We start from the raw sequence: 57,671 nt of genomic DNA, 5'->3' as shown, positions 1-57,671 counted from the left end.
CCTGCAGGAGACCCTGAGCCTGCGCATGGGCGATCCCCTGGACCCGCAAAGCTTCCTGGGACCTATGTGTTCCGCAGGGCAAAAACGCACCGTGCTCGATTACATCAAGGTCGGCCAACAGGAAGGCGCACGCCTGCTGTGCGGCAGTGACGCGCCGTCAGCCTTCGAGCGCGGCTTCTATGTCAGCCCAACGCTGTTCGCCGATGTCGACAACCGCATGCGCATCGCCCAGGAAGAAATCTTCGGCCCGGTGCTGTGCCTGATTCCCTACACCGATGAAGCACAGGCCATCCAGATCGCCAACGACTCGCCGTTCGGCCTGTCCAGCGGCGTCTGGGCCGGCAGTGCCGAGCGTGCCTTGCACCTGGGCCGGCAGATGCGCGCCGGCCAGTGCTTCCTCAATGGCGCGGCGTTCAATTACCAGGCGCCGTTCGGTGGCTACAAACAATCGGGCAATGGCCGGGAGTGGGGTGAGGAGGGACTCAACGAGTTCGTCGAAGTGAAGGCGATCCAGGTGTGACGGTTGGCGATTCGAACGTTGTATGCACCGGGCCCTGGCCCGGTGTCTTGCGTGGTTTTGAACCGGTAATTCATTAGCTTTTTGATCAGGGGCAATGCAATGAGCGATAACAAAAACAAGATTACTCAAGCGAACCATGAATTCAGCTTCCCGCGCAGGGACTTCCTGAAGTACAGCGCGGCAGCCGCGGCGGTGGCCGGGGCGTTCTCCATGGGGCTGCCGTTTGGCGCCTTTGCCGGGGAGGCCACACCAAAGCCGGGTGGCGTGTTGCGTCTGGGCCTGGCGGGTGGCAGCACCACGGACTCGAAAGATCCGGGTTCCTGGTCCGACACCTTCACCTTCGTCGGCTTCTCGGCGGTCTATAACACCCTGACCGAAATTGCCGTCGACGGCACAGCCATTCCGGAGCTGGCCGAGAGCTGGACCTCGAGCCCGGACGCGCGCGTCTGGACTTTCAAGATTCGTCAGGGCGTGACCTTCCACAACGGCAAGACCCTGACCGCCGAGGACGTGGTGGCGTCGATCCAGCATCACCTGGGTGAGAAATCCACCTCGGCAGCCAAGACCGTTCTGGGTGACGTGGCCAAAGTCAGTGCCAACGGCAGCGACAGCGTGGTGTTCGAACTGCACTCGGGCAACGCCGACTTTTCTTATGTGGTTGCCGATTACCACCTGGCGATCATGCCGAGCAAAGATGGCGCGGCGGACTGGCAGACCGGCGCCGGCACCGGTGGCTATCGCCTCAAGGACTTCGAACCGGGCGTGCGCATGACCCTGGAACGCAGCCCCGATTACTGGAAACCGGGCCGCGCGCACTTCGCCAGCGCCGAGTTGATCGCTATCTCCGACGGCGCGGCACGGGTCAATGCGCTGGTCACCGGGCAAGTGGATGTGATCAACAAGGTCGACCTGAAAACCGTCGCGCTGCTCAAGCGCAACCCGAACCTGGTCATCGAAGAAACCAAGGGCGCCCAGCACTACACCTTCCCGATGCTCACCGACAGCCAGGTCTTCCTGAACAACGACGTGCGCCTGGCGATGAAACACGCGATCAACCGCGAAACCCTGCTGGCCTCGGTGCTGCACGGCTATGGCCTGGTGGGCAACGACCACCCGATCCAGCCCGGCAGCCGTTTCATCAACACCGCGCTGGAGCAACGCACCTATGATCCGGACAAATCGCGCTTCTACCTGAAGAAGGCCGGTCTGGATTCGCTCAAGGTCCGTCTGCAAGCCTCCGACGCGGCCTACACCGGCGCCGTGGACGCCTCGGTGCTGTTCAAGGAGCAGGCGCGAGCCGCCGGGATCGACATCGACGTGGTGCGCGAGCCGGCCGATGGCTTCTTCTCCAACGTGTGGATGAAGCAACCCTTCACCACCTCGTTCTGGTACAGCAGCCTGACCGCCGACCGCATGTTCAGCATCGGCTACGCCAAGGGCGCGGCCTGGAACGAAACCCACTGGGACAACCCGCGTTTCAACCAGCTGCTCAACGCCGCTCGCGGCGAAATGAACGACCCGCTGCGCCGCGAGATGTACAACGAAATGCAGGCGCTGTGCCGGGACGAGGGCGGGGCGATCGTGCCGCTGTTCGCCAGTTCCGTGGCCGCGCGTTCCAACAAGGTCGTTCATGGCGGACAGACTGCGCCCTACGGTGAACTGGATGGCCTGCGGGTGATCGAGCGCTGGTGGCAGGCATAAACCGGAAAGTTGAACTGTGGAGATCAACTGTGGGAGCGAGCTTGCTCGCGATGACGGCAGCACATTGAACATCAATGTTGGCTGACAGTCCGCTATCGCGAGCAAGCTCGCTCCCACAGGGGGCGTGTTCCCACAGTAGAAATTTGCAGGATTATGCAAGCGTGCCTATTTTCAAGGAACTGCACGATGAGAAGTATTTTCAAGCTGTTGGGACAGCGCCTCGCATTAGGCCTGCTGTCCCTGTTCGCCGTCTCAGTGATCATCTTCCTGGCCGTCGGCATGCTCCCGGGGGACATCGCCCAGGCCATGCTCGGCCAGTCGGCCACCCCGGAAACCGTGGCGGCCTACCGGGCGCAACTGGGGCTGGATTTGCCGCCGTTGAGCCGTTTCGGCCACTGGATCTGGCAGCTGTTGCACGGTGATCTCGGTGTATCGCTGGCCAACCAGCGGCCCATCGCCGAACTGGTGGGCTCGCGCCTGGGCAACACCTTCAGCCTCGCCTTGCTGGCGGCCCTGGTGTCGGTGCCGCTGGCATTGTGTCTGGGGATGCTCGCCGCGCTGTACCGCAACAGCTGGTTCGACCGCTTGCTCAATACCTCGGCCCTGAGCGCGGTGTCGTTCCCCGAGTTCTTTGTTGCCTACATCCTGATCCTGGTGTTCGCAGTGAAGCTCAACTGGTTCCCGAGCATTTCCAACCTGGCGCCGGACGCTTCGTTGGGCACGGTACTGGAGCGCTCGGTGTTGCCGGTGGCGACCCTGAGCCTGGTGGTGATCGCGCAGATGATGCGCATGACCCGCGCCTCATTGATCAACCTGCTGGCCAGCCCGTACATCGAAATGGCCCGGCTCAAGGGCATCAGCCAGTCGCGGATCATCTTGCGCCACGCCTTGCCCAATGCCCTGGCGCCGATCGTCAACGTGGTCGCCCTGAACCTGGCGTACCTGGTGGTCGGCGTGGTGGTGGTCGAGGTGGTGTTTGTCTATCCGGGGCTCGGCCAGTTGCTGGTGGACTCGGTGGCCAAGCGCGACATCCCGGTGGTGCAGGCCTGCAGCCTGATCTTCGCCGCGACCTACATCCTGCTCAACACCAGCGCCGATGTGCTGTCGATTGCCAGCAACCCACGCCTGATGCATCCGAAGGGGTAGACCATGAGCCTGTTAAAACACCTGTGGCGGGCGCCCCTGAGCGCCCAGTTCGGTTTGTTGATGATCCTGCTTTACGTGCTGGTGGCGCTGTTCGCGCCCGTGTTGGCGCCGTTTGGCGAAACCCAGGTGGTGGGCGGGGGCTTTGAGCCGTGGGGCGGGCAGTTCCTGTTGGGCACCGATAACCTGGGGCGCGACATGTTCAGCCGCCTGGTCTATGGCGCGCGCAACACCCTGGGCATTGCCTTCCTCACCACGGTACTGGCGTTTTTGCTCGGTGGGTCCTGCGGCTTGATCGCGGCGATCAAGGGCGGCTGGGTCGATCAGGGTTTGTCGCGGGTGGTGGACATCCTCATGGCCATTCCGCAACTGATCTTCGCCTTGCTGATCCTCAGCGTGGTCGGCACCACGGCGACGTCGCTGGTGTTGGTGATTGCGCTGCTGGATGCGACCCGGGTGTTTCGCCTGTCGCGCGCGGTGGCCATGAACGTGGTGGTGCAGGACTTTGTCGAAGCTGCGCGCCTGCGCGGTGAGGGCCTGTGCTGGCTGGTGACCCGCGAGGTGCTGCCCAACGCCGCAGCGCCGCTGATTGCCGAGTTCGGCCTGCGTTTCTGCTTCGTTTTCCTGTTCATCAGTGCCTTGTCGTTCCTCGGCCTGGGCATTCAACCGCCCACCGCCGACTGGGGCAGCATGGTGCGCGACAACGCCGTGCTCATCACCTTCGGCGACATCAGTCCGTTGCTGCCCGCCCTGGCCGTGGCCTTGATCACGGTGAGCGTCAACTTCGTCGTTGACTGGATGCTGCACAAATCCAGCGGCCTCAAGGAGTGCTGAACATGACGACCACAAAACCTTTGCTGGAAATCCGCGACCTGCACATCGAAGGCCATTACGAAGACGCCTGGCATCCGCTGATCAAGGGCATCGACCTGACCCTGCAACGGGGCGAGGTGCTGGGGCTGATCGGCGAGTCTGGCGCGGGCAAGTCGACCCTCGGCCTGTCGGCCATGGGCTACACCCGCGACGGCTGCCGGATCACCGGCGGCTCGGTGCACTTCGACGGCATCGACCTGCTCAAGGCCAAGCCTGAAGCCCTGCGCAAACTGCGGGGGCTGCGCATTGCCTATGTGGCACAGAGCGCGGCGGCCTCGTTCAACCCGGCCCATCGACTGATCGACCAGCACGTCGAAACCGCGGTGAAAAACGGCGGCATGAGCCGCGAACAGGCCATGCGTGACGCAGTGGAACTGTACCGGGTGCTGCGCCTGCCCAATCCCGAAACCATCGGCCAGCGTTATCCGCATCAGGTCTCCGGCGGCCAGTTGCAGCGGGTCATGACCGCGATGGCCATGGCTTGTCACCCGGACCTGATCATCTTCGACGAACCGACCACGGCGCTGGACGTCACCACCCAGATCGAAGTCCTTGCCGCCATTCGCGACGCCGTGGCGACCTATGGCAGCGCGGCGATCTACATCAGCCACGACCTGGCGGTGGTCGCGCAAATGGCCGACCGCATCATGGTGCTGCGCCACGGCAAACTGGTGGAAGAGGCCGAGACCCGCAAGATGCTCGGCGACCCGCAGGAGGACTACACCAAGTCACTGTGGGCGGTGCGCAGTTTCCGCACCGAGCCCAAGGCCAGCCCGCAGCAGGAACAACCGCTGCTGGAACTGCGCAACAGCTTTGCCAGTTACGGCCGGCAACCTGTGCTGCACGACGTATCGTTGAAGCTGTATCGCGGCCAGACCCTGGCGGTGATCGGCGAATCCGGTAGCGGCAAGAGCTCCACGGCGCGGCTGATCACTGGCTTGCTGCCGCCGACTTATGGCGAGGTGCTGTACGACGGCCAGCCATTGCCCGCGGACTTTCGCCAGCGCAGCAAGGAGCAACTGCGGCGCATCCAGATGATCTACCAGATCCCCGACACGGCGCTGAACCCGCGTCAGCGCATCGTCGATATCATCGGTCGGCCATTGACGTTTTATCTGGGCCTCAAGGGCAAGGCCATGCGCGCCCGGGTCGCTGAACTGCTGGAGATGATCGAGCTCGACCCGGTGACCTTCATGGAGCGCCAACCCCGGGAACTGTCGGGCGGGCAGAAACAACGCATCTGCATCGCCAGGGCCCTGGCGGCCGATCCGCAGCTGATCATCTGCGACGAAGTGACCTCGGCCCTCGACCAACTGGTCGCCGAAGGCGTACTGAAATTGCTCAACCGCATCCAGCAGCAACTGGGTGTCGCTTATCTTTTCATCACCCATGACGTCGCCACTGTTCGGGCGATTGCCGATGAGGTATTGGTGATGCAACGGGGCAGGGTGGTGGACCACGGCTCGCGCAGCCAGATCTTCACCCCGCCGCATCAGGACTACACCGGGCTGCTGTTTTCTTCCGAACCGCAAATGGACCCCGACTGGCTCGACCGCTTGCTGGCCACACGCGCTTGCACACCTTCAACCGATACGCTGGAACACGTCTAAGGAACCACCATGAAAGTACTGATCGTCCACGCTCACCCGGAGCCGCAATCCTTCACCGCCGCCCTGCGTGACCAGGCCGTCGCCACGCTCGAAGCCCAGGGCCACGAAGTGCAGGTCAGTGACCTGTACAAAATGAACTGGAACCCGGTGGCCAGCGACGCCGACTTCTCGAATCGGGAAAACCCCGAGTACCTGGTCTATGCCCTGGAACAACGCCTGGGCGTGAAGAGCCAGTCGCTGGCGCCGGACATCCAGGCCGAGCTGGACAAACTGCTGTGGGCCGACCTGCTGATCCTGAACTTCCCGATCTTCTGGTTCTCCACCCCGGCCATGCTCAAGGGCTGGATCGACCGGGTGCTGGTGTCGGGCATCTGCTATGGCGGCAAGCGTTTCTACGATCAGGGTGGGTTGGCCGGCAAGAAAGCGCTGGTGACCGTGACCCTGGGCGGCCGCGAGCACATGTTCGGTGAGGGCGCGATCCACGGTCCGTTGGAGGACATGCTGCGGCCGATCCTGCGTGGAACCCTGGCTTATGTCGGGTTTGATGTGCTGGAGCCGTTTGTAGCCTGGCATGTGCCGTATATCAGTGAAGAGGCGCGCCAGCAATTTCTGCTTGATTACGGCCAGCGCCTGCAACACCTGAGTGATGATCAGCCGTTGGTATTCCCGAAGCTGTCGCAGTTCGATGACAAGCTCTATCCGCTGGCCACCAAAGCCTGATCAACACTGCAAAATCTGTGGGAGCGGGCTTGCTCGCGAAGGGGCCTTCAAATTCAACATCACTGGTGGCTGATACACCGCCTTCGTCGGATCGCCGCCCGGAGCAAGCCCGCTCCCACAGTTTGATCTTCAGTGCGTTCGAATCACCGCGCCATTGTTCTGAATACACGTCATACCTTGCTTTCGGCCTCATGCCCCTTCGGGGGATTGGCGCCTGATAAAAATGATGATGCCGGCGCGTTGGGTCGACGACCGGCTGGTGATGGAGATCGAGCCCACCGCCGGTCAGTAATCGGGTGGCTGATGGGGGCTGATCTAAACTCCTGTTGGGGGTGAACCAGGTTCATCCGGAGGTCATCATGAAAAAACTGTCACCTATCAGTCTGTGTCTCGCCTTGTCGGTTTTGAGCGCCCCGGGATGGGCGCAATCGGTGGTGCCGATGAAAGGGCAAAGTTCGCAACAAACCCAGGCCGACATCAACGAATGCAACAGCATTGCCGCCAGCCAAAGCACCTCGACGGCTTCCACGCCTTCCGGCGGGCGGGTCAAGGGCGCTGCTGCCGGGGCTGCCGCTGGCGCGGTTGGGGCCCAGGTGCGCGGCAATCAACATGACGAGGTTTATGATCGTGTCGACGATGACAGGAAACAGGACTATCGCCAGAACCGCGCCAAGGAGACAGCGGCGGCCGGCGCCGTGGTCGGTGCGTCACGTCAGCGCCAGGAACGCCGGGAGCAATCGAAAACCACACAGGCGAACACCGCGTCGGCTTACACCAGTTGTTTGCAGGGCAAGGGTTATCAGGTCAATCCTTGAATCAGGTACTGAACGGTGCCCCGCGGTGTTCTCCGGATTATCGCGTGCAAGCTCGCTCCTACAGAGGGCAATGGCCGCCGGCGAAAACACAAACCCTGTAGGAGCGAGCTTGCTCGCGATGGTCGTCAACGATAACGCTGGCTGGCAGGTGCCCCGTGGTGTTCTCCGGTTTATCGCGAGCAGGCTCGCTCCTACAGAGGGCATTGGCTGCCGGCGAAAACACAAACCCTGTAGGAGCGAGCTCGCTCGCGATGGTCGTCAACGATAACGCTGGTTGGCAGGTGCGCCGCGGTGCTCTGCGGTTTATCGCGAGCAGGCTCGCTCCTACAGAAGCACCCATCTGACAACCGTTCATCGGTGAGCTACGCTGCGGTACGTACACTCGACCAGAAATTAGTGAAGTAGGGATCTGACAGATGCGGAGCAGGCTGCTCGTTGTATTGTTCACTGTTTTCGGGTTGTTTTGGTCGTTGCAGCTGTGGGCCGAGGATTCACCAAAGGTGGCTGATGCCCCTGCTGAACTGAAAGTGGCCAACCGCAGTGTCGTGGTGTTTCGCGCGACCCTCCTCGGTGAAGCCCCGGCCTCGCGGGTCAAACGGGCGAAAGCGGTGATCGGTGAGGCGCTGGACGAGGACGACGACCTGAAGGTTACCCTCGACCCGATCATGACAAGCTACATGGTGCTGCTCGGTTCTCGCCGCGCTTTCATCGTTACGCCCAAGGATTTCGACGCCACCGAATTCGACTCGGTGCAGCAAGCCGCAGAAGCCGCGGCTGAACGGTTACGCCAGGTGGTGGCCGAAACCCAGGAAGCTCGAAGCCTGCACTTGATACTCCGGTCGCTGGGCGCCGCGCTGCTCGCCACCGGTATCTATCTGGGCCTGCTCCTGGCCATGGTTTTTCTACGGCGCAAACTGCTGAAAAAACTGCCCGACCTGATGCATCGGCACACCCAGGCCCTGAAGGTCGGGCGGGTGCCGCTGATCGACGCCAACTTCCTCTATCCCTTGGTCAGCCGCGTGCTGGAAGTGCTGCGCTGGGTCATCGTGCTGCTGCTCACCTACGAGTGGCTGGGGTTTGTCCTGTCGCGTTTTCCCTATACCCGGCCCTGGGGTGAAAGCCTTAACAACTATCTGCTGGAAGTCGCCGACTATTTGCTGCAAGGGATTCTCGGGGCGGTCCCCGGGCTCGGCGTGGCGCTGGCGATCTTCTTCATTGCGCGAGGCGTGACCGCCTTCTCTCGCCGGATACTGCGGCGCATGGCCACGCCCGGCACCTTCAACTGGCTGAACCACGAAACCCTGAAGCCCACCCAGCGCCTGACGTCGCTGGCGATCTGGCTGTTTGCCCTGGCCATGGCTTATCCCTACTTGCCGGGTGCCGGTACCGATGCGTTCAAAGGCTTGTCGGTGCTGGTCGGCCTGATGATCTCGCTGGGTGCTTCCAGCGTTGTCGGACAGGCGGCGGCCGGATTGATCCTGACGTACACCCGAACCCTGCGCCCCGGTGAATTCGTGCGCATTGGCGAGCACGAAGGCACGGTCACTGAACTGGGCATGTTCACCACCAGCATTCGTACCGGCCTGGGCGAAGTGCTGACCCTGCCCAATTCGATGATCACCGGCACGGTCACCAAGAACTACTCACGGGTCGTACAGGGCCCCGGCTATGTGGTCGACACCGTGGTCACCATTGGCTATGACACCCCTTGGCGGCAGGTCGAAGGGATGTTGCTGGAAGCCGCCAGACGCACGCTCGGCGTCCTCGAAACCCCACCGCCGCAGGTATTCCAGACGGCGTTGTCGGACTTCTACCCCGAGTACCGACTGGTGGCCCAGGCCATCCCCAGCCAGCCACGGCCGCGAGCGGTACTGCTGAGCATGCTGCACGCCAACATCCAGGATGTGTTCAACGAGTACGGCGTACAGATCATGTCGCCGCACTACCTTGGTGATCCGCAACAGGAAAAATGGGTGCCAAGGGACAAGTGGTACATGGCGCCGGCGCAGGACTCGAAGGAGCCTTGATTGACGCCGGACAGCTAGTCCGCGCCATGCTTATTTGCCCCGCTGCCACACCTTCAAATAGTCCACACTGAAGGTGGAAGGCAGGTCGGCGTCGTCCACGACGCCGAACCAGTTCCAGAAGGCCTCGCTGTCAAACACGATTTGCATCGGGAAGTGCCAGTGGGTGTTTTTCGATTCCCTGACCAGCACGCCGTCGACGTACCAGCGCAGGGTGTCGGGTTGCCAGTCGAAGCCGTAGACATGAAAGGCGTTGGCCAGGCGCCAGGGTGCGGTCCAGGTGCTGCCATTGGCCAAATGCTCGGTGCTTTGTGGCGTGGCCCATACATGCGCGTTCATGTTGTACAGCCGGTCGAAAGCACCGTTTGCGGTTTTGCCGCCGATTTCGAAAATGTCGATTTCAGTGGCGTTTTCGGGCAGTCCCGTCCACGCCAGCCAGAACGCGCTGGAGCCGGCCGAATTCATCGGTTTGGCGCGGGCTTCGTAGTAGCCGTACAAGCGTCGGTCATGGGTGTGCACCATCGCCGAGGTGTAATCCTTGAAGCCCAACTTGATGTATTTCTGCGGCAAGGTCTGCTTGCGGAAAACGATATTGAGGTTGCCGTCTGCGACGCTGGCATTTTCCGGCGTGAACAGGGCCGGTCGACGCCCCAGCGAGTCGGTGCCCGTGCCGTTGTTGACGTACCAGCGCTCACGGTCGAGGGCATCGCCGTTGAAGTCGTCGCACAGTGGCGTGTCGAGCACCCAATGCCCGGTATTGGCCTGATCCGACAGTGGCAGGCTGGCATGGGTCGATGCAGGCACGGCGCCCAGCGGACCCACCCGGGTCCAGACATTCGCCTGCTTGGGAATGGCGACCGACCATTTGTTCGCCAGGTACTCGAACACGGCCTGGCGCTCCTGTTGTGTGATCAGCGGCCGGTCATAAACCAGCACTTCAGCAATGTCGCCACGCAAGACTTCGGTGCTGCCGACCACGTTGCGCGCCACGGCGTAGGGGCCGATGGGCACATCATTGAGTTCCAGAAAGTCCAGGGTCGGCTCGAAGGCCGTGGTCTTTTCCACGCTGAGCGCGAAGTTGGGCGCCTTGTTGTCGTTATCGGCCAGCTGCGGACGCGAGCTGAACTGGCGCTGCCAGGTATCGCCGCCGGCCTGTTCGGGCAGTCGGCGTGACACCAGAAACACCGTGACCGGCCCCTTCGCCACGCGGATCTGCTTGCCGATGAATGCCGAAACCCCACTGAAACGCACCACGGCATTGCCATTGATCCCATTGTCGATGCGCTGTGGCAGCGACGTGGCGTTCGGGTTGTCGACACTCGCATGGTTGAACTTGCCCGATTTGTCGTGCCAGCGCAGGATCCCGTTTTGCCGGTCCAGGGACATCGCTGACCGATCGGCGCCATCGAGCCACAGGACCAGGCCCTCGGTCGCCGGACGCGAAGGCGCAGCCTGGGCACAACAGGCCATCGCGGCCAGTAGCAGGACCAGCCAAAATTCCCTGAGCATGGGAGCCCCCTGAAAGGCCTTGGAGGAGTGACGCGGTCGTCACCTGGCCAGGGCGGCCGATAACTCGACAATGTGGCGGTAGCCTGACGGATTGCTCGATTGCCAGCGCCAGCTGTCCTCGATCATCTGTGCCAGGTTGCGCCGGGCGCACCAGCCCAGGTCGCGCCGGGCCTTGGTGGCATCGGCCCAGCATTGGGCAATATCGCCCGCCCGGCGCGGGGCGATCCGGAACGGAATGCTGACGCCGGTGACGTCTTCGAAACTGCGGATCATCTGCAGCACGCTGTAGCCGATCCCGGTGCCGAGGTTCCAGATGTGCAGGCCGCCGTCACCGTGCAACACCTGCAAGGCCTTGAGATGCCCTTCGGCCAGGTCGAGCACGTGGATGTAGTCCCGCACGCAGGTGCCGTCGACGGTGGGGTAGTCGTTGCCAAACACCGTCAGCTCGGGGATTCGGCCGATCGCCACTTGGGTCAGGCAGGGCAACAGGTTGTTCGGCCGACCGTTGGGGTCTTCGCCGAGCAGCCCGCTTTCGTGGGCGCCAATCGGGTTGAAGTAGCGCAACAGGGCGATGCTCCAGCGCGGTTCGGAGAGGGCAAGGTCAGTCAGCAACTGTTCGATCATCAGCTTTGAACGCCCATAGGGACTGGCCGGAACGCCAGTGCCCGAATCCTCGAGGATGGGCGTGTGCGCCGGTTCACCGTAGACCGTCGCCGAAGAACTGAACACCAGTTTGAACACATTGAAGCGCGCCATGACCGCACACAGGTTGAGGGTCCCCACGACGTTGTTGGCGTAATAGTCCAGGGGATGACTCACGCTGTTGGCCACGGACTTGAGGCCGGCAAAATGCACCACCGCGTCAATGTCGTAGTGACTGAAGAGGCTTTCGAGCAAGGCCGTATCGCGGATATCGCCTTCAATGAAGTCGACCCGGGCATGGGCCAGGTACTCCATGCGCTCTATGGACTCGTGGCAACTGTTGCTCAGGTTATCCAGCACCAGCACGTGTTGACCGGCGTCGATGAGGGTCAGCGCGGTGTGGGAACCGATGTAGCCGGCCCCGCCCGTGATCAGCGTGGTTTTATGCATTTTTGGCGTTCCTGTTTGAAGAAATCAGGGTCAGCGAGCGGTGAAAACCAACTTGAATTCTTGCGGCCAGCGCGGGTGCAGCACGCTGTAGGCCAGCGCATAGGTCAGGGCACCGATGGCGATGCTGCAGGCCAGGTGCGAGAAGCCTTGCAAGGCCAGGTGCGGGGAAACCGAGAACACCGTGACCGCCATGACCAGCGAGGCGATCACGCTGCGGTAGCCGGACTCGAAGAACGCGCCCCAGCCGTATCCGATGGCAGTGTTCAGCCCGCGGATCTGCAACGGCGTGATGAGCAACATGCGCACCAGCAAGGCCAGGGCAGCGCCCATGCCGCCATAGGTCGGGCCCAGCAGATAAACCAGCCCGAGGGCGAGCAGGGTGGTGGTCACCTCCGCCTTGAGGGTGACGCGGGTGTGGTTGACCGCCACCAGTGCCGTGGTGGCGTACATGGCAAGGTTGCCCAGGGCGGCGGTGATCGCCAGCACTTGCAGCATGGGAATGGCGTCGGCCCACTTGGCGCCGAAGATCAACAGGACGATATCCTCGGCCGTCAGCGCAATTCCCAGGAAAAACGGCGTGAGCAGAAAACCGCTGATCGCCGTCGAATCACTGATGATCCCGATCAGTCGCGGCCGGTCGCTGCTGCGCCGGGCGAACACCGGCAAGGCATAGCTCATCAGACCGTTGTAGATCGCCGAACGGGGCAGGTCGATGATGCGCATGGCCAGATTGAACATGCCCACCACATGGGCCCCGGCGGTCATGCCCAGTACCACGGTGACGCCACGTTGCAGGGTTTGTGTGGTCAGCGCGTTGATGGCCACCGGGGTTCCGGTCTTGAGCAGTTCCCGCAGGAAAGGCCCGTCAATGCAAAAAGCGATGCGCCGCCTGTCCCCGTTCATCAGCACCACGACGCAGACAAATTCCATGATCAGCGCCTGCGCGATCACTGCCCACGGACCGAACCCCCAGAGCGCCACGACAATCCCGCCGGCGCCGCCGACGATTTTCCCCAGCAGCGTGCGCGACGCCAGTCGCTTGAAATTGCTGGTGCGGCGCATTTGCACGACATACACCCGCGCCATCATGGTGAAGAGGATTTTCACCGAGGCCACCGCTGTCATCCACTGCAGTGCCGGCGAGGGTGTGTACAGCATCGCGGCCAGCGAGATGACGACGATGGATGCGAGGCTGATCAGCACGGCAAACCAGAACGCAGTACTGATGTGCCTGTCCTCCAGGCGCTCGGCCCGGACCAGTGGATCTTCCAGCACCGATGAATAAAGCAGCCCGACCATTTCCACAATCGCGATGATCACCGTGCCCACGCCCAATTCCGTAGGCGTGAGCAACCTCGCGTAGACGACAAAGGTGATCATCGACAGGAAAATCAGGCCGAATTTCTCGGTGAAGATCCAGAGCAGGGTAACCAGGCGATGGTTGGCCATGTTAGGCACCGGTTCAATGAGCGGTGGTTGACTCGGCGGTCCGGCCCAGGGCTCTGACGCACGCATAGAGATAGCGCAAGGTCGGTTTGCCCCGGTTGAAAATCAGCGCCTGCCAGGAGTGCGCCAGCATGCGCCGGTACACGGTGATCACCTCGGCATGCTCGCCGCAGCGGGAAAAGGCACCGAGGAAATCCGCATGGTTGCCCAGCACGAAATCGATCCGCTGTTGCGGGCTCAATTGCGCGCCATAACGGGCGAGGAACAGTTCGATGAACCTGAGCTTGTGCGGGTAGTATTTTTTCGGCTGGGCGGTGACGTTGCCGTCGTTGACCGTCCGCCACACGAGGATTTGCGGCACCGTGTGGATTTCCCAGTGTTCGGCGATCCGGGCCCACATCATCCGGTCTTCGGAATAACGCAGACTGGTTTCGAAGCCACCGAGTTGCGTGAGCACATCGCGGCGGATCAGCACGGCGGAAACGCCATTGACGATGTTGCAACGGATGAAGTCGTAAAAATGCATGCCGTTCTTGTAGCGATCTTCCGCAAGCCGGGTGCCGTCGCTGTAATCAATCATCACGTTGCAGTCGATCAGCCCCACCGGCCGTCCCTGGCGGAGCAGGTCGTCATACAGCGCCAGTTGCTTTTCGAGCTTGTGCGGATGCCATTGGTCGTCGGCATCGAGAAACGCCACCAGGGTTGCTTCCGTGTGCCGCAGGCCATGATTGCGGGCGCTGGCCGGGCCCTCATTGGCTTGATGCAGCAGCGTCAGGCGAAACGGCGCCGCAAAATCCTTGACCCGTTGCGGCCCGTCATCGCTGGAACCATCGTCGATGACGATGACGTGATCGGGCAACCGGGTCTGGCCGGTCAACGAGGCCAGCGTCTGCTCGATGCTGTCGGCACCGTTGAACATCGGGATCACGACGCACACTGAATGCTCTGAAGCAGGGTTTTGCTCTAGCACGAGGTTTTCTCCTTGGAGTACGCCTTCGCCGGCCCGGGCGCGCGGGCCAGGCCTGTTGCCGGTGACTGTTGCGGGCGAGTGGCGTGAGCGGGCCGAAACGACAGGGCCAGGATGCAGAACACCAGGAACTCGGCGCTGCGATAGTTGGGAATCACATACGCCACGTAGTTGGTCATGACGAACAGCCCAATGATCACCAGGGCACAGGTGCGCACCTGGGCCGACTGTTCGGACGTGATTGACCGGTATTGCTTGATCAGCGCCTGGGCAAACAGCAGGATCAACGCCGTCAGTTGAATCACGCCGCCGTTGAGCAGGGTTTCCAGGTAACCGCTGTGGGCGTTGCCGATATAGCCCCAGCGCTTGATGAAAATCTCGGCATCATCACTGCCCCAGAATGCTCCGTATCCGTAGCCCTTGAGGAATTTGTCATCGATGAATGGCGAGAGCAGTTCCCAGATCAGCGTGCGGTCGGTGAGTGACGAGTCCCGCCCGAGCAGGTCCAGCAACAAGGTGTAGTTGCCGTACAAAAACACGCAAATCAAGGCATAAACCAGTGTGGCGCCAAAGAACGCCATCATCGAACGGTTGACGCGTAACCGCACCAGGGTCAGGAAATACCAGTAGCTCGCCGCGCCGGCCACGATCAAGGCAATTGCGGTGGCGGACTGGGCCAGGCCGATGGCTATCAGCGAGAACAGTGCATACAGGATGGCCAGCGGGTTGCGTTGCCTGATCGTCGGCAGCAACAACAGGATGCCGACGGCATTGATCCGCGCGCCGGCGTTTTTCTCGGCAAAGATCCCTTTGAAGGCCCCGTCACGAATACCGCCGGCGATGAAGGCGATATCGGGCCTGATCACGGCGAAAATCAACCCCATCAAGGCTATCGCACCGATGAGACAACCGAGCATGAAGGCGATTCTTTCGATGCGGTAGTTGTAGACAATGAACCCGGCGAAGGACACCACACTGAGCATCGCGATATAGCGCTTGAAGCTCAGCATCGGATCGTCGGACCAGAAGATCGACGCCGCCACGCAGATCAGGAACGCGAGCAAAAAGAAGTTGCCGCGGTAAAAGCTTTTGCTCAGGAACACCTTGTGGCGCACGAACAGGAACAACGGCACCAGCAAGGTGATCAGGCCGCACACCTGGTTGAGCACGTTGCCTTCGAGGTCTTTTGCGACATCGTCGATGTCGACCGCATTGCCCAGGCCGAGAAAAAACGACGTCACCTGGAAGTAAAACAGCAGGCCAAACAGTGTGAAGGCATCGCGCAGCGTAGAAAACCTGACTTCCAGCTTGTTCATGACGACTGCCTCCCAAGCAGTGCGGCGAGGTAGGTCTGCACGGCGCGGCTGCTCATGAACCGTGCGGCGGCATCAATGCGTGTCTGGCGGTGCCGATCCCTCGGCTGGGCCAGTTCGATGCCGATGGCCTGGGCCAGTGCTTGCGGGTCATCGACGTTCACCAGCGGCGCCACTGCGCCGTCTTCGAGAATGTCCTGCGGGCCATAGGGGCAGCGGGTCGAGACCACCGGCGTGCCGGTGGACAGGGCTTCGACCAGGGCGTTGGGGCTGCCCTCGAAACGCGACGACAAGACATAACAATCGGCGGCGGCCACTTGGGCCATGGGGTCGTCGGCATAACCCGGCAAATCGAAACGGTCCGCCAGGCCGAGGCGCGCGGCTTGTGTAAGCAGGTCGTCCCTGAGTGCTCCCTCGCCGAAAATGATCAGCCGGGCGTTGCGCACCGGTAGGCGGGCAAACGCCTCGATCAGGGTGTCAAAACCCTTCTGCGGTGCCAGGCGTCCCACGGCGACAATCACCGGGGAGGTCTTTTCCTGAAGCCAGCGATGCGTCGGGCAGCCCGGTGGTTTGTCGCGAAAGTCATTGTCCAGTACCGGATTGTCGGCAATGGTGACGTCCTGCGTGCGGGCAACCGTGGTCTCGACCAGATCCTGGGCCACGCCGCGCGAGACACAAATCACCGGGTTGGGGATCAGCCGATACAGCAGCGGTGCCAACCAATAGGCCAGGCGTACGCGCAAAGAAGGATTGACGTGTTTATCCCGGGAAAACGCATTGCGCTCGCTGACGTGCAACCGTGCCAGCGTCCCCGACAGTGCGGCGGCGGCAATGGCCACCACGTTGACGTGGGTGAGGGCGGCCAGTTGTGCGTCGAAGTGGTTCTGGCGCAGAAAACCGGCCAGCGCCGGCACCGCGCTGGCGCTGCGGGCGCTGCGCAATTCCACCTGTTTGACTCGAGGGTCGACCAGCGCCACGTTGACTCCGCCACCGGTGAGCATCAGCAACGTCACATCATTGCCGGCGTCGACCAGCGCACCGGCCAGGCGCGCCATCATTTTCTCGGCCCCGCCTGCGCTGAGGTCGTGCAGGATGATCAGCAGGCGTTTCATTGAGCCCACACCGCGTAGTAAGCGTGCGCGGCGTGCACGCTGGTGTACGGACGCACGGTGCGGGACATCGATCTTGCGCTGTGCGCCCTCAGGTACAGGCTTTGCTGTAGCGCTTGCGCCAGGTCTGGCACATCGTTGACTTTCACCAGTTGGCCAAGGCGCCCATTATCCAGCAGCTCCCTAGGGCCGGAGGGACAGTCGCTGGCGAGCACGGGTGTTCCGAGCGCCATCGCCTCGATCAACACAGTGGGCTGACCTTCGAATAAAGAGCTGAGGATCAACAAGCGTGCATGGCGGATCTGCGGGTAGGGGTTGTGCAGGTGACCGGTAAAGTGCACCCGGTCGGCGATGCCCAGTTGCCGTGCCTGAGCGGTCAGTGCCTCGCGCTGCGGGCCGTCACCGACAATCACCAGATCGGGAACGTCCGGGTTGTGGATCACCAGGGCATAGGCCTGGAGCAACAGATGAAAACCCTTGAACTCGACCAGGCGGCCCACGCCGATCCAGTAGTCATGGGGCATGTCCTGGGGCAGTGGCGCCCGAGAGGCAATGTGCAGTTGTTCGTTGACCACCGCATTGGGGCAGTAGCGGATGCGTTCGCGTCCCCAGGGCATCAGACGGGCAATGGCTTGATGCAGGCCATGGGAGACCGTCACCACCTTGCCGCTGCCACACAGGTACAAGGCGTAGAGCAGGCGCAGGCTGTGCACACCGGTTTTCTGTTCCGCGCAATCGAGGGCCGTGTGCCGGGTGTAGATGACCTGGCATCGGGTGCCGAGGGTGGCAACCCAGGTACAGAGGTTGGCTTGCTCCTTGGCGCTGATCAGGTGAGTCACGCCTTCATGGCGAATGATCCCGCGCAGCAGCACAATCGACTTGATCAGGCCCAGGAGCCCGGTACCGCCGCCGCCGATGATTTGCGCGCCCTCTACATCCGGTGTTTCGCCGTTCATGACGAAAAAACTCACGCGCTGCCCATCCTTGAGAAACTGCCCGGCCAACAGTTGCTGGACGCGCTCGACACCGCCACCGAGCTTGAAGTCCTTGAGAGTGAACATAATGTGCATGGCCATTCTCCGGCGCTCAGGGCGCAGTGATGTTGATCGCGACTTTGTGGCGCAGAATCATCGCCGCCAGTTGCAAAAAGTTTTTCGGGTAGTCGATCGCGTAACGCCTGATCGTGTGCGGCTCGCGGTACATGCGATAGAAGGCCCGCAAGTGCAGACGATTGATTGCTTCGGGGTAATAGACACCGTTGGCCATGGCTTCCTGGCGAATGAAACCGCCGCAGGTAAACGCCACACCGGTGAAGCCGGCATTCAGTGCGCTTAGCGCGAAGCGCTCCTGCAACCCGGCGCCCAGGCCCACGATCAGGACGTTGGCCCGACCCAGGCGAATGTCCGCCTGGATTGCCGACAGCTGTGGGGCATCGAAGTAACCGTTGTGGTAACCGGCAATCGGCAGCCGTGGGTAGCGAGCGTGCAATTTGCAGATGAACAGTTCCAGTTCGTTTTGCGTTGCGCCGACGATGTACACCCGCTTGCCCTGTTTTTCGGCATCGCTGAACACGGGGCCGGCAATCGAAGTGAAGTCGAAACTGACCCGGTCGATGGTTCGTCCGGTGACTTGCGACATGAAACTCGACATCAGCATGCCGTCGCAAAAGTAGGCAATGGCGTCAGGCGGGTGCTGGAAAAAACTGCCGATCGACGCGAAGTTGATAAAGGAAAACGCCTTGTTGGTCTCGAGCATGGCCGGCGAATACTGGCCGATCAAATCCAGCCGGATCATGGCCTGTCTCCCGGTGGCATCCGCAGTGAAGGTGGCGGGCGGCCCACCGACACATAGGTGAAGCCGCGTTTGCTCAAGCGCTGCGGGTCGTACAGGTTGCGCCCATCGAAGATCAGCGGTTGCTTGAGTTGTGTGGCCAGCAGTTCGAAGTCCGGTGCACGGAAGGCTTGCCATTCGGTAACGATGACCAGCGCATCGGCATTTTTCAGCGCCGCTTCCTTGGTGCCGGCCAGGGTCAGGTCATCGCGGGCGCCGTACAGGCGCTGGGTTTCTTCCATGGCTTTGGGGTCGAACGCCTGAACGCTGGCTCCGGCTCGCCACAAGGCCTCCATCAGCACACGGCTGGGCGCCTCGCGCATGTCGTCGGTGTTGGGCTTGAAGCTCAGGCCCCACAGGGCGAAGGTCTTGCCGTGCAGCGCGCCGTTGAAATGCGCATGGATCTTGTGGAACAGCGTGGCTTTCTGTTCGTTGTTGCGTGATTCCACGGCCTTGAGCACGCGTGCATCAAAATCGAGACTGTTGGCGGTATGGATCAGCGCTTTCACGTCCTTGGGAAAGCACGAGCCGCCGTAGCCGACACCGGGGTATATGAATTGGTACCCGATGCGCGGGTCCGAGCCAATGCCGTGGCGGACCATCTCTATATCGGCGCCCAGTCGCTCGGCGAGATTGGCCATTTCGTTCATGAAGCTGATCTTGGTCGCCAGCATGCAGTTGGCCGCGTACTTGCTCAGTTCGGCGCTGCGGATGTCCATCACGATGATTTTTTCGCGATTGCGATTGAAGGGCTCGTACAACTCACGCATGACGTCTTCAGCGCAGGGGCTGTCGGTGCCGATGATGATGCGGTCCGGGCGCATGCAGTCTTCTACCGCGCAACCTTCCTTGAGAAACTCCGGATTGGAGACCACGTCGAATGTCAGGTCGCTGCGATTGTTGTCGGCCAGCACCTGGGCGATGCGCGCCCGCACCAAATCGCCTGTGCCCACCGGTACGGTGGATTTGTTTACGATGGTTTGATGGCGTTGCATGTGTAAACCGATGGTCTGGGCCACGCTCAGGACGTATTGCAAATCGGCCGAGCCGTCTTCGTCGGGCGGCGTACCGACGGCGATCAACTGCACATCACCGTGTTGCACGGCACCGGCGAGGTCGGTGCTGAACTGCAGGCGACCGCTTTTATGATTGTCCCGAACCAGGGCTTCCAGACCCGGCTCATAAATCGGCAGCGTGCCCTCATTCAGCGCCTGGACCTTGTCGGCGTCGACGTCCACGCACATCACGGTGTGACCGACCTCGGCCAGTGCCGCACCTTGTACAAGTCCTACATAGCCAATGCCAAATACACTCACATTCATGGGAAACCCTCAGGTTTCGTGGGGCCGATCCAGGACCGGGCACGAGGTCAGTAGATGTTTTTCGAGAACAGGGTGAAGGGCGTCTTGAGCAGAATCTTGATGTCCAGCCACAGCGACCAGTGATTGATGTAGTTGAGGTCCTGGGCAACCCGCAGCTGCATCTTTTCCAGGGTTTCGGTTTCGCCTCGGTGGCCGGTGATTTGCGCCAGTCCGGTGATGCCTGGCTTGAGGCGATGGCGGGCCATGTAGGCGCGGACTTTGCCGGTGTAGTAGATGTTGTGCGTCACCGCATGGGGGCGCGGGCCGACCAGGGCCATTTGCCCGAAAAGCACGTTGAACAGTTGCGGCAGTTCGTCGATGGAGCTACGGCGCAGAAAGCGTCCTAGGGGTGTGATGCGATCATCGTTCCGGGTGGCCTGGCGGACTTCGCCGTCGTCGTGAACGCGCATCGACCGGAACTTCCACACCATGATCACCTGGCCGTCGCAGCCGTGGCGGTTCTGCTTGAACAAGACCGGCCCCGGCGATGTCAGCTTGACCGCCAGCGCCACACACACCAGCAACGGGCTGAGCAGCATCAGGGCCACGGCGGCCAGGATGCGTTCGAACAGGTCCTTGCAAAACAGGCTGCCGGGGTGGGAGGTGATCAGGCTTTCATTGAGGTAGATGGCGGGCATTCGCTCGATCTCCGAGATCGAGTGGTTGAGCAACACCATGCTGCCGAAATCGGGAATCCAGACCACGTCGACGTTCATGTCCAGCAAGTCGATGTACAGCGCCTCGATGGTCGCGGCTTCCGCCATCGGCAACACGATGTAGACCCGGCGCACCTCCATGCGCGTGATGAGTTCGCGTATGTCATCGACGTGACCCAGCAGCGGCAGGATGCTTGGGGCAGGGCCATGATGTTCCTTCGCGGCTATGAACCCCAGCAGTAGCGCGCGGTTGGGGCTGCTCAGTTTCTTGGCCAGCTCATGGGCGGTCGGACAGGTGCCGATGATCACCGAGCGACGCTCGTTGAAGACTATCCGCGAGTACAGCCGGGCAAAGTAGTGCAAGGGCAGGAAGCTGGCGGCCTGGATGAGGAAGCCGGCGACGGCCCAGACGATGATGACCTGTCTCGAAAACAGGGCGCTGGTCTGGGTGACGAAGGCAATGCTGATCAGCACCGACAGCAAGATCAGCCAGCCGGCCAGCAGACGACTGAGCCCGACCAACAGGCCATGACGCTTGTGGTAGACCTGCATGAGGCTGTAGATCGGCACCGAACCGAGGACAGTCAGGATTATCAGGACGCGGTACTCGGGGGTCAGGCTGCCGACGCGCATCTGTACCAGCAGCATCAGCAACAGGTTGACCAGCGTCATCGCACTCAACCACTGGCCCCAGAAAGTCACGCCCCGGCGGTGCGCCATTTGAGCGGTAAGTATCGGAGTCATGGGCTCGATCTCCAGACATGGGGAGTCATTCGAAGCCGTATCGGACGGCCCGGCTTCAATGCGCACAAGGGTGATGAGTTAGCGCAGCTACGGCTGCTGCCCGATGTTATCGGGGGAGTTTCGGGGGGGAGCTACCGGGGCTGGTTACCGTGGGGCGAAGTCATAGTCGTAGAAGGATTTGGAGTGGCTGTTGCCGTACTTGCGCGCCTTGCGCAGGTCGACCTGGTTGAGCACCACGCCAAACACTGGCGCATGGTTCTGTTGCAGCATCGCCAGGCTTTTTTGCACCTGGTCGATCGGCGTGCTCTGGGCTTTGACCACATAGATCACTGCATCGGAATGCTTGGCCAGCAATAGCGCATCACTGACCATCTCGGCGGGTGGAGAATCGATGATGATGTGCCGGTAGCGCGACTTGAGCACGTCGAGCATGCGTGCCACCCGCGGCGAACTGAGCAGATCCTGCGCGGGTGGCTGGCGCAGCGTGTCGAGCGGATCGTACGGCGAAGGCAGGCGAGGGGTGTCGAACAGGTCCAGCGCGGGCGGTGAGACACTCCCGGACGGCAGCATATCGAGATTGCCCACGGTGCGAATGCAGTCTTCGAGGCGGGCGGTCCCGGCGATCACGTTGGCGAAACCCGGGCTGTCCGGCGGAAAGTCGAAGTTCAGCGACAAGGTCGGCTGGCGCAGATCGGCATCGATCAACAGCACCCGCTCCAGTGGCGCCAGCGAGGAGGCGAGGTTATTGGCGATGGTGCTTTTGCCCTCTCCCGGTACGGTCGAGGTGACCAGCACCACCTGCGAAGGTGCCTCGGTACTTTGCAGCATCAGCCAGGTTCGCAGATTGCGAATGGTTTCAGAGAACCGCGGGTTGTCGTTGTCTTCGAACAGCCGCGCCAGTTGCCGGCGACTTTTTTTCATGACCAGCGGCACCACGCTCAGCAACGGCACGTTGAGAATGCTTTCGATGCTTTCGTCGGTCCTGAAGGTATTGCTCAGGGTTTCGAACAGGAAGGCCAGCGCGACGCCGATGATCGACGCAACCACCGCGACAATCGCCACAATCAGGGTTTTATGCGGCTTGCTGGGTTCTACCGGGGTGATCGCCGGATCGACGACGCGGGCCTTGGCAGAGTCCATGTCGGAGGTGGCGGCGGTTTCCTTCAGGCGAGTCACGAACGTTTCGTACAGTGCACGGGAGCTGTCGACTTCCCGTTGGTACTCGCGCAGTTGGAACTCTTTACGTGCAATGTTCTGGATCTGCGCCTTGTTGGTGTTGAAGGATTTCTGCAGGGCACCTTCGCTGGCCACCGCCAGTTGATACTGTCGCTCGATGCCGGCCACCACTTGCTGCACTTGCAGGCGCAGGCTGGTTTGCGCCGTACGCAACTCCGATTGAGCGGAGATCAACGCCGGGTGTTTGGAACCATATCGTCCGGAAAGCTCCTCGACCTTGGCTTGTGCCTTGGCCACCTCCGCCTGAAACTGCTGGATCAACGGGTTGCTCAATACCGCCGGCACACTGGACAACCGGCTTATGTCGCCATTGCTCAACGACTGGGCCTGGCGGAACTGGCTCTCGGCTTCCGCGCGATTGCGCCGTGCATCGATCATGCGGTTTCCGGTCATTTGCAGCTCGTTGGCGCTGATCGTTGCCACGCCGTCGACGTCCACCAGGCCTTGCTCTTCCCGATAAGCTTGCAGTTTGTCCTCGGCGGCACGCAAGTTGCTGCGTAACTCGACCAGGCGGGTGTTCATCCAGTTGGTGGTGGTTTGCGAGGACTTCAGGCTGGTGTCGAGCTGGCTGTCGATGTAACCCTGGGCCAGCGCGTTGGCGGCCGCCGCCGCGAGATCAGGGTCGGGTAACTCGACGGCAATTTCGATCAGTTGGCTCTTGCCGACAAACTTGACCGTGGTGTGCAGCATCAGGTTCTGGGTGACGTCATTGAATATGTCTTGCTCTGTGGGCGCGGGTTTCTCCGGAGGCAAATAGGCCAGCCAGGGCAGCCATTGACCGGCATTGAGATCGCTCAACCATTGACGAGGCTTGAACCAGTTTTGCGTTTGCTGGCGCGGATCGGTAACCGGGTGGGTGGTGAGACTGAGTTTCTTCACCACCCGTTCCGCCAGATCCCGCGATTGCAGGAGCGCTTGCTGGGTCTGCAGATAATCTGCGGTCGTCGATGCACCGGAGTCGGAGACTTGCTGGAAGGTCAGCACCGGTGGGGTCTTTTCCTTGATCAGCAGCGTGGTGCTGCCCAGGTACTGGGGCGTGATGAAGGACAATACCGCCACCGCAAGGGCGCAACAAAGCACCACAAACCAGGCGATGTTCCATTTGGCGTACCAGATGACTCTCCACAGTTTGAGCAGATCAATGGTGTCCGACTCTTCGGCGTGCTGCGGATGCAGATGCGCCTGGAGCGGACGTTCGACGTAGGTGCTAGGGCTGTTGTCCATGATTAGAAAAAGCCTTGTGCAATGGAAATGGTGTCACCGGGGGATATAACGGTGGTCTTGGAAATGTTGTCTTCGAGCGGTGGACCGCCGTCGCCGCGCAGGATGGTCACGCGTTTCATCGAGGCGCGTTCGGTCAGGCCGCCGCCCAGGGCAATGGCTTTTTCCAGGGTCAGGCCGGGCACGAAGGCGTAGCTGCCGGGTTTCTGCACTTCGCCATTGATGTAGAAAGGGCGGTATTCGATCTGGCTGATGCTGACTTTCGGGTCGACCAGGTAGCCTTGTTTGAGCCCGTCGACGATCCTTCTCTCAACCTGGTTCGGGGTCAGGCCCTTGGCGACGATTTCACCCAGGAACGGGTAGGAAAACGTCCCGGCATCGTTGAGTCGGACTTTCTTGATGCTCAATTCGGGCTCCCCGAACACGGTGATGCGCAACACATCACCGGCGGCCAGTTTGTAATCGGTGATGGGGTCTGCTGCATAGGAGAGGGGAGCGAGCAACAGCCATAACAACAAACCAAACAGGCGCGAGTTCATATGCATGTCCTCCTACAGGCTGACGTTGAAACCGAGCTGAAACACATTGCGCAAGAAGCTTTCGTTGTCGGCATCGGAGTTGTTATCGCGCAATCGATAACCCAACTCGATGTCCAGCCAGCGACGCATCTGGTAGATCACCGCAAGGTTGTAGTCTTGAAGCTTGTCGGTGCGGTTTTCACCCTCGTAGACTTTGTGCCCGTAACCGGCCTGCGCGACGGTGCTGATCCGTTCGGTCCAGCCGTGGCGCCAGCCAATCTGGGTGAAGGTTGCCTTGACGGCGTCTGAACCATCGTCACCTTCGGCCAGGGCCTGGCGGGCGAGGAAAGTGAAGGTCGAGTAGGTGCGGGGTTTCCACTGCAGATCGATTTGCCAGGTCGGGTTGTCCAGGTCCTTGGACGTGCTTTCATCGAAGTTCTTGCGCTCATAACCGATACGGACCTTGCCGGTCGTGCGTGCAGTGATGTCCCACTCTGCACCGGTAAGCACCGCGTCGGATTTACTGCTGCGCGGGCTGTTGGACTGCAAGTAGTCGAAGCGGGTGTGGTCGTATTCCAGCAAGCCACGGGTGTTGCTGCCGATGCGGTGATACCAGGTCGTGGTCAAACCGGTGGTGTTGCGTTCTTTGTCGTCGTTGACGCCGTCGGCATTGTCGTAGCGCAGTTGCGCGTAGTTGGCGCCGACGTCTATCTGGTTGGCGGCGCTTTTGGCGCCGTAGGTATAGACGCCCCCCACGCGTTTGTTATTGATCTTGTCGTTGACGCCTTCGACGGCGGTGTCGGTCGTGCGCTCGAACTTGCGGTACTCGGCCTCGAGCTTCAGGCGGTGGCGGTCGGTGAATTCCATGATGCTGTCGGCCCGCAGGCGCTGCGAGGTGCTCGATGCATCGGACTCCGAATGATAAATGTAGCGTGTCGGTTGCCAGATGATGCGGGTGGCGCTGTTGCGGTCTTCAGCCTTGAGTTCGAAGGAGGGCGCAATTCTGGTCACCATCGAAGACTGGACGTTGTGCTCGACCTCCCGAATGTTGTCGTCGTAACTTTCCGTCAAGCCGAAAGTGGGGATGAACTGGAATCCGTAAACATCAATGGATTGCGGGACAATACTCCAGGCAATGCCGGGATACAGGGAGGCCAGGAACAGAGCAAAAGGGCAATGCGACTTGAGGGGCATATTGTTTTTCCCGAAAAGTAAACAAGCCAGGCTGTTGTTGGTTTTGTCGTTGCTAACGTTGGCGCTCGAGATAGCTGAGCGGGACGCAGACATGCTGCTGTCTGTTCAAGAACTGTAGCAGGAGCATGACCCGTTCAGCGCCGAGCATGGACAGGAACACGCCTTCGAGCGGCGCCAGCGGGCCGTGGACGATTTGCAGCATTTCCCCGGGCTCGATTGTCTTGCAGGTTTGCAATTGATCCAGCGATTGAATGCTGCGCACGCGCAAGTGCTCGATGATCTCGTCGGACACCTCTGCGGGGACATGGTTGAATTCAACGATACGGCTGACGCCGCGAGTAGAGCGTATGGGTGCCCAGTGATCACGGGGACTCAGCTGTATGAAGAGGTACCCTGGAAACAGGGACTCCAGCATCCGGTGGCGCTTGCCGCGAACCAGGCGTTCACTCACGTGTTGAGGGCGAAACGTGACGTAGTCTTGTTGCAACAGGTTGAGCTGGGCTCTTTCGTCCTGACGGGGTTTGCATTGCAGCAGATACCAATGAGCGCCGTTGGGGCTATTAGTCAGCATTCTGTTGAACTCCGTACATAGCTTGTTATTGAGCACGGTAGACCCGAGAAGAGGGGGGAGTCCGTCGTGCCGGCTAGTAGGTAGTAGGCCTATCTGGCTTATTAAGAATTAATACCAAAAACTGCATGTTTTTTATTGTCGGCTTAATGTGTTTCAGAAGTGAGCGTATATGTGTTTCAAGTGTGAATCAGTTCGGCGGTGTGCATGTAGAGTTGGGAGTGGAATAAATACCATTCAACTTTCTCTGGCTCAAAGCTACCGCACGGTCGGCACTTGGCGTCCTGTATACAAAGGTGTTTCAGATGTTGTCCAGAACCTGCGGATATATATCCACATGGTTAGGTATAGTTATCGTCCTCTCTAAGCGGTCTGTCAAAATATAAGAAGTCAAAAAGCATACCTTTTATCTGTTTGTGAGTGTGTCGACCCTAATTCATTGTTTTTATTGATGAATTATGTTTTGTCGGGAAGATTAAACTTTCGCTCGCGTAGAGGGTCACCGGGGTGGCTCATTATTTAGTTGAAAGGGGGTGGTTTATTTGTCAGATAATCAACTTCGCTCGTTGCCTGTGGCATTTTTTTTGTATGTTTAGCGCACTTTTGGTGCGTGGCTTGTGAGCGGGTTGTATAAGAGCCCCATAATGTTTCATTCGTTCAGGGGTGGTTGCTGTTTGATTGTGATTTGAAATGTGTCAGAACTTGAGTGTGTCGCTATTTCTTTACACGCTGTAGTTACAAGAGTCTCGATACATTATCAGCCGCAGAGTGTGCGAAGTAATAGCGGGGTCAGGTTGGGCGGGGGACGAGCGTTGCGCAGAGTGCGTCGAGCGACCGGCAAGGTCGCTCGGTTGCCGCGGTGTTAAAAAAGCATGTAGGCGGATGCGGTCGTCTGATTCAGGTCGATCTCTCCGACCTCCAGGACTTCGTATTCCGCGCGCAGGCCGATGTTGCGAAAGACATCGAACTCCACGCCGACACCGTAGGTCAGGTCAACCCCGGTGTCGTCGTCGGTGGCATTGCCGTCGGCGTCCCAGGCATGGGCACCGACACTGCCGAACAACCGCAACCGATCACCCAGCGGAAAGCCGACATGGGCGGCAGCCTGAGCCGACTTGCCGTCGAAATCGATGTTCTTGTCCTTGAATTGACCGAGATCGACGTAGGCACCTTCGAAGGCCAGGTAGCTGTTGACGCGATAGCCTGCATAAACTTTGTAGCTGGTGTCCTCGTCGTCCAGTCGGGATTCTTCGGTCTGGATGCTGCTTACGCCAGCTCCAAGATACAAACCTTTGTCATCAGCGAGCGCCTGGAAAGACAGCAGCGATAGCAGTGAAGCGAAGCCAAGGTTTCGAAGTAGCATGTGTAGTGGAGTCCTTGTACAGGTTTGTCAGGTGTTAGGGTTCGGCGAGCATTTGAGGGGCCAAGAGGGGTTAATAGAAGTCATTGATTGATATTTTCGGGTCGTTAGGCGGGTTGTTTGCCGGGCATTGAAAGTAGCGCCTTGCCAGTGCCTGGGCAGGCAGCGCTTTGGAGAACAACCAGCCTTGTGCCAACAGGACGCCCTCTGCAACCAGATGCGGCAGTTGCTCCGCAGTCTCGACACCTTCGGCCACGACCTTGAGTCTTAGCGACCTGGCCAGCTGGGCAATGTGTCGCCACAGGGCATCCTCCGCTGCGATCTTGTCGCCGGCGATGAACGAGCGATCTATTTTCAGAATGTCGAAAGGCACTGAATCGAGGAGCGAGAGGTTGGAATAGCCGATGCCGAAGTCGTCCACGGCGATGCGGTGACCGCACGCCCGAAGCCGGCGCAATTGCATGGCGGCAGGCTTCTGGTCGAGCATGGTTCTTTCGGTGATTTCAAAGGCCATGGCTGACACAGGCATGTTGTAGGTTGCCAGCACGCTGGCCACATAGTCTGGAAAGTCCGGGTCCTGAATATCCTGGGCGGACAGATTGACCGTAATGTAGAAATCCTTGCACGCCCAAAGGTAAGTGCTGTAATCCTCCGCTACTTGTCGAATCACCGAACGCGTCAGTTTACAGATCAGGTCAGACTTCTCCGCCTGCGCAATGAAAACGTCCGCAGGCACAGGGGTGCCGTTGTCGCTCCAGTGAGACAGTGATTCGGCGCCAACCAGATAACCCGTCGTCAAATTGACGATGGGCTGATAGTGAACGCCCAGCGTGTTGGCTTTCAGGGCTTTGCGAAGTCGTACGGCGGTAGAGGTGCAATGCCGTTGGATACACCTTGCGAGCAACAGCAGCGCTGCGAACACGCACGCAAGGCCAATGAATAATTTGAATTTGAGACCTGTCAGGTAACTCGACGGAAGCGAAATGACCGAGATGAGTTCGTTTCGGTTGCCTGCAAAGGCGATGAGGACCTTGTCTGCCGAGGCAACCAGTTCTTCAAGGTGGAACGGCTTCAGCATCTGCAGGGGCTTGAGGCCGGTCGAGGCAATGGGTACTGCGCCGCCGGGGCCGATGAGGTCGAGTTGCAGGTCCTCGGGAAACTTCAAGTTGTCGAGCAGGATCTTCTTGTTTGCCCAGACGTAGGTCGACTGTTCCGACACGATGATAAAGTCGGTGTCCGCAGAAACGGCGTGCCCGGAATCGACCCAATAGGTTCGCTTTCCAACGGAGAACTTGCGCTTCTCATTACCGGCCAGTATCGACGGGAGTTCTTGTCCATAGGAGGAGCAGATCTTGCCGTTTGGCAACTGGATTGCCGCTTGATCAACAAATCGCCGGTCTTTGACCAGGTCGGCCAGTTGTGAATACTGCCCGACGGAGCACTCCTGACCTGAGCGATCAAGATCGCCGAGGGCTTCCAGTACCTTGTCGATCTGCGCATTGGGCTCCACTTGAGCCGCACGCAGGTCGGCATAAACGTTACTCAACTTCCGTGCAATGACTGACTCCGCCAAACCTCCGGCACAGAACCATGCGGCCCAACCCGCTGCAGCAATCAGACATACAGTGATTGCGTGCCTTCCAAATAACGCTTTATATACGGAAATCATCGAAAACCCCGAGGTATCATTATTTCACTGTGCACCTTGCAGTCGCGAGTTAAACCTCTTCAGTACCAGTCAATGACCCAGGCCAATAAGATGCCGCTGACATAGGCGGTCATGCACAGCATGATTTTCTGCTTGAGTGGCAGCGTGTTTATTCGATGAAGCATGCTTATCTCCTTGAGTGGGAAAACAAGCAATTGTCGGCATCCAGGGTTAATCAACGGAAATTATTAATCCTCATTTTCAGGAGGTTGATGGAAACGTGCCAACGACCTGATTGTATAGGGATGAGGTGATGTTCCTGGGCCTGGCCGAGTTGCGCCTGGCCGTTTCTGACGGTGTCTCTCCGTAAGCAGTCTGATAGGCCTTGGAAAAACGGCCCAGATGATGAAAGTTCCAGAACATCGCGGTTTCCGTCACGGTGGGCCATGTTTTATTGATCAGGTCGCGGCGGGCACTGGCGAGTCTCAGATTTCTGATATAGGCGATTGGCGACATCCCGAATGTCTCGATAAAGCCAAAATGCAGGGTGCGGGTGGTCGTCTCAAGTTGCCTTACGAGTGACTTGATGGTGAGCGTTTTTTTGATATTGTCATGAATGTACTCGATGGCTTCTATCGCCACCTTGCGTCTGGTCGGGACTTTACGGCTGAAGCCGCCAGCGGGGGTCAAAGATTGCAATACAGACGCAAGTACCGCAGTTTCAATCGTTGAGCGCTCTGCTTCAGCGTACTGTGGCGAGGCAGCGTCAGTGATGTCGACACAGCAAGCACTGATGGCTTGAATGGCAGACTGTATGAATTGAAAGTTATCAACCTGGTAGCTGTGTTTTGTTCTGTTCGCCAGTATGTCTTTGACAGGGTGAAGTTGGCGGCACCGGGCATAGTGCTCCAGTGTTGTGGTAATGGTGAACAGTGTTTCATTCGGTTCGCAGGTGTAATGCACCGATTCGTCGCTGTGCAAAACGATGATTTCGTCAGGCCGTAGTTTGTGATTGTTCACGACGGGACGGCCAATCGGGGCCTGCGAAATAGCGAATGTGACGAATCCGGCGGGGACAGAACTGACCAGGGTGACGGATGAGTCGAACTCGAGGCGACTGCACTGCAGTTCAGGGCTGTGAAAGAGCCTATGTTGCCGGATGCGCGCCTCGTGCTCGGTCGGGATAAGGCTCATTTCCCAGTTGCCTATGGTTCTGTTCAGTTGGCTTGGCAGGGCAGAAGACAAATGAAAGATTTCATCGGGAGGTGCGATACTCATGAAATTGAAAGCTCACCTGTTAAATGATTAGGATCAGGCAATGACTGTCCGTGGGACGATGACGGTCACATGCCGGATGAAGGTCTAGACGCGTCGGGAGGATTGTCAGATCCCCCGGATTATTTCCAGTTCCGCTGAAAACGCGTAATTGCTGTGCGATGGTGAGTCGTCCAACGGCTGTACGTTGCGCGGGTCAACCATCGGACTGAAGATTTTCGATTGGGGTTTCATCGGGTCAATGGCTGACGCTGTAAAGGAATAAAAGTCGTCAACACGGTAACCCGTTTTTACCTGATAGCCAGTTTTCACAGAATCCGCAGCCTTCTTGTTGGTTTCGACACTCGTCAATTTTGTACTGTAGATGCCCTTGTCGTCGGCCATGGCCTTGAGAGAAAGCAATAAACCAAACGACACGGTGACGAAGTTTTTCAGTAGCATCGAGGCGATTTCCTTATTTACAGTTTATTCAGGCAGAACCTAGTGTCAGCTGTATCTCTGCCACGACGTGGTCTGTAAATAATCTCACCCCGACTGCGCCTTCCAAAGTCAATAACTCATATTTTCCAGGTTGTCAGAAGAGGCAATCGCCGCTTGCGACGGCGAATGCTGCGCTGTTCAAAGTAATATGAGCGAGGTGGCGTAACTCATTCCGGTATCACTTTGTGGCGGAGTAGGGAGGGTGGAATCAGTGTCCTGCTCGTCCGTATGATACTCATTCTCACTATGGATTTTCAGATGCGATAGTGTCTGAGTGTCATCCGGGCTTGTTTGAATTTCATAATATTCAATGGTCGTGCTTTCGACGGCGTGCTCGTCGTTCGCTAACGAACAAAATGGCAGGGCAGACAGAAATATAACCGCCAGGCATCCGAAGGTCGTCGATTTATTGCTTCGCAGGAAATGCATTGTTTTCACTTGATTCCCCTGTGTAGGGCATTGTCCCGGACGAGAATCAAGCAGGCTCGATTCCAGAGATTATTGGCGGGGGATTTTTTTCCGGGACGCCATCTGATTCAAGTCAATAACTGTTATTTTTATTTGAAGTGATTTTCTGATATGAGCCTGTGCCAGACGAGTGCGGGGTCAATTAATGGTTCATGCAGCGCAAACGGCCAAGATCATGTATGTAAAAGCACACGGCGTTTTTGTTCTGTGTGGGGATCAATTCGTAGTTCAAGATGGCACCTTCTTGCAAGACGTATTGGCGTCTGAAGAATAGGTCAGGGGTCTTTTCAATGGCAAAGAGTTCATTGTCCTGGCTGAGTTTGACGTTACTGATTTTGATCTGAACCTGCGATTTACTTTCACTGATTATATTTGCCGATATGGTTGCATTGCGGATTTTCCCATTCAGGCTTTCCAGCGTGGTCCCGGTGAGTCGACCATGCCCGATAGTGAGATACTCTTCGGTGTTGAGTTGATTGAGATCTTCCAGCCATTGCCGGGCCTTGGTCTGATAGCTGGTATTTTCCATGTAGTGCGAAGGAGAATAAAAAAAGGAAAAAATGCACAGCGCATTGATCAAGGCGATAATCGGCCAGTGAACCGCTTGCGGAATTTCAAACTTCATAAGGTGACTTCCAAGCATTGACGAATCATCATGGCGAGGTCTCTTTCGCTGCTGTTTAATTGTAGATTTGCAGTGCTTAGATCCGGGCGAATGCACGAAACGGAATAGTTGGTTTTGTACAGGTTGATCCAGACTTGCCCCTTCAGGTTGGGTGGAAGCTGTTCGGATTGCTTGGCAGACAGCTCCAGCAACGCTTGTGCCTCGGCAAGATCATTGCCTACGGCGTGGATGATCAGTCCATTCTTGTCGACGCTGGAAATTTCAATTTTTGGCGCGTCGAAGTCGAACTGAAAGACAGTCAAGGCCACGACTGCCAGGGTAACGATATAAGCGATCAATTGGGCCTTGGTAATGCGGGTGGATTTTTCGGTTTTGCTCGAGGACGCCAGCGACTCATCGCGATCCGGTGGCGGTCGTTGTCCAGGAGTGGCTGCCGGTGGCTGCACAGCTTCTTCTGAAGGGGCCGGGACGTCGGCTGCTGCATCGACGACAAAGTGCCGGTTGAAGCAATATCCCCGGCGAGGAACAGTCATCAGGATTTCGTGATCGCGACTGTCATTCAAAATGTTTCGTAGTGAGAAAACGGTTTGATTCAAACTGCCGGAAGCAACCACGCGGTCATTCCAGGTGTAGTCGATGATTTCATCGCGGCTTTTAGTGACACCTGGCTCCATCAGCAGCAGGTCCAATAGACGCGATTCGGCTCTGCCTAGCGTGGAATTCTGTACATCTCCATGGGGTGTTGTAAGGGTGAGCATGGCGCTGTCCGGGTCGAATATCGCCACGGCGCCATTTTTCAACTTGAAGGTGTAGCTCATAGAAATCTTCCGATCAGGCGTGCTGGCCTGAGTATAGGGGCCGGATTTGGCTCGGTACATTCGGGACTGGGAGATGAAATGGATGAGGACCAGGCGCAAGGCGCGCTGTGGTGCCTTTACGATGCGGGACCGGCTCGGTTCAGGAGCGCGGGGTGCGGTAAACAGCCCTGCCTGTCAGCGGTATCAGTTGAACCAAACAAAGGAAAAGCATTGTTGGATGCCCCATGGTTTTTGATTTTGACAGCGCGAATGATGCTTTGAATGGATGTTCTGCGCTATCCGAAAACTGCAAGCTCGGGCGGGTGAGTTTGCATGTAGCCAGGGCTTGGGCGGATTGCCTGCGCTGTCCGGACAAGGCATCGGTTGCTCCTGAACGGGTCGAGTGCTTTCACAATACGAGTCAATGATTGTTGTTTGTGCACCCGGTCAACGGCAGATTATTTTTGATCCCAATTAGCTTTGAACCAGGCTCGTTAGCGCTTTTAATGGATCTCGAGGAGCGTTGACACGCATCGCGTTCAGGCTTTGCCTGACGCGGCGCAAACGATCCTCACCTCTCGTTCGACGGCTTTTGCCCCGCGCCCTTCATGGAGGACGCGGGGTTTTTTTGGTTCGGGAAATTGCAGGAGCTGGCTTTCCAGCGATGGTCGTCAACGATAACGCGTGTGAACCGGATGAACGCGGTCCCCTGTAGGAGCCGGCCTGCCAGCGATGGTCGTCAACGATAACGCGTGTGAACCGGATGAACGCGGTCCCCTGTAGGCGCTGGCCTGCCAGCGATGGTCGTTAACGATAACGCGGGTGAACTGGATGAACGCGGCGCACTGGAGTCCATCGCCAGCAAGCTGGCTCCTACAGTTTCAGCGTGGGCATGGCCCCTGTGGGAGCTGGCTTGTCGGGTCGCCGCATCGCAGCGATGGTCGTTAACGATGACGCGTGTGCACTGGATAAACGCCGTCGATCAAGGCAAGACATCGTAGCCACGCTGCTGCAGGCAACTGCTATAGACGGAATTGTTGGCGGTGACGCTTTGCTCGCTCGCTGCATTATTCTGCCGGCGCGCCTGGCGTTGCCGGGAAGCCCCGACGACGGCGCCGGCCGCCGCGGCACTGCGCGCCTGGTTTTGGCGATAGTCTTGCCGGGTGTCGTCGTCGATCTGGTCATAGACGTTTTCATGTTGGCGGCCCCGGACCTCAGCCGCGGTCGCCCCGGCCACGGCGGCGGTTGCGGCGCCCTTTGCCCGACCACCGGTTGGGACGGTGCTTTGTACCGGATGTTGGGCGTTGGCCTGTGATTGGCAGGCACTGGTGTCCTGCGCGATGGCCTGGGAAGTCTGACCTTTGAGGGGGATCACCGTCACTGCCAGGGCGCTGGTGCTCGGCAACAGCATGAGCACCGCCAGGGTATGGGCCAGTATTTTCATGATGGGGTCTCACGTCAGGCGTCGGCACGGCTGACGGTTTTGTTAGAGAACAAGCGCGGTTCAAACCCCATGCCAGCCTGTGTGCGATGGGGCTTATCCGGGCATCAGTGCTTGAGGAGCAGGGCCTGCATATCGTCTGTCATACCTTTGAGCGCGACCTTGAAGTCACTGGCAAGCACCGGCTGTTGGGCATTGTCGAGTGTCGCGCCAAACACCTTGCGAACCATCTTCGCGACCGGCAAACCGGTCTTGGCATCGATCAGGTTGGCTTCGATGTACATCTCGGCAGTCTGATCCCGATGCCCGGTGGCTGCTTGTGTTGCCCCGACAATGGCCCCAATCGGAACAGCCTCATACCAGTGCATGCCTTCGTTGTTGGCGCTGACATGAGTGATCGCCGCTTGCAGGATCAGCGATCGCGAATTGGTCGGTGCCAGTTGCGGATAAGGGACGATTGCGTAGCGGCGGGAAAAGGCGAGCTTGACGCTGTTGCTGGCCATCAATTGCAGGTCTTGCAGGGTCTTCAGGCTGACGCGCGCGGTCGGCTTCGGCGCCGGATACAGCTCCATCTGCCTGAACACTACAGTGGAGTAGGCGCGAGGATCGAACCCCGGCGATACCCAGCGCAGGACCTTCTGTTCACTCGGTGTCGTTTGCTCCTCCAGGCCCTGGTAATTGCCCAGGAAGCCTGAGTATTGCTCCTGTTGCGCCACTTTCGAGACACAGCCGACCTGAAATACACAGCTCAAAGCAATACCCGCAATCCATTTATTCGACATGCCCATGTGTTCGGTTCTCACGTGATGAAAGTTGTCATTCGGGTACAGGTGTTTGCACGCCGGTCAATGCGGGCCGAATGCTGCCTGCAGCAGTGGGATAATCCGAATCAAAAACTCTCAAAAACCGTTAAACACTAGGCCAGCGAGGTGCCGGGCCAGGTTGCACATCGATCAGAGTTGCCTACGCTAACCCTTTGCAACGCCGGTTTTTGACAACGACAGGTGAGTGAGATGGATTTGAAAGAAGGGTGGATGGGTACCGCGTCGACACTCGTCGTTGCGTTGGGCTTCATCCCGATGGCTCAGGCTGAGGATGCGGCAGAGTTGGCGAAGAAAGCCCTCAACCCGGTCGCCGCGATGTACAGCCTGCCGGTGCAGTACAACTGGGACCAGAAAATGGGGCCGACCGGGGAGGGCATGCACAGCGTGACCAATATCCAGCCCGTGCTGCCGTTCGCCCTGAACGAGGACTGGAATCTCATCTCTCGCACCATTCTGCCGATCATCGACCAGCACGGCCTGGCCCCCAATGGCGCGGCGGATAAATCCGGCACCGGCGATATCACCCAGAGTTTTTTCTTCTCGCCGACCAAGCCGACGGCAAGTGGCTGGATACTCGGTGCCGGCCCGGCGTTGCTGATACCGACCGGCAGTGACGAGTTGCTCGGCAGCGAGCAATGGGGCCTGGGCCCGACAGGGGTGGCGTTGAAACAGTCCAATGGCTGGACCCGCGGCATTCTGGCCAACCATATCTGGGGCCTGGACGACAGCCCGCCGGACAACAAGGAAAAGGTCAACCAGACTTTCCTGCAACCCTTCCTCTCGTACACCACCCATACGCTCACGACCTACGGGGTCAATACCGAGTCGACCTACAACTGGCAATCGCGGGAATGGTCGGTACCGGTCAACCTCACGGTCACCCAATTGTTGAAGATCGGCGGTCAACCGCTGACGGTGCAGGCCGGCCCGCGCTACTGGCTCGACAGCCCGCAGGACGGCCCGCAAGGCTGGGGCTTTCGCGCCGCCGTGACGCTCCTGTTTCCACGCTGATACGCCGTTTCGGACGGCCTTGAGGTGACACCCCATGGACCGATTCACCGGCGGTTGTTTGTGCGGCAAGGTGCGCCTTGTCGCATCGGGGCGCCCGTTCCGGGTTGGCGTCTGTCACTGTCTCGACTGCCGCAAGCATCATGGGGCGCTGTTTCACGCGTCCGCGATATTTCATCAGGATGCGGTGACGATCGAAGGCGAAACACGTGACTACGCCGGGCGGCATTTCTGTCCGCACTGCGGTTCGTCCGTGTTCGCGCGCAGTGCCGACGAAATCGAAGTGAACCTCGGATCCCTGGATGCTCCGGACCAACTGACGCCGACCTACGAGAGCTGGGTCGTGCGTCGTGAGGCCTGGCTGCCGGCGTTTGCGCTCAGACGACGCTACGAGCGCGATCGGGATTCCACGGGGCGTTTCGAGGACTAGCGGGCACGCATTGCGGTACGCCAGGTCGTGAAGCTCCGGGTGTCCGGTTCAGCGATCGGTGAGTTTTCAGCACCGCACAGAACGATCGATGCAGCGAATCTCTCGCCGCTAATCCAGCAACTGATCGATCAGTACCGCGTTGGTATAAATCAGGCTGCCATCGCTCGCACGATGCCCGACCAGATGAAACTGACCGCGTTCGTGGTGCAGATAGACACGCATCTGACAGTCGGACAAGGGCGCGAATCCCTCGGGCATTTTCAAATCCATCGAGTCCATATCGACATCGACCATGGCTTCACGCTCGTGGCTCTTCTGCAGGCGCTCTTCGGCCTGTTCCAGACGGACATGGAGAGGTCCGTCGACATAGAAATGGACTTCCCCCATCGGGGTGGACTTTTGGTCGCCGCTGGTTTTGCACCAGCCTTCGATCGTCAGGGCACTCATGACGAAACCTCCCATGTGGATTGCTGGACTGTGTGGCTACCGTCCCTGCTCAATGTCACCACATTTGTTTGACGACGCTGCAAGGGCAGGGTTCGAACTTTGCAACCGCTTGCGGCCGAACTCAGCCATCCGTCATCAGCACTCAAGTATAGCTGGCAACCGGAACTCCCTTGCCGGCCTCACGGTACAAGCCGATCGCTCTATACTTCTTACTGACTTTAGCGCCCGGACGGGTGGTATTTGTCGGCCCTGCTTGGACGTCAGTGGCGATGCTTATTGCATAACCAATGAACAACAGGAATAGGATGAAGAGCAAATGGCAATAGCAATTGTCTTGATACTCATCGTTATTGCCTCCGTGCTATTCCACATACTGGCGCCCTGGCATGCGACACCGGCAGCGTCCAACTGGGGATCCATCGACACCACCCTGTTCATCACTCTGATCATCAGTGGAATATTTTTCATTGCCATCACGGGGTTCATGGCGGTAGCGGTGATTCGGTATCGTCACAAGGTGGGTGCCAGGGCGGCCTACCAGCCGGAAAACAAAAAACTGGAAACATGGCTGATCATCGTTACCTCGGCAGGCATCGCCGGGATGTTGGCGCCAGGCCTGGTTGTCTACAACGATTTCATCCGGGTGCCGAAAGATGCCTACGAACTGGAAGTGGTCGGCCAGCAGTGGCAGTGGGCCTATCGTTTTGCCGGGCAAGACACAAAGCTGGGCAAGTCGGATATCAGGTTTGTCGACGCCACCAATCCTCTCGGCCTTGATCCCAAGGATCCTGCAGGCCAGGACGATGTACTTGTCATGAATAATGAAGTTCGCCTTCCGCTCGATCGGCCGGTGAAAGTTTTATTGCGCTCTAAAGATGTCCTGCACGATTTCTATGTACCGCAAATTCGCAGCAAGATGGATATGGTGCCAGGGATGGTGTCGTACTTCTGGTTTACGCCGACTAAAACCGGAAAATACGAAGTCCTTTGCGCTGAATTTTGTGGCGTAGGTCATTACAACATGCGCGGGCATATGGTCGTGGAAGAGCAGGCCGTCTTCGATCAATGGCTAAAAGGCCAACCGACTTTTGCGCAGACATTGACCACCGCAGCCAAACCCGGTCGAGACAGCGTGCTGGAAAAAGGTCGTCAGTTGGTCGAACAGCTAGGCTGCAAGGCCTGCCATAGCCAGGATGGCAGTGCCAGTCTCGGCCCGGGATGGAAGGGGCTGTACGGCCGCACTGAACAGCTTGCCGATGGCACCGGTGTGCTGGTCGACGAGGCCTACCTGAAGGAGTCGATTGTCGATCCGAAGGCTCGCCTGGTACAGGGCTACCCACCGGTCATGGTGGCCTATACTCTCAAGGACGACGAACTGGGAGCTGTCATCGCCCTGATCAAATCACTGGGTGCTGCACCGCAAGACGATCAACCTTCGAGCGGCGAAGCGTCGAGCCCGGGTGAAGACCTGGTGGCGCAGGGGCAGCGACTGGCCGGGTCGCTTGGCTGTCTGGCCTGCCACAGCGTCGATGGCAACAAGGGCGTCGGCCCCAGCTGGCAGGGTCTGTATGGCAAGACGGAAACCCTTGCCGACGATACGAGCGTAAAGGTCGATGAGGGCTATATCAAAGATTCGGTTCTTCATCCCAATGCCAAAATCGTCAAGGGCTACGCAGCCGTCATGCCAGCCCTGGCTCCGAGTGACGAGGAACTGAATGCACTGATCGCTTTCATCAAATCCAAAGCGAATGCTGACGCTGATGCGACCAAGGCGGAGCCAGGGAAATAGCCGTAAAGCAGCCAGAAACACACTGAAACTTCGGAACGAGGATGACGTGATGGCCTATGCGGAGCAAGCCGAAACAGAAGCACTGCACGAGCCCAAAAGCTTCCTGACCAAATATGTCTGGAGTCAGGACCACAAGGTCATAGCCATTCAATATTCCTTGACGGCGCTGTTCGTGGGGCTTATCGCCCTGGTGCTGTCCGGCTTGATGCGCATGCAGATCGGCTTCCCCGGCAGTTTGGCGTTCATGGATGCCAATACTTACTATCAGGCGATGACCATGCACGGCATGATCATGGTCATCTACTTGCTGACGGCCTTGTTTCTGGGGGGCTTCGGCAACTATTTGATCCCGCTGATGGTGGGCGCCCGCGACATGGTCTTCCCCTATGTCAACATGCTCAGTTACTGGTTTTACCTGCTGGCGGTAGTGGTGTTGCTCAGCAGTTTTTTCGTCCCGGGCGGCCCCACGGGTGCCGGCTGGACGCTCTATCCGCCGCAATCCATCGCCCAGGGGACACCGGGCGTCGAGTGGGGCATTGTCTTGATGCTCGTCTCACTGGCGATTTTTATCGTCGCCGCCACCATGGGCGGGTTGAACTACGTCACCACGGTGTTGCAGGCGCGCACGCACGGCATGACATTGTTTCGCATGCCGCTCTCGGTGTGGGGCATCTTCATGGCCTCGATCATGGCCTTGCTGGCCTTCCCGGCGTTGTTCGTCAGCGCGGTGATGATGCTGTTTGACAAGCTGTTGGGCACCAGCTTCTTCATGCCGGCGATGGTCTCGCTGGGGCAGCAGCTCGATCACCAGGGTGGCAGCCCGATATTGTTCCAGCACTTGTTCTGGTTTTTCGGCCACCCGGAAGTCTACATCGTGGCTCTCCCTGCATTTGGCCTGGTCTCCGACCTGATCAGCACGCATGCGCGTAAAAACATCTTCGGTTACCGAATGATGGTGTGGGCCATTATTGCGATCGGGGTGCTGAGTTTTGTGGTCTGGGCGCACCATATGTATGTCAGCGGAATGAATCCGTACTTTGGCTTTTTTTTCGCCGTCAGCACCTTGATCATTGCGGTGCCGACCGCGCTGAAAGTCTATAACTGGGTACTGACCCTGTGGCGCGGCGACATCCATCTGACCGTGCCGATGCTGTTTGCCCTGGCTTTTATCGTCACCTTCCTGGTCGGCGGTCTGACCGGGTTGTTTCTCGGCAATGTGATCGTGGATATTCCGCTCTCGGACACCTATTTCGTCGTCGCCCATTTTCATATGGTCATGGGGGTCGCACCGGTACTGGTGGTGTTCGGCGGTATTTATCACTGGTTCCCGAAAGTCACCGGGCGCATGTACAACGACACCCTGGGCAAGCTGCATTTCTGGATTACCTTCCTGGGCACCTACGCCATCTTCTTCCCCATGCACTACCTGGGTTTCCAGGGCATGCCACGTCGCTACTACGCCTATGAAAACTACGCGTTCATCCCGCAGTCCGCGCAAGAGCTGAACGCCTTCATTACGGTGATCGCATTGACTGTCGGCGTTTCCCAGTTGCTGTTCGTGTTCAACATGGCCTGGAGTGCATTCAAGGGCAAGCCCGCCGGCAGTAATCCCTGGGGCGGGGCCAGCCTGGAATGGCAAACGCTGCACACCCCGCCGAAACACGGTAACTGGGGCGAGAAATTGCCGGTCGTGCATCGCTGGGCCTATGACTACAGCGTGCCGGGGATAGAACAGGATTTCGTGCCGCAAACGGTCTCCGCCGAGGAGCTGGAGCAGATGCGGCAACTCAGTGCCGGGACTAAAATAGCGGACGTCAAGACATGAACAGACTGCTATTGAGAAACGCCGACGGCGCTGACCCCGGCGGCAGTTGGAATCGCGACCCTGAGGGTGTTCAGGCCGCCGAGGGTGCCAATGGACGTCAAATCGCAAGAGTCGGCTTGCGCTTGTTTCTGGTGGTGGTGAGTTCGTTATTCTTCCTCTTCCTGATTGCCTTTATTGCCCGTTCACAAATGGTCGACTGGCTACCCCTGACTGAGCCTTTGGCGCCGTTAGGCGATCTGCGGCCGCTATGGCTGAATTCGGCTTTTCTGCTGTTGAGTTGCATCGCACTGCAGTGGTCACGTGTGGCTGCCCGAAAGGCTCGGCAGGGCGCGACCGTCATTGGTTTCGCATTGGGGGGCGTCTTTGCAATTGCCTTTCTGGCGGGGCAAGTCTGGGTCTGGCAGCAGTTTGTCGCCTTGGGCTACTTTGTCGCCAGCAATCCGGCCAACAGTTTCTTCTATCTGTTGACCGGCCTGCATGGGCTCCACCTGCTGGGCGGGCTGATCGCCTGGTGCTGGATCGTCGCCAGATTTCTGCGTCATGTGCCATTGGCGCAACTGAGCGCCAGCGTAGAACTCTGTGCCATCTATTGGCATTACTTGTTGGGTCTCTGGTTCGTGCTGTTCGCTCTGCTGTCCAGCACGCCGCAAACCTATGAAGCCATCGCCAGATTCTGCGGCCTGAGGTGAAAAGCCATGGCATCGCACCCGCAAGCCCAAGCCCAAATCGAGCCCAGCTCATCCAATCCACCCGGCTCGCCACCGGCGCCAGGATGGCAAAGCATCGCCAGCGACTGGTCCTCGGACAAAGACGCCTTCAAGCAGGTGCCTTGGGGCAAGGCGATGATGTGGATATTCCTGCTCAGCGATACGTTTATATTCACCTGTTTTTTAACCGGCTACATGTCAGTACGCATGACCATCACTACGGCCTGGCCGAACCCGAGTGAAGTGTTTGCCTTGACGATCGCAGGAAGGGAAATCCCGCTTATCCTGATCGCCATCATGACCTTTGTGCTGATCAGTAGCAGCGGCACCATGGCCATGGCCGTCAACTTCGCCTATCGCCGTGATCGCGCGAAAACGACGGCCCTGATGCTGGCGACCGCAGCCTTGGGTGTGACTTTCGTCGGCATGCAGGCATTTGAATGGAGCAAGCTCATTGCAGAAGGTGTGCGTCCGTGGGGGAACCCCATGGGGGCGGCGCAATTTGGTGCCAGCTTTTTCATGATTACCGGTTTTCACGGACTGCATGTGTCAATCGGTGCCATCTACCTCAGTATTGTGGCGCTGAAAGTCTTGCGCGGAGATTATGAACGCTCCGGAAACTACCAGAACGTCGAGATCGCCGGGCTCTACTGGCACTTCGTGGATTTGGTGTGGGTGTTTATTTTTGCATTCTTCTATTTATGGTAGAGGAGGGCGGGTGATGGCACATGCTCAGGGTCAGCAACATCCAATCAGTTTGTACCTTAAAATCTGGGGGCTGTTATTCGTCCTCAGCACGCTGTCGTACCTGGTCGACTATTTCCACTTCCATGGCTACCTTCGGTGGTCCCTGATTATCACGTTCATGTTGTTGAAGGCAGGTTTAATTGTCTCCATCTTCATGCATATGGCCTGGGAGCGGTTGGCTATGGTCTACGCCATATTGGTGCCACCCCTGTGTTTACTGGTGCTCGTTGGACTGATGGCCACCGAGGCTGACTATATTTTCCTCAGCCGGGTCATTTTCTTTGGCCAGTAAGCCGTTTGCGGATGGCCGTGAGTCTCCAGGCACTAACCCGATATCACTCGCTTGAACTGATGCCATTTGTGCTGCCAGGCGACTGTCCAATGGGGGGCTGCCGCTCCAGTGCCGGCGATCTCCAACTGTGGATGTTGTCTGATGACCTGATCCAGTACCGATTCCTGGTTCGGCTCAACATCGACGAAGAAGATATGTTTGCCCTCGTTTACCACCTGTTTGAAGTTGCGGAAGTGAGTGTTGGGCATCTGGAACCCGAAAAAACCGCCTTCCCAGATGCAAAAGCCCAGGATGACAATGGAAAGGAAGATAAACGGCATCCAGCCTGCGGCGGATTCGGTCCAGCCCATCCAATAGGCGCCACCCAGAACCAGTGCCGCCAGTGGCAAACCGATCACCGCGCCAATCTCACCCGAGTGAACAGCATCCTGTTCCAATAACGAGTTAACCTCGTGGAGGTGATGTTGTTCGACATCGGCAACTTTTTCACTGAGCACATGTATCTGTTCAGAATTGATGCCGCTGGCTTCCAGTTCATATTCAACGGTTTCAAGATCGTTGAGATTGTCACTGATGTAATAGTGCCGATTCATGCCACACCTCCCGACTCGAGATTGCTGTAGACCTCCTTTGTCGGCAGCGATTAACCTGGATTTGCAGTCGGTGTCTGAACCTTGGGGAACGTTGCACACTTCATGCAATCTGAAAAAAGTATAGCACTCGCCATCCTGCGGACCGGTCGCTAGTTGATCTGCACAATCACCGGACCTTCCGTCACGATCGGCGGGTTCGCGTGGATATGCGAAGTGTTTTTCTGAATCCACTCACGGGCAACTTTCAGGCTCGCATCACTGCCGGCCTTGTCCGCGCAAACCGTGATCGAAGTACCCCCATCACCCGTATTGAGCAGTGTGTAGCTTACGAGGCCAGGTACTGTGCGCAAGGTCGTTTCGATGTCAACGCTGCGCTGTTCCATAAATTCGAATAGCTGCTTGGCTCCAGCACCCAGGTAGGTTCTTATCACTGCATACATGGTCGTCTCCTTTGAGAGTACCGTCTTGATGCCAATACAGATCCGTTGCTGCTCCCCCGGGTTTCAGGTCGCCCTGATTCAATAAGCTTAGTCAAACGCCGGGGACAATCGACATGCAACGACCACCGGCCACATGGGGTCGATTTCGACCTGTCCGATCGAAGGCTAAACACGAGGTGTATCGAGAATTTAGATATGTTTAAGCAGGATTTCACTGTTTTTCCGATAACACCATGTCGCGATAATCCGCCTTCAAAAATAACGGGTAGGACCGCGTGATGGCGAAGGAAGGAAGTTACACCGGTACAGCCAAGTGGCTGCATTGGGGCATGGCCCTGATCTGGTTGGGGGCCTGGGTTATCGGAATTGTGGCAACGCATTGGCGCGACGAGTTCAATGCCCACCATGAGCTCACCTACGTGCACAAGGCGATGGCCAGTACGCTGCTGTTTCTCATCGTCGTGCGTATCGCCTGGCGATTGAGTCACCCGGCACCGGCGCTACCCGACTCGATGAGCCCGACGATGAAGCGTGGTGCGCTGGTCGGGCATGTACTGTTGTACGCCGTGGCCTTGATAGGGCTGCCGTTGTCCGGCTGGTACTGGAGTTCGGTCGCCGATAAACCCGTCATGGTGGCGGCGCTGTTCATGCTCCCGCCAATCGTTGACCCCGATCAGAGCCTGTACGATCTGGCAAAGGCGGTTCACACCTACATGTCGTGGTTGTGCGGCGCGCTGGTTGGTGGCCATCTGCTGGTTGCGCTCAAGCATCACTTCGTTGAAAAGGATGATGTGCTCAAGGGCATGCTGCCTGCACGCAACCGTTGATTTTCCTGTCGTTTCATTTTTGACGCAATTGCACCGGACTCACGCCGAGGCGTTGCCTGAAGGTGGTCGCCATGTGCGCCTGGGAATTGAAACCGCAGGCGTAGGCGATTTCAGCCAGCGTGGCGGTCGAGTCGCGCATCAGGGCTCGAGCCCTGGCCAGGCGTCGGTCGATCAGGTAAGCATGGGGGCTTTTGCCGGTGGCATTTTTGAAAGCCCGCATGAAATAGCCTTCGGACAAGCCAAGCAGGCCCGCCATCGCCGGTACGCTCAACGGGCCATCGAGGCCCGCGTCAATGAACTCATCGAGCAAGCGCATCCGGCTGCCGGTTATCGAGCCATGGGGCTGTGTCGAATCGGCTTCGCTGGCCGTCACGCGCTCGGACAATGCCAGTGCCCAGGCCTCCCAGTCGTCCTCCACGCCAGCGTGCAACAGCGCGGCGCGCATGCGCCATGCGAGGGCCGTGGCTTGCCGGTCGATACGGTTGTTGAAAGCGCGATTGCCCTCCAACGCCATACCGTCAGTGCGTATCACCCGCAAATATTCACCTCCCTTGGGCGATTCGGACAACACGTCACACCCGGCCGGAACGAACGCCAGGCCGTTGGGCATGGCATCGAAGGGTTGTACCCGGTCGCTGCCGATCGCGTGCAGGCCTCGCTGGCTGTCGAAGGCAAAGCCGATACCCGCCTGGGTCGCGACGTATCGGGCCGCGTAGGCGCAGCCGGGGAGCAATTCGATCGCCCAGGCGCCAGCCTCGATACGGCGGACCGGTTCGGACAGCAGGGGTGGATGCAGACGGTTTCGATGGCGCATGAACGCCATAGTAATGAAGACTGGACATAAAAGTCAGGTCGGTTTTTTGAAAGCCTGCGTACTGCGCCCCTGTTCAGACTGGGCAAAATCCCGGGGAGACAACTCATGCACACACTGACTCGCGACGACATCGACCAGGCCGCATGCCACGTGTACCAGGTCATGCCCGCCACCGCCCAGTACGCTTGGCCCTTGCTCGCAAGCCGGTTGGGTTGCACGGTGTGGGTCAAGCACGAAAATCACACGCCTACCGGTGCTTTCAAAGTGCGCGGCGGCATCACGTTCATGCACTGGCTCAAACGCGAGCATCCAGGCGTGAAGGGCATTGTCAGCGCGACCCGCGGCAACCATGGCCAAAGCCTTGCACTGGCGGCTGGCGCACTGGGTTTGCGGGCGCTGATCGTCGTGCCGCAAGGCAACTCGGTGGAAAAGAACAACGCCATGCGCGGCTTTGGCGCTGAAGTGGTCGAGTATGGCCGCGATTTCGATGAGGCTCGTGAAGAGGCGGCACGGCTTGCGCAGGAGCACGACCTGTTCCTGGTGCCGCCGTTTCACACCGAGCTGGTCAAGGGCGTCGCCACCTATGCGCTGGAGTTGTTCAACGCCGCGCCGGATCTGGATACCGTCTATGTACCGATTGGCTGTGGATCGGGGATTTGTGGCGTGATCGCCGCCCGCGATGCCCTGGGCCTGGACACCCGGGTGGTGGGCGTGGTTTCCACAGAGGCGGCGGCCGCACAGTTATCGTTCGACACCGGAACCCTGTGCGAAACCGCCTCGGCGGCCACCTTTGCCGACGGTCTGGCCGTACGCAAGCCAATACCTGAAGCCTTTGCCGTCTATGCCGCAGGTGCGGCGCGAATCGTTGCGGTCAGTGACGCACAGATAGCCGAGGCCATGCGCGTGTATTACACCGATACCCACAACCTGGCGGAAGGGGCCGGTGCGGCGGCGCTGGCGGCGCTCATGGCCGAGCGTGAAGCCATGTCGGGAAAAAGGGTGGCGGTGATTCTGTCCGGTGGAAACGTCGACAGATCGGTGTATGCGGGCGTGATCGCGTGAAGGGGAGCTGTAACTTGATCGCATAAATTTGAAATGCACGGCATTGCCCGACACAATCGCGCCCCGATCCGGCCAAAGGCGCCGGACGTTCGTGGTGAGAAGGGGCCGCAGTTGAACGAACAGACATTGTCCATGCGCCTGGAGCGCGTGGCGGCGCATGTGCCGGCCGGTGCGCGCCTGGCCGATATCGGCTCGGATCACGGCTACCTGCCGGTGGCGTTGATGCGTCGTGGCGCCATCACGGCGGCGGTGGCCGGGGAAGTAGCGTTGACGCCGTTCCGCGCGGCCGAACGCACCGTGCACGAGAACGATCTGGAGCAACGGATCAGCGTGCGCCTGGCCAACGGCCTGGCGGCAATCCTGCCGGGAGACGGGATCACGGCGATCAGCCTCTGCGGCATGGGCGGCGAAACGATCCGCGACATCCTCGACAGCGGCAAGGCGTACCTGAGCGGGCAGGAGCGCCTGATCCTTCAACCCAACGGCGGCGAGCAGCCACTGCGCCTGTGGCTGATGGAAAACGGCTATCGCATCCTCTGCGAGGAAGTGCTGCGGGAAAATCGTTTCGACTACGAAATCATCGTCGCCGAGCGCGCTGGGCCGGTGATCTACACCGCAGAAGAGTTGTACTTCGGCCCGCTGCAGTTGCAGGCCCGCAGCCCGGCGTTCCTGGTCAAGTGGCAACGCAAGCTGCGCCAGAAGCAGGAGACCCTGAGCCAGTTTGCCGGGGCGCAGCGGGCCGTGCCTGAGGAAAAGGTGCAGGACATCGCGCGCCAGGTCCGGTGGATCAGCCAGTTGCTGGCCTGATCCTGTTCAGCAAGCATCGAATGGCGTGCCTGCGTACGAGGCAAAACTCGCTATTCGCTGGGTCAAAAGGTGTGAGTTCCGCGGGAAATCCGCTTTTTTTTCGATATGATAAATGAAACGATTCAGCCGCTTTGCAACGGTGGTTTCAGCCAATGAAACCGGCCTTTTGAGGCATTATTGGCAGTACCGTTTGTCGAGGTTTTTGTTCGAAAAATGAACGATTTGTATATGCTGGGCTCTGATCTTCCAGCAGGCGGATCCCTTGAGCTTCGCACTGCAATCCCTAGTAAATTGGACGTATACCTCATCTGCATTGAATGGAATGCACATGGGGATTTTTTTTACCTGAGACTTGGAGTGATAGTATGCCGTCATCACTGACTCGCGGGGCGAGTCGCTCTCTCTTGTAATACCCAAACTAATTTAGTCGCTTCAATCAATGTGAACTTTGATTGTGCAGGCGTGGATAATTCATTCGCGTGCCTGGGGCATGGTCACTTCACACTGCCGCAATAAGTGGAGATGTAAACGTGGATATTAATACAATGATCGGCCTGCTTGGCCAGAAAGAATCCATGGAGTTTATGCGTTTAGGAGTTGTTTACGTACACCTGTTGGCTTGTTGCGTAGCCATTGGCCTGGTGTTTGCCAGCGATGTTGCAATGGTCAAGGATCTATTGAAAGGCCGTGTGTCGTCCGGGCACGATAATGATCATATGGCCAGTCTGCAGAAGTCTGTTTCCAATGCGTTGCTATTTTTGTGGATCACCGGTGCAGCAATTATAGGTATTGATTACCTTGATAAAGGCATGACTTATTTTGCCAATCCGAAACTTCAAGCCAAAGTTATTATTGTCCTGTTGCTGACATTCAACGGCATGCTGTTGCACCGCTATGTATTGCCCGCCATGCTCAAGGCCGGTTCCTTGCTTGACCTGCCTATCAATGTGCGAATGTTTGCCCTGTTCTCTGGCGCACTGTCGGGCGTTTCCTGGCTGTATGCCGCGATGCTCGGTGTAGGCCGACCGCTGGCCTGGAAATACTCGTTGACCGAGTTGCTGATGGCCTATCCGGTATTGATCGTGCTCGGCTTTGCGACGATGGTGGCGCTGACCCAATGGGCGCGCAATCGCAACGCCGCAGCGCCGGCCGAGGAGACTACCTGGCTGTTCGCTGGAATTCCTGCGCGATGAGCTGACGAAAGTCCAGGTGAAGACGGGTGAAACCGTTAGAACCTTGCAAACACCAGACCCCCTCCCTGTGAGGGGGTTTTTTTTGCGGGGTCTTCACGCATTTTCGGGGCATTGCAGGCGCTGGTTTTGCCAGCGATAACGCGTGTGACCTGGATAAACGCGGCGTGCTTGAGTTCATCGCCAGCAGGCTGGCTCCTACAGTTTCAGCGTGGGCACGGTCCCTTGTGGGAGCTGGCTTGCCAGCGATGGTCGTTAACGATAACGCGTGTTAACGGGATAAACGCGGCGTACTTGAGTCCATCGCCAGCAGTTCCGGGGAATGCGTGAAGAACCTTTTTGTCCGAGGGCCAATGTTGTCCGCTCATCCCTTGATTCGGCGAGGGGGAGGGCAGCACGGTCGGCCGCGAACCTGCCGCTCATCGCCAAGGCATAAAATAAACTTTGACATCATTGGGGCTTTGGTTGAATATTCATCCATCGCATGCGATCAAGTCGAATACGATAACAAATACAGACAACCCTTGCCGTTTGGAGATTCAGCCATGAACACCGGAAGCCGCCGCACCCTGTTGATCGCTACCGCTCAAGCTTCCCATGGCCACAACGGCAACAACTGGATCGTTGCACAGGCCAATTGACGAACGTTGTCTTTTTGAATGCCATACGCGTCGCATGCGATACAATCGCACGAACTTTAAACCCTGAGGAAATCCCCATGAGCAAAATCGAAAAAGTACTGGCTACCGGCAAAACCCACACCACCCGCAGCAATGTCGGCGGTCACAACGGCAACCTCGATATCGTCCTGTCGTCACCGGGTTCCACTCAGCCAGCCCACGTCTTTGCCGCCACACAGCCGCATCCGAAGGCCGAGCAACTGTTCGCCGGGGCCTGGTCGGCCTGCTACACCGCAGCAGTGGGGCTGGTGGCGCAGGAACGCAATATCGTTTTGCCGGCGGACATGGCCGTCGACATTGAAGTGGACCTGGGCCAGACTGGTCCGGCCTACTTCCTTCAGGCCCGACTGACCCTGCGCGTGCCAGGGCTGGCACAGGATGTCGCGACCGAACTGGCGCACATCGCCGACTCCATCTGCCCTTACTCCAAAGCGACACGCGGCAATATCGATGTTGCCCTGAACGTGATCACGGCGTGACGCGCGGACGCATCACTAGTATCGCATACGATGCAAGCGCATACGATTTTAACCGATTGTAATCCTGAGGGAATCATCATGAGCAAGATCGAGAAAGTACTGGCCAGCGGCAAAACCCACACCACCCATAACAGCGCGGGCAATACGTCGCGCGGTCATAACGGTAACCTCGACATCGTACTGTCGTCCCCCGGCAGCGACACACCGGCACACGTGCTGACTGCCGTCCAGCCGCACCCGAAAGCCGAGCAACTGTTCGCCGGCGCGTGGTCGGCCTGCTACATCGCAGCGGTGGGGCTGGCCGCCCAACAAATGAAGGTGACACTGCCGACCGACACGGCCGTCGACATTGAAGTCGATCTGGGCCAGACCGGCGCGGCGTACTTCCACCAGGCCCGACTGACGTTGCGCGTGCCGGGGCTGGATCAGGGAGTGGCGACTGAACTGGCCCACAACGCCGATGCAATCTGCCCGTACTCCAAGGCCACACGCGGCAACATTGATGTCGACATCAATGTGTTGACGGCCTGACCCGCTGCACGGCCGGCTCAACGGGGATTTTCCCGGTGAGCCGGCCGTCGGTGTTTATGCGCACTTCCGATACCATCGTGTACGACGTATAGTTTCAGTCTCGCAAGATTGCCCCTGAGAACGTCCATGAAAAACACCGAAAAGACATCCGCCCTGGATCTCAAACTCTCCGACTTCCTGTGTTTTGCCGTCTATTCCACCAACCTGGCCTTCGGCAAGGCCTACAAGCCGATGCTCGAACGGCTCGGCCTGACCTACACGCAATACATCACCCTGGTCGCGCTGTGGGAAGAAGACAATCAGACCGTCGGCAGCCTTGGCGAAAAGCTGTTTCTGGAATCCAACACCCTCACGCCGATCCTGAAGAAGCTCGAGGCGATGGGTTATCTGCTGCGCCAGCGCGACCCGGAAGACGAACGCCAGGTGCGGATCAATCTCACAAAAGAGGGGCGAACATTGCGTGAAGGCCTGCGCGAAGACGGCTTCCCGCAAACCGGCCTCGATCCCGACGACTTCGTGCAAATGCAGAAGGCCATCGTCAAGTTACGGGGTAATCTCATCCGGACGACGAAAGACAGGGAGTAAGGGGTCTCGACTCAAGACGGTGAGTGGTCCCCGATTTCGGTGTAAGCGTCCCCACTAACGGGGCGCTATTCCCCAGCAGTATTCACGCCAGCATCAGCACGGCATTTCAACTTTCGACGAATGTTTGCAGGGACATTCCGGTCCTCGCTCATATTTTGTTACAGCAATGGCAGGGTAATTGCTGAGTGAGCGTGTCCCGTTCACGAAAGGTGCAGCGTCGGCAAGCTGTGGAGCTGTAAGTACCCCATTGAGTGATTGCACGTAACCATCGGTTTGCATCACGAAATACCCCTGGCGACTCAATAGAAGTACTGCAGTCATCCTCTGCGAACCGTCCAGAGGAAATGCCATGAGCCACACCAGACCAACGTGTGCACAGTTAGCGCTGCATGGGCTATCGGCCTTGATTGTTCTTTGGACGATCAGCGCCGGGTCTTACATGGCAATGTTCAACGTACCGCCAGGCGTCAAGCTGGCTATTGTCGACTTGAACATTTCCCTGGCGTCATTGTTCATACCGTTGTTCCTGGCGCTCAAACCTCTGGCTCGGCGTTTTTTGTTCTTCCTGACCTGCCTGCTGACGGTGACGCTGGTGGCGGCCGACGAACCCCAGAGCAGTAACAATCAGGGCAATGACAATCAGAGCAATGACAAGTGGCTGGAGCCGGCACGCTCCAGGCTCATGCATGTGACTGGCGGGATGCCGTTCTTCCCGCACCGGGCCAATACCACCGGTAACCTGGTCTTGAATGTGAAGGACTTCGACAATGCCCAGGTCTGCGGCGCTTGTCATACGGAGATCTACAAACAGTGGCGCTCGTCGATGATGTCCCAGGCCTGGGATGAACCCATCTATCGGGCCTTGCTCAAGCGCGCGAGTTCGGCCACCGAGGGCAAGGTCGATAACTTCTGCACTGGCTGCCATACACCGATCGGTCTCACGACCGGGCAGATCACTTCGCAAGTCAACCGCTCCTCGGTTGAGGACAGCGCGAAGAACACTCCGATGCCCGGGGTCGATTGCGAAACCTGCCACAACATCAGTGCCCGCACGGGCCTGGACAACGGCGCCTATGTTCTGAGCCCCCGGGCGCACGGCAAGCCGACCAAGTTCGGCCCGCGCAAAGATGCCGTCTCGCCTTATCACGACACGGTGTACTCGGCTTTGCACACCCGCTCGGACTTTTGCGGCACCTGCCACAACGTCACGCACCCGTTCAGCAGCGTGGCGGTGGAGCGCACCTATGACGAATGGCAGGAGAGCACCTACAGCCTTAACGATGTCACTTGCCAGAGCTGCCACATGCCGGGTTTCAAGGGCAAGGCCGCGATCATGGGGCCGGATCGCGAGGAGGTCGCCTCGCATTGGTTCAGCGGGGCCAACGCGATGATGCTCAACCATCTCGGTCAGGATGAGGGCGCACAACGGGCTCGCAACATGCTCGCGCGCGCGGGGGAAATAACCTTCGAGCAATTGCCGGCAGCGATCGTTGCCGGGCAATACACTTCGGTCGCCGTCAAGGTTTCCAATGTCGGCGCAGGGCACAAGCTGCCGACCGGCTTTCCGGAGGGTCGGGAGATGTGGATCGATTTCCGGGTGCAGGATGCCACGGGGCGCGAGATCTACCGGCTGGGCTCGATCAAGGACGGCAAGACCGAAGTCAACACGCGAAACTTCAAGGTGCACATAGGCGACAAGGACGGCAACCCGCTGGACGTCGAGGTCTGGAATGCCACGCAAATTCTCTCGGACAACCGCATTTTGCCCAAGGGCTACGACATCGGGGAGTTCTCCTTCCTGGTGCCGGCCGATGCCGTCGGGCCGCTGACCCTGACGGCCGATCTGAACTACTGGCCGTTTTCGCAGAAGCTGGCCGACTACCTGCTCGGCAAGGACAAGGTGCAGGTGGAAATCACCCGGATGGCCAACGTCACGCAGAGCGTACCCCTGTCGACCAGCCTGCCGGTTGCCGGGGCGGATACGGCGCACTTTTAACCGCGCAGTGTCGGCGTCCAGGCGCATCCCGATCGCTCAGCACAAATGCTGCGGCCCGGGAAACTGTAGGAGCCAGCCTGCTGGCGATGGACTCAAGCGCACCGCGTTTATCCAGGCTACACGCGTTATCGTTGACGACCATCGCTGGCAAGCCAGCTCCCACAAAAGACCGCGTCTGTAGGAGCCAGCCTGCTGGCGATGGACTCAAGCGCGCCACGTTTATCCAGTTCACACCCGTTATCGTTAATGACCATCGCTGGCAAGCCAGCGCCTGCAGGAGACTGCGTCCGAACCCAAACCAGTGAAAGCCCCCAAAAAAAAGAAAACCCCGACAAGCACAGGGCTTGTCGGGGTTGTCGGTAACGCAAGACAGATACCGCGTTCAGCGGCAGATCAAAGAATGATGTCTGTCGCTGCGAGGGTCGTGACGCCTACGAGCTTGATGGCGAACTCGGCTTCGCTGTCCGTATCGGTGTTGCCGTAGAGCACACTATCCTGCAGCCTCAGTTGCCCGGCTCCGGTGAAGGCAACAGCATTGCCGATGAACGAGAAGGCCTCGTTGCTGAAGCTTGTACTCGTGATGGCATCCAGTGTCCCGAGGTCGATTTTGTCCTGCCCGCGAACGAAATCGTTGATGACGTCGGTAATCGTACCGGTCGTCCCCATGTCCGACAGCGACGTGAAGATGAAGGTGTCGTTGCCGGCACCCCCGATCAGCGTATCGTTGCCCGCACCGCCGATAAGAATGTCGTTGCCGGCACCGCCATTGAGCACGTTCGCAACGGTGTTGCCGGTCAGTGTGTTGCCCAGGGCATTGCCGGTGCCGTTGATGGCCGCCGTGCCGGTCAGTGTCAGATTCTCGACATTGTCGCTCAGCGCAAAACTGACCGAGCTCTGGATGACATCGGTGCCGGCGACGGAGTACTCGATCACCTGATCGCCTGCGTTATCGACGATGTAGGTGTCGTTGCCGCGGCCACCGAGCATCCTGTCGGCACCGGCGCCACCGGAAATGACGTTGGCTCCGCTGTTGCCCACGAGCTGGTTGTTCAGGGCGTTACCCGTGGCGTCGATGTTCGCGGTACCGGACAGCGTCAGGTTTTCCACGTTGGCCGACAGCGCGTAGCTCCCTGAGCTGACGACCAGATCGGTGCCGCCCAGGTTCGCTTCAACCACCACGTCGCCACTGTCCTGAACATAATAGGTATCGTTGCCGGCCAGGCCTTCCAGGCGATTGTCCAGTCCGTTACCGATCAGGGTGTCGTTGTAAACGCTGCCAATGGCGTTCTCGATCCGTGCCTCGGTAATCTGGGTCATGCCATCTGTCAGGGCATCCACCAGATTGGAACTGTCCGCCGCCAACGTCACGACGGTGCCGAAACCAAGCTGATCGACAAGGTTGTTGTAATAGCCTTCGTTGCCGGCGGTGACGGCAAAGACCGGCACGATTGCGCTGGCCAGCAGCTTGGCCTTGAGCAGTGCAACCGTCGGGTAGTCTTCGAGCTCCAGCAGCGCATCCCCGTCGTTGGCGACATAAGGCGTGTCGCCGGCCTTGTGATAGTCGGCATCGGTCATCACCACCGCAACCCGGAAGGAATCGGGGCGGAAACCGAGTTCGGTCTGGCGCACGGCGGCCTGCATCAGCGCCTCGATTTGCGACTCCGGCGAGTCGCCGCCACTGCCGATGGTCAGCGTGTTGAGTGCATTGACCAGGCTGGTCTGATTGGAGGTCATCGCCAGGTCGGTGCGATAGACGTATTCGCCCTTGTCAATGAAGGAGGCCAGGCCGAAACGGTTGTCAGCCTGAACCGAGGACAGGGTAGACAGCACCTGGGGCACCAGCGTCTTCACTTTTGCCACGTCGTCGCCAAACGAGCCGGAGGCGTCCTGGAGGAAGAGCACGTCGAGTGGTACGTCTACCGTGCCTCCGGAAGAAAGCGTCACCATCCGTCCATTGATGTTGCTGGTGCCGCCAGGCGTCAGATCGATGGTGACACCGCCTGTCGCTGCCGAAGCGTCCAGCGTATCGATACCGCTTGAGTCTTCGATCAGGATGGTTCCAGTGGTGCCGGCCACAACGTAGGTATCGTCGCCTGCGCCACCGCTCAGTGTGTCATCGCCGATCGAATCGACCAGACGATCATTGCCCGTGTCGCCGTAGAGCAGGTCACTGCCTGCGCCGCCAACGAGGGTGTCATTGCCATCACCGCCGCGCAGGATATTGGCATTGCCGTCACCGGTGAGGGCGTCATCGAATCTGCTGCCTGACAGGTTTTCGATGTTGATCAGCGTGTCGGTACCCGAGCCGCCAGTCACCTGGGCGGCGCCATTGACCGCCACCTTGACGCCCGCCGTGGCGCTGGCATAACTGACGGTATCGTTGCCGCTTCCACCATTGATCGTACTGTTGCCCGCGTTGGCGGAGATCAGGTTGTTCAGGGCATTGCCGGTGGCGCTCAAGGCGCCAGTGCCGATCAATGACAGGTTCTCGAGGGTCGTACGGGTGTCGAGGGAAAAGCTGACCGTGCTCTGAACCGTATCCACACCTGAAGTGTCGGTGATGACATCGGTGTTGGTGTCGACGATGTAGAGGTCGTTGCCATCGCCGCCGTTGAGTGTGTCAATCCCGGCGCCGCCATTGAGGGTGTCGTTGCCGGCCAGACCATTGAGGATATTGTTGCCGGCAGTGCCCAGCAGCGAATTGTTGCCGGCGTTGCCCGTGCCGGTCAGCGCGGCCCCGGCCAGTGTCAGGTTTTCCAGGTTGGCACCGAGGGTGTAATTCAGGTAGCTGACCACGGCGTCGGTACCACCGGAACTGGTTTCGGTGATGACATCCGTACTGTCGCGCACCACGTAGGTGTCGTTGCCGGCCCCCCCGATCATCTGGTCTGCGCCGGCACCCCCGTCGAGGGTGTTGGCTGCGGCATTGCCCACGAGGGTGTTGGCGAGGCTGTTACCGGTGCCATTGATGGCGGCGGCCCCGGTCAGCGTCAGGTTCTCGATGGCGGCATAAGTGCCCAGGCTGAAAGTGACCGAGGACTCGATCGAGTCCGTACCGGCTGAATCAACAATGATATCGGTCGTGGTATCGACGACATAGATATCGTTACCGCCGCCGCCATTGAGCGTATCGACGCCGCCTTCACCCCTGAGGGTATCGTTGCCGTCACCACCGATCAGCACATTGTTGGAAGCATTGCCGATCAACAGGTTGGCGTTGGCATTACCGGTAGCGTTCAGCGCCGTGCCGGTCAGCGTGATGTTTTCGACATTCAGCAACGCGGCAATGCTGAAGTTGACACTGCTCTTGACGGTATCGATGCCGCCATTGGCAATCTCGGTGACCTGGTCGCTGGCCGAATCCACGATATAGAGGTCATTGCCGACACCGCCATTGAGCAGGTCGTTACCCGTGCCGCCATCGAGGGTGTCATTGCCATTGCCGCCGATCAGGGTGTCGTTGCCGGCCCCGCCCAAGAGGGTGTCATTTCCGTCATTGCCAGTGAGGGTGTTGGCCGCACTGTTGCCGGTGATGATGTTGTCGCGCCCGTTGCCCGTGCCATTGATGGCCGCTGTTCCGGTCAGGGTGAGGTTGGTCTGATGCGCCGCAAGCGTTGCTGTCACGCTGCTGGAAAGATCCTGGGTGAAATTGACAAGACTGCTCAGTTCGGTCGCACTCATGCCCGTCAGGTAGCCGCTGTTGGTCAGCCCCGCGAGCGAACTGCCGATCGCCTGAGCGCCGGCCGTGTTGCTGGCCAGCGCATGGAAATGCATGACCACTTTGGTTTCGCCGGCGGCAAGCGTCAGGTTGTAGCTGCTCTGTGGTTGATCGACAGCGCCGGAGTTCTGACTGGTGGTATCGGGTGAACCGGCACCTCCCGACACCACATGGACGAGATTGGCATCGGAAAGGTTAGTGCTGCCCACGGCAAACCAGTCGTCCGCGGTAGTGCGCAGGGTGTCACCGCTGCTGGTGGCGGTCACCACAGTCCTTGAGTCGTAATAGACGTTGTCCGTCAGTTGAAGATTGACTGACTGCGGGGCACTGCCGGTGTTTTTGACGATTTCCAGCGTGCGGACAAAACCGTCGCCGATATAGGTGGTGCGGGTGAGGGTGATGCCGGTGGTGGAGTCTGTCGCCGTAACCGTCTGCGTATTGGCAGTGACACTGGCCGATGCCCATGACAGGTATGCAGACGAAGTCGATCCGCCGATGTATAGATTCAGGGAACTGCTGTCCAGGGTATTGGAGTAGAGCGCTGACGTTTTAGCCTGATTCACATTGCCGCGGCTATCGACGGCCCAGGTGTTTCCAGATGCATCCGTGTAATTCAATGCCATTGCCAATGCTCCTTGCTGTTGAGTCATTCGAGAAGACGGGAATAGGGGACAGATTTATTTTTTTGCCAAGTGCTGTGCGCGGTAAAAATCAGTCCGCCGTCCTGATGCATTGCAAGGGGGCTTTGGCGTAGAAGGCTCGAGGCAATGGGCTTGCCGTGAAATCCGGGTTCCTTGGGTTCATCAGGACTTCCATGTTCAAAACGGGGGGCGGGTTTTCGTCGCCGGGTAGAAGTGGCTGCGAAGAGCGCAGAATATCCCGCCAGCTGGCCTTCTGCCATACCCTGACTGGATAACGGTGCCTGATACCGCAAAAAACGGCAGAGGAGAGGGGTTTATGGTTCGGCGCTGTGGCGGGTGCGGTCATTGGCGCTTTTTTGCTTTGCTCGCGCAACAGGCCCCTGAGGAGAACCGTTTTGTCACCTTCAGACTTCGTTAAGAATTGTCTTTGATACTGCTCCCCAATTGATCCGGGGAGATGTTTTTCAATGTCCGATTTCAACTGGAACGTTCAGTTGCCGCTGCGCTTTGGCCTGACCGAAGCACAGCAGATGCATCTTGTCAGGGCCTTGCCGGACACCCCGCAAAGGAGTGTCTTCGAAGCCTTTATCCAGCAACGGTTTCGCAGGGCCCACGGCGCCGATGTTCGCCACTTCATGCCGGAGCTGTTTGGCATGAGCGATGCGTCCGGCACGCTTTGCGCTGTGGTTGGCGCGCGTCTGGCGAGCAGCGGACCGCTGTTTCTTGAAGGTTATCTGGACGAGGCGATCGATTCACTGATCAGTGCCGCGGCCGACCACACCGTAAGCCGCTCAGCCATCGTCGAGGTCGGCAACCTGGCTGCCAGCGACACCGGCAGCGCACGGATGAGCATCATTGCGATGACTTACCTGCTGGCCATGGGGGGGCTGGAATGGGTCGCCTTCACCGGGAACCTGGGGCTGGTCAATAGCTTTCATCGCCTTGGCTTGAAGCCCGTAACCCTGTGTGCTGCCG

At 58.8% G+C, this 57,671-nt stretch carries 51 protein-coding genes (2 of these 51 only partly in view); 24 read left to right on the top strand and 27 right to left on the bottom strand.

Features of this window, described 5'->3' with window-relative positions; all coding sequences use genetic code 11:
- From KW841_RS04865 to KW841_RS04830, 8 genes are all read left to right on the top strand, one after another.
- Window positions 1–520, top strand: the end of a protein-coding gene (locus tag KW841_RS04865; RefSeq protein ID WP_218474046.1) for an aldehyde dehydrogenase family protein. 896 nt of this gene lie to the left of the window's left edge; 520 of the gene's 1,416 nt are visible here — the last part of the coding sequence; its start codon lies beyond the left edge, outside the window; its stop codon occupies window positions 518–520.
- Window positions 521–619: 99 nt separating this feature from the next.
- A complete protein-coding gene (locus KW841_RS04860; protein ID WP_218474043.1) occupies window positions 620–2,221 on the top strand; it encodes an ABC transporter substrate-binding protein in 1,602 nt (533 codons plus the stop codon).
- 186 nt (window positions 2,222–2,407) lie between these two features.
- The gene (locus KW841_RS04855; RefSeq protein WP_126045953.1) at window positions 2,408–3,367 is read left to right on the top strand and encodes an ABC transporter permease; all 960 of its coding nucleotides are present in this window, start codon (window positions 2,408–2,410) and stop codon (window positions 3,365–3,367) included.
- 3 nt (window positions 3,368–3,370) lie between these two features.
- The gene (locus KW841_RS04850) at window positions 3,371–4,198 is read left to right on the top strand and encodes an ABC transporter permease (protein ID WP_218474041.1); all 828 of its coding nucleotides are present in this window, start codon (window positions 3,371–3,373) and stop codon (window positions 4,196–4,198) included.
- A 2-nt stretch (window positions 4,199–4,200) separates the two neighbouring features.
- Window positions 4,201–5,847, top strand: a complete 1,647-nt coding sequence (locus KW841_RS04845) for an ABC transporter ATP-binding protein (protein WP_218474039.1) — start codon at window positions 4,201–4,203, stop codon at window positions 5,845–5,847.
- Window positions 5,848–5,856: 9 nt separating this feature from the next.
- On the top strand, window positions 5,857–6,567 hold the full coding sequence (locus tag KW841_RS04840) for an NAD(P)H-dependent oxidoreductase (protein WP_218474037.1): 711 nt from the start codon (window positions 5,857–5,859) through the stop codon (window positions 6,565–6,567).
- 359 nt (window positions 6,568–6,926) lie between these two features.
- Window positions 6,927–7,382 (top strand): YMGG-like glycine zipper-containing protein, encoded by a 456-nt coding sequence (locus KW841_RS04835; RefSeq protein ID WP_218474034.1) that lies wholly within the window; start codon window positions 6,927–6,929, stop codon window positions 7,380–7,382.
- A 416-nt stretch (window positions 7,383–7,798) separates the two neighbouring features.
- The gene (locus tag KW841_RS04830) at window positions 7,799–9,409 is read left to right on the top strand and encodes a mechanosensitive ion channel family protein (protein ID WP_218474032.1); all 1,611 of its coding nucleotides are present in this window, start codon (window positions 7,799–7,801) and stop codon (window positions 9,407–9,409) included.
- A gap of 30 nt (window positions 9,410–9,439) precedes the next feature.
- Here KW841_RS04830 and KW841_RS04825 read toward each other — a convergent pair whose 3' ends face one another.
- The 22 genes from KW841_RS04825 to KW841_RS04720 all read right to left on the bottom strand — a co-directional run bounded on the left by KW841_RS04825 (window position 9,440) and on the right by KW841_RS04720 (window position 35,052).
- Window positions 9,440–10,915: a family 16 glycosylhydrolase gene (locus tag KW841_RS04825; RefSeq protein WP_218474030.1), complete on the bottom strand. Its 1,476-nt coding sequence runs from the start codon at window positions 10,913–10,915 to the stop codon at window positions 9,440–9,442.
- Window positions 10,916–10,954: 39 nt separating this feature from the next.
- Window positions 10,955–12,007 (bottom strand): UDP-glucose 4-epimerase GalE, encoded by a 1,053-nt coding sequence (gene galE, locus KW841_RS04820; protein WP_218474027.1) that lies wholly within the window; start codon window positions 12,005–12,007, stop codon window positions 10,955–10,957.
- Window positions 12,008–12,037: 30 nt separating this feature from the next.
- Complete coding sequence (locus KW841_RS04815; RefSeq protein ID WP_218474026.1) at window positions 12,038–13,456, bottom strand: oligosaccharide flippase family protein; 1,419 nt, start codon at window positions 13,454–13,456, stop codon at window positions 12,038–12,040.
- Between the two features lie 13 nt (window positions 13,457–13,469).
- On the bottom strand, window positions 13,470–14,423 hold the full coding sequence (locus tag KW841_RS04810) for a glycosyltransferase family 2 protein (protein ID WP_218474024.1): 954 nt from the start codon (window positions 14,421–14,423) through the stop codon (window positions 13,470–13,472).
- On the bottom strand, window positions 14,417–15,736 hold the full coding sequence (locus tag KW841_RS04805) for an O-antigen ligase (protein ID WP_218474022.1): 1,320 nt from the start codon (window positions 15,734–15,736) through the stop codon (window positions 14,417–14,419). The genes KW841_RS04810 and KW841_RS04805 overlap by 7 nt, the downstream gene beginning before the upstream one ends.
- Window positions 15,733–16,845, bottom strand: coding sequence for a glycosyltransferase (locus KW841_RS04800; protein WP_218474020.1), 1,113 nt, complete (start codon window positions 16,843–16,845; stop codon window positions 15,733–15,735). The genes KW841_RS04805 and KW841_RS04800 overlap by 4 nt, the downstream gene beginning before the upstream one ends.
- The gene (locus tag KW841_RS04795; protein ID WP_218474018.1) at window positions 16,842–17,912 is read right to left on the bottom strand and encodes a glycosyltransferase; all 1,071 of its coding nucleotides are present in this window, start codon (window positions 17,910–17,912) and stop codon (window positions 16,842–16,844) included. The genes KW841_RS04800 and KW841_RS04795 overlap by 4 nt, the downstream gene beginning before the upstream one ends.
- A 16-nt stretch (window positions 17,913–17,928) precedes the next feature.
- A complete protein-coding gene (locus tag KW841_RS04790; RefSeq protein WP_218474015.1) occupies window positions 17,929–18,636 on the bottom strand; it encodes a WecB/TagA/CpsF family glycosyltransferase in 708 nt (235 codons plus the stop codon).
- Window positions 18,633–19,994, bottom strand: coding sequence for a UDP-glucose/GDP-mannose dehydrogenase family protein (locus tag KW841_RS04785; protein ID WP_218474012.1), 1,362 nt, complete (start codon window positions 19,992–19,994; stop codon window positions 18,633–18,635). Before KW841_RS04785 ends, KW841_RS04790 begins: the two co-directional genes overlap by 4 nt.
- A 47-nt stretch (window positions 19,995–20,041) precedes the next feature.
- A complete protein-coding gene (locus KW841_RS04780) occupies window positions 20,042–21,433 on the bottom strand; it encodes an undecaprenyl-phosphate glucose phosphotransferase (RefSeq protein WP_218474009.1) in 1,392 nt (463 codons plus the stop codon).
- Window positions 21,434–21,577: 144 nt separating this feature from the next.
- Window positions 21,578–23,893 carry a Wzz/FepE/Etk N-terminal domain-containing protein gene (locus tag KW841_RS04775; RefSeq protein ID WP_218474005.1) on the bottom strand — a complete coding sequence of 772 codons (2,316 nt, stop codon included), beginning with the start codon at window positions 23,891–23,893 and terminating at the stop codon, window positions 21,578–21,580.
- Between the two features lie 2 nt (window positions 23,894–23,895).
- A complete protein-coding gene (locus KW841_RS04770) occupies window positions 23,896–24,429 on the bottom strand; it encodes a polysaccharide biosynthesis/export family protein (RefSeq protein ID WP_218474003.1) in 534 nt (177 codons plus the stop codon).
- Window positions 24,430–24,441: 12 nt separating this feature from the next.
- Window positions 24,442–25,602 (bottom strand): outer membrane beta-barrel protein, encoded by a 1,161-nt coding sequence (locus KW841_RS04765; RefSeq protein WP_218474000.1) that lies wholly within the window; start codon window positions 25,600–25,602, stop codon window positions 24,442–24,444.
- A 52-nt stretch (window positions 25,603–25,654) separates the two neighbouring features.
- Window positions 25,655–26,173 carry a transcription/translation regulatory transformer protein RfaH gene (gene rfaH, locus KW841_RS04760; RefSeq protein WP_104448212.1) on the bottom strand — a complete coding sequence of 173 codons (519 nt, stop codon included), beginning with the start codon at window positions 26,171–26,173 and terminating at the stop codon, window positions 25,655–25,657.
- 859 nt (window positions 26,174–27,032) lie between these two features.
- A complete protein-coding gene (locus KW841_RS04755; protein WP_218473997.1) occupies window positions 27,033–27,533 on the bottom strand; it encodes an outer membrane beta-barrel protein in 501 nt (166 codons plus the stop codon).
- Between the two features lie 70 nt (window positions 27,534–27,603).
- Complete coding sequence (locus tag KW841_RS04750; RefSeq protein WP_218473995.1) at window positions 27,604–29,199, bottom strand: EAL domain-containing protein; 1,596 nt, start codon at window positions 29,197–29,199, stop codon at window positions 27,604–27,606.
- 240 nt (window positions 29,200–29,439) lie between these two features.
- The gene (locus tag KW841_RS04745) at window positions 29,440–30,456 is read right to left on the bottom strand and encodes a helix-turn-helix domain-containing protein (protein ID WP_218473993.1); all 1,017 of its coding nucleotides are present in this window, start codon (window positions 30,454–30,456) and stop codon (window positions 29,440–29,442) included.
- A gap of 105 nt (window positions 30,457–30,561) precedes the next feature.
- Window positions 30,562–30,894 (bottom strand): hypothetical protein, encoded by a 333-nt coding sequence (locus tag KW841_RS04740; protein WP_218473991.1) that lies wholly within the window; start codon window positions 30,892–30,894, stop codon window positions 30,562–30,564.
- A 649-nt stretch (window positions 30,895–31,543) separates the two neighbouring features.
- A complete protein-coding gene (locus KW841_RS04735; protein ID WP_218473988.1) occupies window positions 31,544–32,026 on the bottom strand; it encodes a hypothetical protein in 483 nt (160 codons plus the stop codon).
- Window positions 32,023–32,844: a winged helix-turn-helix domain-containing protein gene (locus KW841_RS04730; protein WP_218473986.1), complete on the bottom strand. Its 822-nt coding sequence runs from the start codon at window positions 32,842–32,844 to the stop codon at window positions 32,023–32,025. The genes KW841_RS04735 and KW841_RS04730 overlap by 4 nt, the downstream gene beginning before the upstream one ends.
- 961 nt (window positions 32,845–33,805) lie before the next feature.
- A complete protein-coding gene (locus KW841_RS04725) occupies window positions 33,806–34,267 on the bottom strand; it encodes a hypothetical protein (RefSeq protein WP_218473984.1) in 462 nt (153 codons plus the stop codon).
- Window positions 34,268–34,371: 104 nt separating this feature from the next.
- A complete protein-coding gene (locus KW841_RS04720; RefSeq protein ID WP_218473982.1) occupies window positions 34,372–35,052 on the bottom strand; it encodes a DUF3313 domain-containing protein in 681 nt (226 codons plus the stop codon).
- Between the two features lie 225 nt (window positions 35,053–35,277).
- Here KW841_RS04720 and KW841_RS04715 point away from each other — a divergent pair, with 225 nt between their 5' ends.
- Window positions 35,278–36,099 (top strand): transporter, encoded by an 822-nt coding sequence (locus KW841_RS04715; protein WP_218473980.1) that lies wholly within the window; start codon window positions 35,278–35,280, stop codon window positions 36,097–36,099.
- 34 nt (window positions 36,100–36,133) lie between these two features.
- The gene (locus KW841_RS04710) at window positions 36,134–36,526 is read left to right on the top strand and encodes a GFA family protein (protein ID WP_218473978.1); all 393 of its coding nucleotides are present in this window, start codon (window positions 36,134–36,136) and stop codon (window positions 36,524–36,526) included.
- Window positions 36,527–36,634: 108 nt separating this feature from the next.
- On the opposite strand, the gene KW841_RS04705 is transcribed toward KW841_RS04710, so the two are convergent.
- Window positions 36,635–36,973 carry a hypothetical protein gene (locus KW841_RS04705; RefSeq protein ID WP_218473976.1) on the bottom strand — a complete coding sequence of 113 codons (339 nt, stop codon included), beginning with the start codon at window positions 36,971–36,973 and terminating at the stop codon, window positions 36,635–36,637.
- Between the two features lie 316 nt (window positions 36,974–37,289).
- Between KW841_RS04705 and KW841_RS04700 the strand changes: the two genes are divergently transcribed.
- Genes KW841_RS04700 through KW841_RS04680 form a run of 5 tightly spaced genes read left to right on the top strand, consistent with a single transcriptional unit; the run spans window position 37,290 to window position 42,333 of the window.
- Window positions 37,290–38,762, top strand: a complete 1,473-nt coding sequence (locus KW841_RS04700) for a cytochrome c oxidase subunit II (RefSeq protein WP_218473974.1) — start codon at window positions 37,290–37,292, stop codon at window positions 38,760–38,762.
- 49 nt (window positions 38,763–38,811) lie between these two features.
- Window positions 38,812–40,587 (top strand): cytochrome c oxidase subunit I, encoded by a 1,776-nt coding sequence (gene ctaD, locus KW841_RS04695; RefSeq protein WP_218473971.1) that lies wholly within the window; start codon window positions 38,812–38,814, stop codon window positions 40,585–40,587.
- Complete coding sequence (locus KW841_RS04690) at window positions 40,584–41,276, top strand: cytochrome c oxidase subunit 3 (protein ID WP_218473969.1); 693 nt, start codon at window positions 40,584–40,586, stop codon at window positions 41,274–41,276. Before ctaD ends, KW841_RS04690 begins: the two co-directional genes overlap by 4 nt.
- Window positions 41,277–41,282: 6 nt before the next feature.
- Window positions 41,283–42,002, top strand: coding sequence for a heme-copper oxidase subunit III family protein (locus tag KW841_RS04685; protein ID WP_218473966.1), 720 nt, complete (start codon window positions 41,283–41,285; stop codon window positions 42,000–42,002).
- Window positions 42,003–42,015: 13 nt separating this feature from the next.
- Complete coding sequence (locus KW841_RS04680; RefSeq protein WP_007977898.1) at window positions 42,016–42,333, top strand: cytochrome C oxidase subunit IV family protein; 318 nt, start codon at window positions 42,016–42,018, stop codon at window positions 42,331–42,333.
- A 32-nt stretch (window positions 42,334–42,365) separates the two neighbouring features.
- Here the strand turns inward: KW841_RS04680 and KW841_RS04675 are convergent, their stop codons facing one another.
- The gene (locus KW841_RS04675) at window positions 42,366–42,926 is read right to left on the bottom strand and encodes a hypothetical protein (protein WP_007977901.1); all 561 of its coding nucleotides are present in this window, start codon (window positions 42,924–42,926) and stop codon (window positions 42,366–42,368) included.
- A 149-nt stretch (window positions 42,927–43,075) separates the two neighbouring features.
- The gene (locus tag KW841_RS04670) at window positions 43,076–43,366 is read right to left on the bottom strand and encodes a hypothetical protein (RefSeq protein WP_218473963.1); all 291 of its coding nucleotides are present in this window, start codon (window positions 43,364–43,366) and stop codon (window positions 43,076–43,078) included.
- Window positions 43,367–43,644: 278 nt separating this feature from the next.
- Here KW841_RS04670 and KW841_RS04665 point away from each other — a divergent pair, with 278 nt between their 5' ends.
- Window positions 43,645–44,193: a cytochrome b gene (locus KW841_RS04665; protein WP_218473960.1), complete on the top strand. Its 549-nt coding sequence runs from the start codon at window positions 43,645–43,647 to the stop codon at window positions 44,191–44,193.
- Between the two features lie 13 nt (window positions 44,194–44,206).
- On the opposite strand, the gene KW841_RS04660 is transcribed toward KW841_RS04665, so the two are convergent.
- Window positions 44,207–45,007, bottom strand: a complete 801-nt coding sequence (locus KW841_RS04660; protein WP_218473957.1) for an AraC family transcriptional regulator — start codon at window positions 45,005–45,007, stop codon at window positions 44,207–44,209.
- A 105-nt stretch (window positions 45,008–45,112) separates the two neighbouring features.
- Here KW841_RS04660 and KW841_RS04655 point away from each other — a divergent pair, with 105 nt between their 5' ends.
- The 7 genes from KW841_RS04655 (at window position 45,113) to KW841_RS04625 (ending at window position 52,337) form a co-directional block, all read left to right on the top strand.
- Window positions 45,113–46,069 (top strand): threonine dehydratase, encoded by a 957-nt coding sequence (locus KW841_RS04655; RefSeq protein WP_218473955.1) that lies wholly within the window; start codon window positions 45,113–45,115, stop codon window positions 46,067–46,069.
- A 111-nt stretch (window positions 46,070–46,180) separates the two neighbouring features.
- Window positions 46,181–46,876, top strand: a complete 696-nt coding sequence (locus KW841_RS04650; RefSeq protein ID WP_305729863.1) for a tRNA (adenine(22)-N(1))-methyltransferase TrmK — start codon at window positions 46,181–46,183, stop codon at window positions 46,874–46,876.
- A gap of 545 nt (window positions 46,877–47,421) precedes the next feature.
- Window positions 47,422–48,069: a hypothetical protein gene (locus tag KW841_RS04645; RefSeq protein ID WP_007977914.1), complete on the top strand. Its 648-nt coding sequence runs from the start codon at window positions 47,422–47,424 to the stop codon at window positions 48,067–48,069.
- A gap of 715 nt (window positions 48,070–48,784) precedes the next feature.
- Window positions 48,785–49,225 (top strand): Ohr family peroxiredoxin, encoded by a 441-nt coding sequence (locus KW841_RS04640; RefSeq protein ID WP_095966036.1) that lies wholly within the window; start codon window positions 48,785–48,787, stop codon window positions 49,223–49,225.
- 78 nt (window positions 49,226–49,303) lie between these two features.
- Entirely contained in the window at window positions 49,304–49,756 is a 453-nt protein-coding gene (locus tag KW841_RS04635; RefSeq protein ID WP_218473951.1) for an Ohr family peroxiredoxin, read from the top strand.
- 126 nt (window positions 49,757–49,882) lie between these two features.
- A complete protein-coding gene (locus KW841_RS04630; protein ID WP_218473948.1) occupies window positions 49,883–50,341 on the top strand; it encodes a MarR family winged helix-turn-helix transcriptional regulator in 459 nt (152 codons plus the stop codon).
- A gap of 349 nt (window positions 50,342–50,690) precedes the next feature.
- On the top strand, window positions 50,691–52,337 hold the full coding sequence (locus tag KW841_RS04625) for a multiheme c-type cytochrome (RefSeq protein ID WP_218473946.1): 1,647 nt from the start codon (window positions 50,691–50,693) through the stop codon (window positions 52,335–52,337).
- Window positions 52,338–52,730: 393 nt separating this feature from the next.
- Here KW841_RS04625 and KW841_RS04620 read toward each other — a convergent pair whose 3' ends face one another.
- Window positions 52,731–56,678 (bottom strand): M10 family metallopeptidase C-terminal domain-containing protein, encoded by a 3,948-nt coding sequence (locus tag KW841_RS04620; protein ID WP_218473944.1) that lies wholly within the window; start codon window positions 56,676–56,678, stop codon window positions 52,731–52,733.
- A gap of 485 nt (window positions 56,679–57,163) precedes the next feature.
- Between KW841_RS04620 and KW841_RS04615 the strand changes: the two genes are divergently transcribed.
- Window positions 57,164–57,671, top strand: partial view of a thermostable hemolysin gene (locus tag KW841_RS04615; RefSeq protein ID WP_218473942.1) — the 5' portion only. The gene runs 170 nt beyond the window's last position; only the first 508 of its 678 coding nucleotides appear in the window; it begins with the start codon at window positions 57,164–57,166; the stop codon falls past the right edge of the window.

Source organism: Pseudomonas sp. PDM28, assembly GCF_019219115.1.
In the GTDB taxonomy this organism is placed as follows: domain Bacteria; phylum Pseudomonadota; class Gammaproteobacteria; order Pseudomonadales; family Pseudomonadaceae; genus Aquipseudomonas; species Aquipseudomonas laurylsulfatiphila.
This window is presented reverse-complemented; position numbering and strand designations above follow the sequence as displayed.

Excerpts from the sequence above, each read along its gene's own strand:
- KW841_RS04745 (WP_218473993.1), bottom strand. The coding sequence starts at position 30,456 with ATGAGTATCGCACCTCCCGATGAAATCTTTCATTTGTCTTCTGCCCTG.
- KW841_RS04795 (WP_218474018.1), bottom strand. The coding sequence starts at position 17,912 with ATGCACATTATGTTCACTCTCAAGGACTTCAAGCTCGGTGGCGGTGTC.
- KW841_RS04705 (WP_218473976.1), bottom strand. The coding sequence starts at position 36,973 with ATGAGTGCCCTGACGATCGAAGGCTGGTGCAAAACCAGCGGCGACCAA.
- KW841_RS04620 (WP_218473944.1), bottom strand. The coding sequence starts at position 56,678 with ATGGCATTGAATTACACGGATGCATCTGGAAACACCTGGGCCGTCGAT.
- KW841_RS04830 (WP_218474032.1), top strand. The coding sequence starts at position 7,799 with ATGCGGAGCAGGCTGCTCGTTGTATTGTTCACTGTTTTCGGGTTGTTT.
- ctaD (WP_218473971.1), top strand. The coding sequence starts at position 38,812 with ATGGCCTATGCGGAGCAAGCCGAAACAGAAGCACTGCACGAGCCCAAA.
- KW841_RS04735 (WP_218473988.1), bottom strand. The coding sequence starts at position 32,026 with ATGAAGTTTGAAATTCCGCAAGCGGTTCACTGGCCGATTATCGCCTTG.
- KW841_RS04660 (WP_218473957.1), bottom strand. The coding sequence starts at position 45,007 with ATGCGCCATCGAAACCGTCTGCATCCACCCCTGCTGTCCGAACCGGTC.
- KW841_RS04840 (WP_218474037.1), top strand. The coding sequence starts at position 5,857 with ATGAAAGTACTGATCGTCCACGCTCACCCGGAGCCGCAATCCTTCACC.
- KW841_RS04755 (WP_218473997.1), bottom strand. The coding sequence starts at position 27,533 with ATGCTACTTCGAAACCTTGGCTTCGCTTCACTGCTATCGCTGCTGTCT.
- KW841_RS04775 (WP_218474005.1), bottom strand. The coding sequence starts at position 23,893 with ATGGACAACAGCCCTAGCACCTACGTCGAACGTCCGCTCCAGGCGCAT.
- KW841_RS04635 (WP_218473951.1), top strand. The coding sequence starts at position 49,304 with ATGAGCAAGATCGAGAAAGTACTGGCCAGCGGCAAAACCCACACCACC.
- KW841_RS04690 (WP_218473969.1), top strand. The coding sequence starts at position 40,584 with ATGAACAGACTGCTATTGAGAAACGCCGACGGCGCTGACCCCGGCGGC.
- galE (WP_218474027.1), bottom strand. The coding sequence starts at position 12,007 with ATGCATAAAACCACGCTGATCACGGGCGGGGCCGGCTACATCGGTTCC.
- rfaH (WP_104448212.1), bottom strand. The coding sequence starts at position 26,173 with ATGCTGACTAATAGCCCCAACGGCGCTCATTGGTATCTGCTGCAATGC.
- KW841_RS04825 (WP_218474030.1), bottom strand. The coding sequence starts at position 10,915 with ATGCTCAGGGAATTTTGGCTGGTCCTGCTACTGGCCGCGATGGCCTGT.
- KW841_RS04765 (WP_218474000.1), bottom strand. The coding sequence starts at position 25,602 with ATGCCCCTCAAGTCGCATTGCCCTTTTGCTCTGTTCCTGGCCTCCCTG.
- KW841_RS04850 (WP_218474041.1), top strand. The coding sequence starts at position 3,371 with ATGAGCCTGTTAAAACACCTGTGGCGGGCGCCCCTGAGCGCCCAGTTC.
- KW841_RS04680 (WP_007977898.1), top strand. The coding sequence starts at position 42,016 with ATGGCACATGCTCAGGGTCAGCAACATCCAATCAGTTTGTACCTTAAA.
- KW841_RS04805 (WP_218474022.1), bottom strand. The coding sequence starts at position 15,736 with ATGAACAAGCTGGAAGTCAGGTTTTCTACGCTGCGCGATGCCTTCACA.
- KW841_RS04710 (WP_218473978.1), top strand. The coding sequence starts at position 36,134 with ATGGACCGATTCACCGGCGGTTGTTTGTGCGGCAAGGTGCGCCTTGTC.
- KW841_RS04780 (WP_218474009.1), bottom strand. The coding sequence starts at position 21,433 with ATGACTCCGATACTTACCGCTCAAATGGCGCACCGCCGGGGCGTGACT.
- KW841_RS04835 (WP_218474034.1), top strand. The coding sequence starts at position 6,927 with ATGAAAAAACTGTCACCTATCAGTCTGTGTCTCGCCTTGTCGGTTTTG.
- KW841_RS04750 (WP_218473995.1), bottom strand. The coding sequence starts at position 29,199 with ATGATTTCCGTATATAAAGCGTTATTTGGAAGGCACGCAATCACTGTA.
- KW841_RS04645 (WP_007977914.1), top strand. The coding sequence starts at position 47,422 with ATGATCGGCCTGCTTGGCCAGAAAGAATCCATGGAGTTTATGCGTTTA.
- KW841_RS04715 (WP_218473980.1), top strand. The coding sequence starts at position 35,278 with ATGGATTTGAAAGAAGGGTGGATGGGTACCGCGTCGACACTCGTCGTT.
- KW841_RS04625 (WP_218473946.1), top strand. The coding sequence starts at position 50,691 with ATGAGCCACACCAGACCAACGTGTGCACAGTTAGCGCTGCATGGGCTA.
- KW841_RS04815 (WP_218474026.1), bottom strand. The coding sequence starts at position 13,456 with ATGGCCAACCATCGCCTGGTTACCCTGCTCTGGATCTTCACCGAGAAA.
- KW841_RS04790 (WP_218474015.1), bottom strand. The coding sequence starts at position 18,636 with ATGATCCGGCTGGATTTGATCGGCCAGTATTCGCCGGCCATGCTCGAG.
- KW841_RS04630 (WP_218473948.1), top strand. The coding sequence starts at position 49,883 with ATGAAAAACACCGAAAAGACATCCGCCCTGGATCTCAAACTCTCCGAC.
- KW841_RS04670 (WP_218473963.1), bottom strand. The coding sequence starts at position 43,366 with ATGTATGCAGTGATAAGAACCTACCTGGGTGCTGGAGCCAAGCAGCTA.
- KW841_RS04675 (WP_007977901.1), bottom strand. The coding sequence starts at position 42,926 with ATGAATCGGCACTATTACATCAGTGACAATCTCAACGATCTTGAAACC.
- KW841_RS04720 (WP_218473982.1), bottom strand. The coding sequence starts at position 35,052 with ATGGGCATGTCGAATAAATGGATTGCGGGTATTGCTTTGAGCTGTGTA.
- KW841_RS04665 (WP_218473960.1), top strand. The coding sequence starts at position 43,645 with ATGGCGAAGGAAGGAAGTTACACCGGTACAGCCAAGTGGCTGCATTGG.
- KW841_RS04800 (WP_218474020.1), bottom strand. The coding sequence starts at position 16,845 with ATGAAACGCCTGCTGATCATCCTGCACGACCTCAGCGCAGGCGGGGCC.
- KW841_RS04730 (WP_218473986.1), bottom strand. The coding sequence starts at position 32,844 with ATGAGCTACACCTTCAAGTTGAAAAATGGCGCCGTGGCGATATTCGAC.
- KW841_RS04770 (WP_218474003.1), bottom strand. The coding sequence starts at position 24,429 with ATGAACTCGCGCCTGTTTGGTTTGTTGTTATGGCTGTTGCTCGCTCCC.
- KW841_RS04740 (WP_218473991.1), bottom strand. The coding sequence starts at position 30,894 with ATGCTACTGAAAAACTTCGTCACCGTGTCGTTTGGTTTATTGCTTTCT.
- KW841_RS04685 (WP_218473966.1), top strand. The coding sequence starts at position 41,283 with ATGGCATCGCACCCGCAAGCCCAAGCCCAAATCGAGCCCAGCTCATCC.
- KW841_RS04655 (WP_218473955.1), top strand. The coding sequence starts at position 45,113 with ATGCACACACTGACTCGCGACGACATCGACCAGGCCGCATGCCACGTG.
- KW841_RS04855 (WP_126045953.1), top strand. The coding sequence starts at position 2,408 with ATGAGAAGTATTTTCAAGCTGTTGGGACAGCGCCTCGCATTAGGCCTG.
- KW841_RS04845 (WP_218474039.1), top strand. The coding sequence starts at position 4,201 with ATGACGACCACAAAACCTTTGCTGGAAATCCGCGACCTGCACATCGAA.
- KW841_RS04785 (WP_218474012.1), bottom strand. The coding sequence starts at position 19,994 with ATGAATGTGAGTGTATTTGGCATTGGCTATGTAGGACTTGTACAAGGT.
- KW841_RS04700 (WP_218473974.1), top strand. The coding sequence starts at position 37,290 with ATGGCAATAGCAATTGTCTTGATACTCATCGTTATTGCCTCCGTGCTA.
- KW841_RS04640 (WP_095966036.1), top strand. The coding sequence starts at position 48,785 with ATGAGCAAAATCGAAAAAGTACTGGCTACCGGCAAAACCCACACCACC.
- KW841_RS04725 (WP_218473984.1), bottom strand. The coding sequence starts at position 34,267 with ATGAAAATACTGGCCCATACCCTGGCGGTGCTCATGCTGTTGCCGAGC.
- KW841_RS04860 (WP_218474043.1), top strand. The coding sequence starts at position 620 with ATGAGCGATAACAAAAACAAGATTACTCAAGCGAACCATGAATTCAGC.